Raw genomic sequence first — 57,671 nt, forward strand, 5'->3', positions numbered from 1 at the left:
GGTGTCTGGGTTCAGGACATCGTGAACGGCTGTCTCGGGACATCGTGAACGGCCCGCGCGTGTGGCGGCGGATGTCTCAGGACATCGTGAACGGTGGCCAAGTACGAAGTGCTGATCAAAGCCGTCACCGTCCAGAAGCTGTCCTACGGCGAGGTCGCCCGCCGTTACGGGGTCTCCAAGACCCTCGTGCATAAGCTGCACCACCGGTGGCTCGAGGAAGGAGACGGCGCGTTCGAGCCGAGATCGCGGCGCCCGCACGCCAGCCCGAACCGCACCGCCCCCACCGTGCGGGAGCGGATCCTCGCCCTGCGCGATCAGCTCGCCGCCGCTGGACTGGACAACGGCGCGGACACGATCGCGGAACTGCTCGCCCGGGAACGGGTCACCGTCTCCCGGGCAACGGTCTGGCGGATCCTCACCGCGGCCGGCCGGGTCAGCCCGCAGCCGCAGAAGCGGCCCCGCTCGTCCTGGCGCCGGTTCACCGCGGACCGCCCCAACGAGCTCTGGCAATCCGACTTCACCCACGTGACCCTCACCACCGGGCAAGAGGTCGAGGTCATCGGCTGGCTCGATGACCACTCCCGCTACCTGCTGCACCTGACCGCGCACCGCCGCGTCACCGGCCGCACCGTGACCGACACGTTCACCACCACCGCGACCGAACACGGCTACCCGGCCGCCACACTGACCGACAACGGCATGGTCTACACCACCCGCCTCGCCCGCGGCGGCCGAGGCCGCGGCGACGGCGGCGGGAACGGATTCGAGACCCTGCTCGCCACCCTGGGCATCACCCAGAAGAACGGGAAGCCGTTCAAACCCACCACGCAAGGCAAGATCGAAAGGTTCTGGCAGACGCTGAAGAAGCACCTCGCCACCCGACCAGCTCGGTCCCTGCTCGAGCTGCAGGCCACCCTCGACGCGTTCCGCGACCACTACAACCACGCCCGCCCACACCGCGCCATCGGCCGTCACACCCCCGCGTTCGCCTACCAGCTGATCCCGAAAGCGACCCCGACCGCGCCCGAGGACCCCGGCATCTGGCGCGTCCGCTACGACACCATCGACAACGACGGGAAGATCACCCTCCGCCACACCGGCCGCCTCTTGCACCTCGGCATCGGCAGAGCACACACCCGCGTCGAGATCATCTGCCTCGTCCACAACGACAACGCCACGATCATCGCCACGGCCACCGGCGAAATCCTCGCCGACTTCACCCTCGACCCCACCCGCAGCTACCAACGCAAAAACGGATGAACCCCCGAAACCGGGGGTTCATCCGTTCACGATGTCCTGAGACATCACAATGGCGGTGACGGTGGGATTTGAACCCACGGTAGGGGGTTACCCTACACAACTTTTCGAGAGTTGCACCTTCGGCCGCTCGGACACGTCACCGCGGACAAGCTTACGCGACGGCGGGACCGAGTGCGAATCGAGCCGATGCGCCCGGGCGCGCCGCCGACGCGCTGAACCTCACCAGCCCTGCGCGACCTCGGCGTGCGTGCGCAGGATGCCCTCGGTCGACCCCGCGGGGGCGCGGCCGATGCCGCACTCGGTGGCGACGCCGAACGCGGACGCGTGCGGGGAGGCGGCGGCGATGCGGCGGGTCGCGCCCTCGGCGCCGTCCTCGCGGTGGACGAGGCCGAGGTAGAGCTCGGTGCCCTCCCCCAGCGCGAGGGCGTCGAGCGGGGCGAAGTACGCGTCGTCGTCGCGCTCGATCGGGACGGGAAGGTGAAGCCAGGTCAGCGGGCGCTCGGCCGCGGCGGTCACGGCATTGGCATAGCGGACCAGGGTGCCGGCGTCGGCCGGATCGAAGAAGTGCTTCTCCGCGGCATCGCCGTAGCAGAGGTGCACGCCGGCCTCGACGTCCGCGGGCACGGCGTCGATCAGCGCGGCGAGACGCGAGACGAGCCCGTCGAAGGGATCGCCGGGCCACCAGGCCTCCATGACTTTGCCATAGCCGGCGGCGCGCTCGATGATGCCCATCTCGCTGGCGACGTCCCACTGGATCGCGAGGTCGTCGTGCGGGATCGCGGCGAGGATCTCGTCCAGCTCGCCGAGGATCGCGGCCGTGTAGACGGGCTCGATCGCGGCGCGGTCGTCGCCGGAGAAGAACGAGGAGATCACGGCGAGCGGCGTGGGCAGCGACACCTGGAAGCGCACGCCCTCGGCGATCGCGCCCTCCTCGCGCAGACGGCGGAAGATCTCGTACGACGCGCGCGCCGCGGCCGCGTAGCCGAGCGGCGGCAGCGCGATCGCGGCGGCGTCGACGCCGTCGGCGATCCGCAGCCCGCGGGCGTCGAGACCGGCGCCGAAGGGGATCCGCTCCGCACCGACCCGCTCGATCCCGTCCGCCTCGCCCAGCACGTCGGGCTGGAACATGATCCAGTGGAACCGCTTGCCCACCTCGCCGTCCGGGATCCGCCGGAGCTGCGCCCCGAGGATGTCGGCGGCCGTGCGCATCGTGGTCTCGGCGTCGTCGTAATTGACGCTGCCGACCAGCAGCGCCCCGCGGGGATTCGTCATGGGATCCAGCGTAACGACGCGGGATTATGCACGGCCGCGTTCCGTCCCCGTGTGACGGCGCGGAGTTAGGATGCCCTAAGCAGCCCTCGGGGGAAGGAGCCCGCCGCGATGTCGCACATCCACTCGCCGGCACTGGAGAAGACCGGATACGTCGTGCTGGACCGGCACGATCAGGCGGCGGATCCGGCCGAATGGCTCGATCTCGCCTACGTGCCGTGGCGCTCGTCCGGGGTGACCCGGTTCGCGCCGCTCGCCAGCTACTCCGGCGAGCCGGAGTGCAACGGCTTCTGGAACCACACCCCGCCGCGCACCGACAAGGACGGCGTCTGGGTCGCCGAGCAGGCCACGCGCGCACCCACCCTGGTCCGCCGCGCGCAGGAGGCCGGGGCCAACGTCGGCCGCTGCCGGGTCGTCGAGCTGCAGCCGAACACGTACGCCGACGCGATCTACAACCTGCATCAGGACGACAACAACCGGCTCAACCCCGACGGCACGGGCTGGGTGGTCCGCGGCTTCTACAACCTCACCGACGACCCCGACTCGCTGCTCATCCTCCGCGAGGACCGGTTCGACCCGAACACCGAGGTGCGCCTGCCGCTGCCGGCCGGATCCCGGATCATCGTCGACACCCAGCGGTTCTGGCACGCGGTGTGGCATCGCGGATCCGCCCCGCGCTACGCGCTGATCACGTCATGGACGTCGGGCCCGGAGCTCGACGCGCACCTCGCGGCCGAGCACGCGCAGAGCGATGTCGCCTCGGTGCCGCTGGATCCGGCGCTGATCGAGGACGCTCAGCGTGAGCTGCACCGCCGGATCGAGGAGCGCCGCCGCGCGTTCGAGGCGCTCGGCGAGGTGCTCGAGCCCACGGATCCGCTCTGGCCGTGAGCCGACGAGGCCCCTCCGCCAGGCTCCGGGAAAGGAATCGGCGCGCTCACGGGCCGGGCTGATCTCCGCGCCCCGCGACGTACTCGGCGAGGTTGCGCAGCGAGGCGGTGATGCCGGTGCGATGGTCGGCGGCGGCGATGCCCGACGGGACGTTCTCGGCGACGACTGTGACGAAGGATCCGCCCTCGGCCGGCTCGACGGCCCAGGTGATCCGCATGGTGCCCGCGTAGTCGGGGTCGCCCGACGGGAACATGACGTCCTGCACGATCCGCACTCCGTCGACGACCTCGACGAAGACGCCCTCGACGATGTCCCTGTCCGCGCTGCTCTTGCCGTGTGTCGCGGCCGGATCCGTGAGGGTCAGGATCATCCGGTACCGTCCGCCGGGACGCGGGTCGAACTCGGTGACGCGCCCGGTCATCCCGTCCGGCGGCAACCAGCATTCGAGGGCCGCCCGATCGGTGAACGCGGCGTAGACCTGCACGGTCGTCGCAGCGACGTGCATGCCGACCTGATCCGTTCGCCCCATACCGCCACGCTACGTCCGCCGTGGACGGAAAGATACCCTCAGCGGATCCTGCCGGCCGCGATCCGGCCGCCCTCGAGCCGCCCTCCCTCGAGGCGCCCTCCCTCGAGCCGCCCGCCCTCGAGCCGCACCGTACGGTCGACCGTGCCGGCCGGCGGTTCGACGTGCGAGATGAGGATCACGGTCTGCGCCCCCGCGGCTCCCAGGAGGTCGCGCAGGAGGGCATCGGAGGCGTCCGGATCCACCCCCGCCGTCGGCTCGTCGAGCACGAGGATCGGGAAGCCGCGCAGGATCGCGCGGGCCAGGGCGATCCGCTGCGCCTGCCCTCCGGAGACGAGCGCGCCGCGCTCCCCCACCCGGGCGTCGAGGCCGCCGCGCTCGCGAGTCCATCCGCCGAGCCCGACCCTGTCGAGCACGGCGAGCAGCTCGGCGTCGGTCGCGGTGTCCCGGGCGAAGAGCAGGTTCTGCCGGATGTCCTCGTCGAAGAGCATCGGATCCTGTTCGCACAGCCCGATCCGGCGGCGCAGCTCCGGCCCGGCCACGCGCCCCGCGTCGGAGCCGCCGATCCGGTACGAGCCTCCGAAGCGCAGGAAGCCGACGAGCACCGCAGCGAGCGTGGACTTGCCCGCGCCGCTGGATCCGGTGACGAGGATCCGCTCGCCGGGAGCGATGTCGAGGTCGAGATCCTGCAGGGCGGGGGCTGCGGATCCGGGCCAGGCGGCGGTGACGCCGCGCAGACGCAGCGCGCCGCCGTCGATCGCGCCTTCGCCCGCGTCGCCGCGCACCGCGGGCGGGAGTGCGGCGGGCAGCAGCGTGCGGATCCGCTCGGCGCTCGCACGCACGCCGCGCCAGGCGGAGGCCGCCTGCGGCACCGCGGCGAACACGTCGAACACGGCCATCGGCAGCAGCACCGCGACGGCGAACCAGGGGGCGTCGGCGGCTCCGCCGGGCAGGCCGGGCGCGGCGACGGCGAGCGCCCAGATCGACGCGGCCCCGGCGGCGAGGGAGACGACCGCCGACGACAGCGCCTGGGCGAGTGCGGCGCGGGTGACCGTGCGGCGGAGGCGCTCGTCGGCGTCCCGGACCCTCGCTCGGGCCACGGACTCGGCGCCGTAGGCCTGGAGCACGTCGAGGGCCGTCAGCTCGTCGACGAGCGCGCCGGCGAGGCACGCGCGGTCGCGGCTGAGGGCGCGTTCGGCCCGGCCGCCGGCGATACCGCCGAGCAGGACGGCGCCCGTGACGGCGATGACGAGGCAGACGGCGAGCGCGACGGCGGCGGCCGGCGAGACGAGGGCCAGGACGCCGATGGACAGGACCGCGACGACGCCGCCGGTGAGCAGCGGCTGCACGACCCGCAGCGGCAGGTTCTGCAGGTTCTCGACATCGTCGACGAGGGCGGAGAGGACGGATCCGCGATCCGTGGTTCCGAGCCCGGCGGGCGACAGCGGGGTGAGCCGGCGCACGACCGCGGCGCGCAGGTCGGCGAGGCGGCGCAGAGCGGCGTCGTGCCCGGCGAGCCGCTCCAGGTAGCGGATCGCCGCCCGGGTGACGGCGAAGAAGCGGACGCCGACGATCGCGACGGAGAGCGGCACGAGGTCGTCGACGAGCGACGCGCTGACGATGAGCCAGCCGCTCACGAGCAGCAGCCCGACCGCGGCGGCGGCGGAGGCGATGCCGGCGAGGACCGCCGGCAGGAACCGGCGGGCGCTCGGCATGGCGAGGCGCAGGATCCCGCGGGTCGAGGCGGGGAGGTCGGGGATGGGCTCCCCCTCCCGGTCGTTGAGCGAGGAGGCCGCAGGCGACCGAGACGAAACGGGGTTCCCTGCGGAATGCGCCGTTTCGTCTCGGTCGTCCGCTGCGCGGTCGTCCTCGCTCAACGACCCTGACGGCACGCACACCGTGATCCGCACGATCTGATCCGCGATCACGCGGGCGGAGGGGCGATGCGAGATCAGCAGCACGGTCGCGCCGGCGTCGGCGGTGCGGCGGATCGCCCGCCACAGCCGTTCCTCGGTCGCGGCGTCCAGGGCGCTGGAGGGCTCGTCGAGCGCGAGCACGCGGGCACCGGATCCCAGCCGGTACAGCGCCCGGGCGACGGCGACCCGCTGCGTCTGCCCGCCCGACAGGCCGGCGCCCTGCACGCCGAGCTCCTGATCCGGGTCGAGCTCGGCCGCGGCCGCGTCGGCCAGTGCCACCCGCACCCGGTCCGGGTCCGGGGCGGGGTCGCCGAGCGCGACGTTCGCGGCGATCGTTCCGCGGATGAGCTCCGGCCGCTGCCCGGCCCAGGCCAGCCAGCACGTCGGATCCGGATCCGCGACGCCGTCGACGGCGATCGTGCCGTCGTGCGCGGCCACGCCGCGGAGGGCGGCGAGCAGGCTCGACTTGCCGGACCCGCTCGGCCCTTCGATGAGCGTGACGGTGCCCGGATCCGCGATGAACGAGACAGGAGGCAGCGCCCGTTCGCCATGCCGTACCGCGACGTCGCTCAGCTCCAACCGGGCCCCCACCCCGGCTTCGATGTGCGCAAATCGCTGCATCCGGGCCGAAGTTGCAGCCATTTGCGCGCTTCGAACGGTCGAGGGGATCGGGTCCGCCGCCTCCAGGATCTCGAAGACGTCCTCGGTCGCGGCGACGCCCTCGGCGGCGGCGTGGAATTGCACGCCGACCTGGCGCAGCGGCAGGAAGGCCTCGGGCGCGAGGAGCAGCACGAACAGTCCGACGCCGAGGCCGAGCTCGCCGCCGAGCAGCCGCAGGCCGACCGACACGGCGATGATCGCGACCGCGAGCGACGACAGCAGTTCGAGCGCGAAGCCGGAGAGGAAGGAGTACCGCAGCACGCGCATGGTCTCGCGGCGGTACTGGTCGGCGGTGTCGCGCATGCGGGCGGCGGCGCGGCGCTCGCGCCCGAACAGCCGCAGGGTCGCGAGGCCCTGCACGGTGTCGGCGAAGCGCGCGGCGAGGGTCTGCAGCACGCGCAGCTGCCGGCGCTGCACACCGCGGGTCGCGATGCCGATGAGGATGAGGAACAGCGGGATCAGCGGCAGCGTGACGAGGGCCGCGACGCCGCTGGGCCAGTCCTGCCCCCACATCACGACGACGATGACCGGCGTCGCGATCGCCGTGAGCACGAGCTGCGGGATGTAGCGGGCGAAGTACGGATCCAGGGCGTCGAGCCCGTGACCGGCGGTCACCGCGATCGCGGCCCGGTTGCGTCGGCCGAGCCAGGCCGGGCCGCGGCGCGCGATCGCGTCGAGCAGGGCGGCGCGGAGCTGCCGACCGGTCTGGGCCGCGGCGCGGGCGCCCCACGCCTCGGCGACCCAGAGCAGCCCCGCGCGCACGATCACGACGAGCGCGAGCCACGGCACGACCGCGAGCGGCGACCGCCCCGCCGCGACGTCGGTGATCCCCGCGGCGAGCAGCCCCGCGAAGGCGATCGTCACCGCGGTCTGCGCGACCGCGACGACCGCCGACACCGCGAGGTACGCCCGCGCCGCCGGCGCCCACCGCAGCAGCCGCGGGTCGATGGGCTTCATGCGTGGACCGGGGCGGCCTCGATCGAGGACCGGCGGACCCGCTTGCGGAACACCCAGTACGTCCACGCCTGATAGGCGAGCACGAGGGGCATCGCGACGAGCGCCGTCCAGCTCATGATCTGCAGCGTGTACGGCGTGCTCGACGCGTTGCGGATCGTGAGCGAGTTCGCAGGATCCACCGTCGACGGCAGCACGTTCGGGAACAGGGCCGAGAAGAGCATGAGCACCGCGCTGAGGATCACGACGACCCCGGCCGCGAACGCCCAGCCGTCGAGTCCGCGCAGCGAGAACACGAGCGAGACGATCAGGAACACGGCCGCCACCGCGCCGAACCCGATCACACCCCACAGCAGCGAGGGCCGCCCCGCCGCGATCGCGATCGTCCAGACCACGGTGCCGGCCGCCGCCACCAGCGTCGGCGCGAACGCGAAGCGCGCCACGCGGCGAGCGCGCTCATGCACGACGCCGTCGGTCTTGAGCGCCACGAAGTACAGCCCGTGCAGGAAGAACAGCAGCAGCGTCGTCACGCCGACGAGCAGGCCGTACGGGTTCAGCAGATCGAACACGGATCCGCGGAACACGTGCTTCGCGTCCAGCGCGACGCCCTGCACGATGTTCCCGAACGCGACGCCCCAGAGCAGCGCGGGCACCGCGGATCCGATCACGATCATGGTGTCGAAGCGCCGCTTCCAGCGCGGATCCTCCCGCTGGTGCCGGTATTCGAACGACACCCCGCGCAGGATCAGCGCGAGCAGGATCACCAGCAGCGGCAGGTAGAAGCCGCTGAACAGCGACGCGTACCACTCCGGGAACGACGCGAACAGGCAGGCGCCCGCGACGATGACCCAGGTCTCGTTGAGGTCCCAGATCGGGCCGATCGTGTTGATGACCTGACGGCGCGACACGTCGTCACGGCCGAGGAACGGCAGCGACATGCCGACGCCGAAGTCGAAGCCGTCGAGCACGAAGTAGCCGACGAAGAACGCGGCGACGATCCAGAACCACCCCAGGGCGAGATCCATGTCCTTCTCCTTCCTCAGTACACGACCGACGGGACGGGCGCGTCCTCGTCGTGCGTCTCGGTGGTGTCCGGGCCCTTCTTGGCCGCCCGGACGATGAGCCCGATCTCGACCACGGCGAGCGCGGCGTAGATCGCCGTGAACGCGATCAGCGAGATCAGCACCTCGACCCCGGAGACCCCCGGCGAGACGCCGTTCCTCGTCGTCATCAGGCCGAACACGATCCACGGCTGCCGGCCCATCTCGGTGAACACCCAGCCGACGATGTTGGCGCCGAGCGACAGCGGGAACGACCAGATCGCGATCTTCCACATCCACTGCGCGGGCGGCTTCTTGGCGCCCCTGCGCGTGATCCACAGCCCGACGAGAGCGATGAACGCGTGCAGCATGCCGAGGCCGATCATCCAGCGGAACGCCCAGTACGTGATCCACAGCACCGGGTTGAACTGGGTGAGCCCGGTCGAGGCGAACTGCTGCGCGTACTGCGCGTTGAGGTCGTTGATGCCCTCGACGCAGCCGCTGAGATCGTGGGTCGAGAGGAACGCGAGCAGGTACGGCACCCGCAGCGACCAGATCTCGCCGGTGCCGTCGGGAGTGCCGATCGAGAACAGCGAGAACGACGCATCGGGCCCGCAAGCGGAGTTGAACATCGCCTCCGCGGCCGCCATCTTCATCGGCTGCGTGCTCACCATCGCGAGGCCGAGCTGATCGCCGGAGAGCACGACGCCGGCGGTCGCGACGAGGATCGCCCAGAGGCCGAATTTCAGCGACTTCCGCATCGTCTCCACGTGCTGCCCGCGTGACACGTGCCACGCCGACACCGAGATGACCACACCGCACGCCAGCATGAACGCGCCGAAGATCGTGTGCGGGAACGCGGCGAGCGCGACCTTGTTCGTCAGCAGAGCCCAGAAGTCGGTGAGCTCAGCTCGGTTCGTGGCCGCGTTGTAGGTGTACCCGACCGGGTGCTGCATGAACGCGTTCGCGGCGATGATGAAGTACGCCGAGAGGATCGTGCCGATGGCGACGCCCCAGATCGTGGCGAGGTGCACCTTCTTCGGCAGCCTGTCCCAGCCGAAGATCCACAGGCCGATGAACGTCGCCTCGAGGAAGAACGCGAGCAGCCCCTCGAACGCGAGCGGGGCGCCGAACACGTCACCTACGAAGCGCGAGTAGTCCGACCAGTTCATGCCGAACTGGAACTCCTGCACGATGCCGGTCACCACGCCCATCGCGAAGTTGATCAGGAAGATCTTCGCGAAGAACCGGGTCAGATGCAGGTACTCGATCCTGCCGGTGCGCACCCACACCGTCTGGAAGATCGCGGTGACGGTGGCCATGCCGATCGTCAGCGGCACGAACAGGTAGTGGTAGACGGTCGTCAGTCCGAACTGCCAACGGGACAGGATGAGCGGGTCGAGCCAATCCACGAGCGGTCCTCCTCAGGTGGCGTCTGTCAGAGACAGAGTTCGACGGTGCATTCCTCCGGGAGCCGGGAGGAGCGCACGCAGCGTGCGGACAGGGGGCCGCCGGCCTCGGCGAGCACACCCTGCATGAGGCCGAGATGCACCTGGCAGAGCACCGGGCGGTGCTCGGGCCGGGCGGCCGCATGCGGGCAGGGAGTCAGCTCGACCGTGAGCTGCTCCTCGTCGACGACCGGCTCGAAGCCGCTCTCCTCGAGATGCTCGACGAGCGCGTCGAGCTGGTAGGTGGCCTGCTGTCCGAGCCCGGACGCCTCGGTGCGCATCACGCGCCGCAGCAGATCGCCGCGGCGGGCTGCCGCCGCGGCCTTCTCACGGGCGACAGGGCTGGACGCCTCGGGGGATCCGGTCGCGGCGCTGTACAGCACGCGCGGACGTCCGCGGGTGGTGCGCTTCTCGATGGTCGCGATCACGTAGCCGCCCTCGATGAGGCGTTGCAGGTGCTCGCGCACGGTGTTCGCGTGCAGCTTCGTGGCCTCGCACAGCTCGCCGATCGTGCGCTCCGCGCGGGACTGCGAGGTGCCGGCTTCAAAAAGCAGGTGCAGGATCCGCACGCGCGAATAGCTGGAGATCGGCCCGCAGATGGGCCCGGCGCTGGCCATGGCTCCATACTCGCATCGGCCTGAGGCGCTTTCGGGGCCGTGGGCCGTGAATAATGCCGTTCGCGATAGGACCTTCGGATGGTGTCCATGCGGGGAGCGGATCGGGGACCCTTCGACGGGCTCAGGGACCGGGGCGGGGGCTCAGGATCCCGGCTCTGCGGGGGGCGTCTCGTGGCCGAGGGCGAGTTCGGTGATCGCGGCGACCGCCTCGCGGACATCCTCCGGGGAGCCGCCGGCGCGCCCCGCGGCCAGGCCCGCGACGAAGGCGCTGAGCGGGGCCGCCGGTCGGGCGACGCCGTTCGCGACATCGCGGGCGAGGTCGAGGATCAGCGCGATGGGCACATCCTCCGCCACGAGATCGAAGCGCTCTCGCAGCACGGCGGCCCAGTCGTCGAGGGCCTCGGGCGGCAGGGAACGGTTCTTGTCGGTCATGAGATCTCCTCCATCTGCGCGTCCGCGCGGGCGCGGTCCAGGTCCTCCGGGGTGTCGATGTCGCCCGTGCAGCCGTCCTCGTCCAGGATCCGGTGCAGGGCGAGTCCGCCGAGAAGGGCACGGCACGGCACGCCCTCCGGTGCGTCGAGCTCGGCGAGCGCAGCCCGCAGGCTCCCGACCCGGTAGAGCGCGGCGAGCCACTGCGGCTGCTCGCCCGCCCGGAACACGACGCCGTCGTACTCCGCCGTGCGCGGCGCGGCGAGCAGCCGCCGCACCACGGCCTCCGGGTGCACCAGATCGCCGGCCAGCACGAGCACCCACTCGGTCGCCGCGAGCGCGCCGTGCGCGAGGGCGGCAGCGATCGCCGCGACCGGTCCGCCGAACGGCGGATCCTCCCGCACCCAGACGACATCGGACTCGTCCAGCCGCGGCCCCACCGCGACGACGGGATCCGCCCCCGCATGCGCGAGCGCGCGCAGGGCGCGGGTCAGCAGCGGGGCCCCGCCGACCGACAGCAGCGGCTTGACCGCGCCGTCCATCCGCCGGGCACGACCGCCCACGAGCAGGATCGCGCCGAGGCCGGTCACGGATCCCGGATCCGGCTCGGTGCCCGGATCCACCCCGGCGCCGCTCACTCCAGCTCCACGATGTCGACCGGATCCCCGATCCGCACCTGCGCGATCTCGGCGGGGACGATCGCGTAGGCGGTCGCGGCGGCGAGCGCCACCGACAGGTGCGATCCGGATCCGCCGCGGGTCGCGGGGACGACGCGTCCGTCCGCGTCGACGACGGCGGGCAGGTACTGCCGGCGCCCGGCCGGGGTGCGCCAGTCGGCCCCGGCGGGCAGAGTCCGCACCGGGCGGTGGATCCGGATCCGTCCCTGCAGGCGCAGCAGCGCGGGACGCACGAACACCTCGAACGACACCGCCGCGCTGACCGGGTTGCCGGGCAGGCCGAACAGCAGCATCCCCGCGGCGGCCCCGAAGCCCTGCGGTTTGCCGGGCTGCATCGCGACGGAGACGAACTCCATCGTGCCGCCGAGCGACTGCCGCACGGGCTCGTAGGCACCGGCGCTGACGCCTCCGGAGAAGACGACGACATCGGCACGGAGCGCGGCGGCCCCGGCGACGGCCGCGGCGGGCCCGTCGCCGCTGTCGCCGACGACCTCGCGGAGCACGATCTCGGCGCCGGCCTCGGCCGCGAGCCCGGCCAGCAGCAGCCCGTTGGACTCGGGGATCTGCCCGCGGGAGAGCGGTTCGCCGGGCGCGACCAGCTCCGATCCGGTCGACACGATCGCCACCCGCGGGCGCGGAGCGACGGCGACCTCGGCGACCCCGACCGAGGCGAGCGCGGAGAGCTGCCTCGGTCCGAGCAGGGCGCCGGCCTGCAGCACGACCGCGCCGGCCGCGGCATCGGCGCCCGCGCGGCGCACGTGCGCTCCGACGGCGGCCGGGGCGCGCCGCACGACCGCCTGCGCGAGCGAGTCGGCGAGGCCGCCCTCGGTGTCCTCGAACGGCACGATCGTGTCGGCGTCGGTCGGCAGCGCGGCACCGGTCATGATGCGCACCGCGCAGCCGGGGGCGAGGGGCGGATCCTCCGGGCTCCCCGCCGGCACGTCGGCGGTCACGCGCAGGATCGCGGGTGTCGACTCGGTCGCCGCGGCGACGTCGGCGAAGCGGACCGCGAAGCCGTCCATGGCCGAGTTGTCGAACGCCGGCACCGCGTTCACCGCCCGGGCGTCCTCGGCGAGCGTCGATCCGTCGGCCTCGGCGAGCGGCAGGGTCACCGCGGGCCGCGCACGCACCGCCGCGAGCACCCGCTCGAGCTGCTCCTCGACGGTGCGGTAGGTCGCGGCGTGACTCATCGCGTGCTCTCTCTGCCCATGCTCCGAGGCTACCCGCGCGGATCCCGGGTCATCGCTCCCGTTTCCCCCACGTCCGCTCCTCCTACCGCTGCTCGCTGGTCGCGAATCGTCGCCAAATCCGTGAAATGAGGGCGTGTCGCGACCAGCGAGCAGGGGCGGTCGGGAGCGCGGAGCAGGGGTGGTCGGAAGCGCCGAGCAGGGGTGGTCGGAGGCGTGGAGCAGGGGTGGTCGGAAGCGCCGAGCAGGGGTGGGCGGAGGCGCCGAGCAGGGGCGGTCGGAAGCGCCGAGCAGGGGTGGGCGGGAGTGCGGAGCGGGGGCGATCGGGAGTGCCGAGCAGGGGTGGGCGGGAGTGCGGCGCCGGGGTGGTCGGGAGTGTCGGCGGCCGCGGCTAGCCTGATCCCATGGCCTCCCGACGACCCTCCGCCCCCGCCTACGTCTGCACAGAGTGCGGCTGGACGACGGCGAAGTGGGTCGGCCGGTGCGGAGAGTGCCAGCAGTGGGGCACGGTCGCCGAGCAGGCGGCGCCGACCGGGATCGTGCGGCAGGTGACGGCCACCGCCCCGGCGGCGGGCCGGGCGGCGCGGCCGATCACGTCGCTGACCTCGCAGGAGTCCCCGCGCCGTTCGAGCGGGGTGGCCGAGTTCGACCGCGTGCTCGGAGGCGGCATCGTGCCGGGCGCTGCGATCCTGCTGAGCGGCGAGCCCGGCGTCGGCAAGTCCACGCTGCTGCTCGAGGTCGCCGCGGCCGGCGCCCGCTCGGGCCGGCGCGTGCTCTACGCGAGCGGCGAGGAGTCCACCGCGCAGGTCCGACTGCGGGCCGAGCGCACCGGGGCGCTGCACGACGAGCTGTATCTCGCGGCCGAGACCGACCTCGGCACGATACTCGGGCACATCGACGAGGTCTCCCCCGAGCTCGTGATCGTCGACTCGGTGCAGACGGTCGCCTCCTCGCTGTCCGAGGGTGCGGCCGGGCAGCCCGCGCAGGTGCGCGAGGTCGCATCCGCGCTGATCCGCGTCGCGAAGGAGCGGAACCTGCCGATCGTCATCGTCGGCCACGTCACCAAGGACGGCCAGGTCGCCGGCCCCCGTGTGCTCGAGCACCTCGTCGACGTCGTGTGCCACTTCGAGGGCGACCGGCAGACGTCGCTGCGGTTCGTCCGCGCGCTGAAGAACCGCTTCGGCCCGACCGACGAGGTGGGCTGCTTCGAGATGACCGGATCCGGGATCGCCGAGGTGCCGGATCCGTCGAGTCTGTTCCTGTCCCGCGGCCGCCCCGAGCCGGGCACGTGCGTGGCGATCGCGCTCGAGGGCCGCCGGGCGATGCCGGTCGAGGTGCAGGCCCTCACGATCCCGACCCAGGCGCCGAACCCGCGGCGGGTGGTGAACGGGTTGGACGCGTCGCGCGTCGCGATGGTGCTCGCCGTGCTGGAGCGTCGGGCCGGGATCAAGACGAGCGATCAGGACGTGTACGTCTCGACCGTCGGCGGGGTGCGCTTCACCGAGCCCGCGGCGGATCTCGCGATCGCGATCGCGGTGGCCGGATCCCTCACCAACAACGCCGTGCCGCGCACGCTCGCCGCGGTCGGCGAGCTGAGCCTGGCCGGCGAGGTGCGCCCGGTGACGCAGGCCGGGCAGCGCCGGTCGGAAGCGGCACGCCTGGGCTACGGGCACGTCGTGGACGACCGCTCGGCGACCCTCCGCGGAGCGCTCGGCGACGTCCGTGCGCACGCGGCGCCGCGGCGTCTCGAGGAGGAGATCCCGGCGTTCTGAGTCTCGGTCGCCACGAGCAGGAAGCGGCACGAGCAGGAAGCGGCACGACGGATCCGAGGATGCCCCGTCGTCCGGCTCGGGGACCGGAGAGCCGACTACGGCTCAGGCCTCCAACGCGCGGAGCAGTTCGTCCGGCGGGGCCTGCATGGGGTGCGGGCCCGCGATGTCGAGGAACACCGTCGTGATCACCTCGCGATGCGCGGCGAGGAACGCGCGGAGCCAGACCGGCGAGTAGATGCCGACACCCGGCGGCAGATTCGCGGGCTTGTGCGTCGCGTCGCTGAACAGCAGGAGCGCGACCTCGCCGGTCTGCGGGTCGCGGTACGTCCACACCTCGCCGCCGTCGAGCGGATTGTCGCGGGCGCCGGGGCGGATCAGCGGGACGACCGTGTTGCCGTTGCGCAGCGCGAGAGCGACAGCGGCCATGTCCTGCTTCTCGAGCGCCTGCGCGAGCGCCTCGGAGCGGAAATCCTGAGCGGCCGGAGCCTTCTTCTTCGCCTTCTTCACGGCCATCGCTCCAGCATAGAAGAGGGCCTCCTCGGTCATCGCTTGGGGACAGATGAGCGGGAGGCCCTCATGGTCTCCGACGACGGACGACTATGCGCTGGGGACGCTGGGATGTCGAAGCCACTGGGGATGGCAATCCGTCTGAGATCTCGAAGACCTTTTCTATGGTATCCCAAACACCCCGGATAGGGGGAAAATTCCGACGATTGCCTCGAAGACCTTCTTACTGGAGCAGGAACTGGACCGGCGTCGCGCTGTCGAAGCCGCCGATCGAGACCTTCAGCTGATAGGCCGCGCCGCCGCCCGGCGCGCGCTGCCGATCGGTCGCCGCGCAGGTGGCGACGCTCGAGCGGGTGCGGTCCCAGACGATCGGCGCCGAGCTCGACACGGTCGCTCCGGCCTTGATCGTCTGGATCGCGTCGCTCGGGTTCTGCTGGCAGTCCGTCGAGCGCCACCAGGTGTCCGAACCGCTCGTGATCGTGAACGACTGCTTCGCCGTCCCCACGTTCATCGTGCAGTCCTTGCTTCCCGTGTTCGTCAGCGAGATGGACAGCCGTGGGCTCTGATCCGCCGAGTACGAGTCGTGGTCGGTGACGGCCTTGACCTTCACGTCCGCGTTCGTGCAAGGGACGGGGCCTGCCGCGACCGTGCTCGTCGGCGCCGGCGTCGGCGCGGCCGTCCCGCTCGGCGACGGCGACGGGGTGGCGGCGGGAGTCGTCCGCGTGGGGGACGGCGATGCGGACGTCACGGTCGGCTTCGGCGCGGGGCCCGCGGATCCCCGGGCGACCATCGCCCACACGACCGCGACCAGCGCGACCAGCAGGAGGAGGACGGCCCCGAGGACCACGATCCGGCGACGACGATAGACGGCGGCGGAATGGCGAGGGGTCATGCCTCCAGGCTACGGGGCGCCGTTCGGGCCCGCCTGGAGACTCCCCGCCGGACGGCTCGCGAGACTCAGAGCCGCTTGAGCATGCGCGTGTTGCCGAGCGTGTTCGGCTTCACATGCGCGAGGTCGAGGAACTCGGCCACGCCCTCGTCGCCGCTGCGCAGGAGCTGCGTGTAGACGTCCGGATCCACGACCTGCTCGCCGATCGGCGAGAACCCGCGTCGCGCGAAGAACTCGACCTCGAAGGTGAGGCAGAACAGCCGGCTGAGCCCGAGCACCCTGGCGTGGTCCTCGAGCTGCTCGACGATCGCGCGGCCGATGCCGTGGTGCTTCCGGTCCTCCCGCACGAGCAGGGTGCGCACCTCGCCGAGGTCCTCCCACATCACGTGCAGGGCGCCGCAGCCGACCAGCACGCCGTCGGCCTCCGCGACCACGAACTCCTGCACCGCGCCGTAGAGCACGGCGAGGTCCTTGCCGAGCAGGATCCTTCTCTCCACGAGCGGCTCCAGCAGCGCGAAGATGCCCTGGACGTCGCCCGCGCGTGCGGGCCGGACGAGATAGTCGCTCACGCATCCAGCCTACGGCTGCACGGTGTTCACACCGTGACGATCACGTCGCCCGCATCGACCCGAACCGGAATCGGACGCAGTCCGACGCGCTGATCCGCGGGGTGCTTGCCGGTGAGGACGTCGAATTCGAAGCCATGCCAGGGGCAGACGATGTTCCGGTCTGTCGGATGGAATCCGGGCCCGCCGCTCTTCAGACCACCCTCGCCGCGCACGAGCTGCACAGTACGCGGCATGACCTTGCCCTGGCACACCGGACCGCCCTGATGGGGGCAGACGTTGTACCAGGCCCGCACCTCGCCGGCGTGGAAGTAGAGCCCGAGCTCGGTCCCGTCGACGTCGACGACGATCCGCTCCCGTTCCTGCAGGTCCGCGAGGCTCGCGACGACGACGTCGCGGCGGACGACCTGTGCGCTCATTCGGCCCTCCGGTACCAGATCGCCATGTCGAACAGGTTCACATCGGCGGCGTCCAGCAGCGCCGTGACGAGGACGACGGTCTCCGTCGCGTTCAGGGCGTCCTCGCGGATCGGCCACGCGATCTTGCCGACGCGGTCGGTCTTGGCGGAGAACAGCCGGGCGGCGGCGTAGAGCACGTCGGCGATCTGCTCGTCGGAGACGTCGGCACCGCGCTCGGTGTCGGACACGTGCTGCACGAGCTCGCCCAGCCGTGCGACGACGGCGGAGAGCTCGGCGATCTCGGTGGCGGTGGTGAGAGTGGTGTTGTCGGTCATGTCAGGAGATCCCGGGTCGTTCCTGGAGCACGTGCTCCGCGGAGGGCTTCTTGCGGTCGGTGGGGAGGTTGAACACGCGCGCGGCGTTCAGTCCGAGGATGTTGCGCTTGGCCTGTTCGGACAGGAACGGCAGACGGGTGATGGTGGACGGTGCGTCCCAGTCCCAGTGCGGCCAGTCCGAGGAGTACAGCAGCTGCGTCTCGGCGTTGAACGACTTCATGGTCGCCTCGAGCAGCTCCATGTTGGTGCGCTCCATGGGCTGGGTCGTGTACCACATCTCCTTCATGTACTCGCTCGGCAGACGCTTCAGGCCCGGCGCCTCGCTCGGGCGCATGAGCACCTCGTGGTCGAGTCGCTGCATGAGGAACGGGATCCAGGCGAGACCGCTCTCGACCCAGACCATCTTGAGCTTCGGGAAGCGCTCCGGCATGGCGTTGATGATCCAGTTCGTCACGTGGATCTGGTTGTAGTGCGTGAACGACAGGGCGTGCATCGACAGGAAACGGTTCAGCTGCGCGAAGGACGGGTCGCCCCAGTGGTAGCCGGAGTGGAACGCGAGCGGCTTGCCGCTGTCCTCGATGAGCTTGTAGAGGCGCGTGTAGACGTCGGAATGCACCGGGTTGTTGCGCGTCGAGCACACCGTGTAGCCGATGATGCCGTCGTTGTCGGCGTACTTCTCGACGAGCTCCTCGCACACCTCGGGGGTGTTGTACGGCAGGTAGAGCATGCCCTTCAGGCGCGGGTTCGGCGGCAGGATCACCTCGGTGAGCCAGCGGTTGAAGGCTCGTCCGAGCACGACCTCCACCTCATCCTGCGGGTGCATTCCGAGCAGCAGCATGGCGCTCGGGAACACGACCTGGTAGTCGAGGCCCATGGCGTCCATTCCGCGGCGTGCGGCCGTCACGAACGGGTGACCCTCGGTGCCCTCGACCGGCTCCTTGCGGCCCTGATGCCCGATGCGGCCGCCGACGCTCTGGTGCGACATGCCGGGCTGGATGTTCAGCAGCGCGTTGTTGCCGGCGAAACCGGCGTACTGGCTCATGCCCAGGTCGCGCCAGACGTCGTTGTCGATGAGGTCGAGCACCTCGCCCCAGAAGTGGTCCTCCGAGACGTGGGCGTCGATGTCGACGATGAAGTAGTCGTCGTAGTCGTCACGCGCCTGCTTGGTCGCGTGGGCGAGCACGTCGCGGGTGTCGGAGCGACCGCCGATCTCCGCGAGCTCGCGGATCCGCGGCGCGTCGGAACGGGGTGTGGGCAGGGAACTCATCGGGCTTTCCTCTCAGGCGTCGATCGTTCTCGGGTCGATCGCTCAGTGCGCGGCGACGATCGCGTCGGTCATGGTGGTCAGGTAGTCGTCCTCGGACGGGGTGGCGGCCGCACGATGCGGGATGACCACGGCCCGGGCGGGGTTGACCGCGAAGCCGAGGGCGTCGCCCGCACGGGGCACGGCATCGGCCGCCATCTCCCCCGTCTCGACGCGCACGCGCAGCGGGAGGCGGTCCGCACGCACGAGCAGGTTCACGGCGCTGCCGAGGTAGGTGGTGCGCTCGACCGTCGCGCCGAACCGGCCGGCTCCCGGCGCGAGATCGTCGACGTGCATCATCCGCGCGTGCGCGGCCCGGAAGGCCACGTCGGCACGCTCGCCGGCTGCGGCCTCGCCCGTCACGGTGCCGGCGATCACGAGAGAGGTGCCGTCGACCTGGACGTCCGCGATCCCGTCGCGGACGTCGCGGATCGTGCCGGGGAGGATGTTCTGGAACCCCATGAAGTCCGCGACGTACGCCGAGTGGGGGCGGTCGTACAGCTCGCTCGGCGTGCCGTCCTGCACGATCGCGCCCTCGCTCATCACGACGATGCGATCGGAGAGCGTGATCGCCTCCTCCTGGTCGTGCGTGACGTAGACGGACGTCGTCTCGAACTGGTTGTGCAGCGCCCGCACCTGCTGGCCCATCTGATAGCGCAGCTTGGAGTCGAGGTTCGAGAGCGGCTCGTCGTAGAAGATGATGCCCGGCCGGGCGGCCAGAGCGCGGGCGAGAGCCACCCGCTGCTGCTGGCCGCCCGACAGGGCGGTGACCGGTCGCTTCTCGAAGTCCGCGAGTCCCACCGCGGAGAGCATGTCTGTGACGCGGGATCGGCGCTCGGCGGCGCCGATCCGCGCGACCTTGAGCGGGTACGCGACGTTCTCCGCCACGCTCATGTGCGGCCAGAGCGCGTAGCTCTGGAACACCATGCCCACTCGCCGCTTGTCGGCCGGCACGAACGTGCGCCGGTCTGTGTCGACGACGATGCGATCGCCCATGCTGATCCGTCCGCCAGACGGCCGCTCCAGGCCGGCCAGGCACCGCAGGGTGGTCGTCTTGCCGCAGCCGGAGGGGCCGAGCAGCGTGACGAACTCCCCGGAACGGATCGTCAGATCCAATCCGTGCAGAGCGGTCTTCCCGCCGTAGCGCTTGGTCAGTCCGGAAACCTGGACCTTGGTCATGCCGATCACTGCTCTCTCGTGGGGGGACTGCGGAGTCGAGACGCCTACTTCTTGAAGTTCGCGTTGATGAAGTCGAAGTAGGGCTGGTTGAAGGCGGGGTCGGGGTTGGAGAACGGAAGGCGGCCGAGCTTGCCGAGAGCCGGCGCCCCCGACGGTCCGGGCGCGTCCGGTGTCCAGCCGTAGGACTTGTTCTTCTCGGCGAGCGCCTTCTGGCCCTCCGGGGAGTACAGCCAGTTGATGTACAGCTGCGCGGCGTCCGCGTGGGGCGCCTTGTTCACGACGCACATGCCGGTGCGGGACATGAAGTTGCCGCCGTCGTCGAGCGGGAAGACCGCCGCGATCGGGCCGCCCTTCGCCTTCACGTCCTCGTAGAAGCCCTGGTACACGGCGATGCCGATCGGGAACCGGCCGCTGGCAACGTCCGAGGGGACGTTCGGCTCGGACTGGGCGAACTGCACGTCCTGCTTGCCGAGCGCCTCGACATAGGACTTGCCCCACTTGGACGCGCTGTCCGGCACCATGAGCGAGGTGAGGATGTAGCGGATGCCGCCCGGAACGGTCGGGTCGCCGACCGTGATCTTGCCCTTCCACTTCGGGTCGAGCAGATCCTTCCAGTTCTTCGGAGCGTCGTCCTTCTTCACCATGTCGGTGTTGTAGACGAAGACGAAGTAGCGCATCGCGTAGTAGGTGAGGCGACCGTCGTAGTTCGTCGGAATCTCGAATCCGTCCGGTGCGGTCTGAACGTCGGCCTTGGTGCACAGGTCGGGCTTGGCGGCCACCTGCGGGGACTCGCCGCCGTCGTAGATGTCGGCGATGCGGTTGCCGCTCTGCGCCTCGGTCTCGATCTTCGTGATGCTCTGCGCATCCGGCTGGTCCTGCTGCACGATCTTGATGCCGGGGAAGCGGTCGGTGAAGACCTTGAACAGGGCCTTCTGCGACGAGACGCTGGGCCCGTAGACCACCAGGTCGGTCTTCTTGTCCGCGACCGCCTTCTTGTAGAGGTCGTCCATGTGGGCGTTGCCCTTGGCGCTCGCGCCGGGCACCTCGATCGGCTTGTCCGACTGAGCGGCAGCGCCGCCGGAGGAGCACGCGGTCAGGGCGGCGAGCGCGCCGATGGCCAGTGCCGCCGTCGTCAGTCGCAGGGTGTTGCGGGAGAACGTCATCATTCTTCCTCTCGGGTGTGTCAGGGGGTGATCCGGGTGAGGGGGACTGAGGGGGCGCGGCTGGGGCGCCCTGCGCGGGCGCGCAGCACCGCGGCGGTCTTCATCGCGGCCGCGGCGAGCGCGAGCACGGCCATGGCGGCGACGAGGACGATCATGAACAGGGCCGCGCCCTGCGACATGTTGCCCTGCAGGAACTGCTGGAACGCGGTCAGGGAGACGGGCTGCAGTCCAGGCGGGGCGAGCAGCATCGGCACTGACAGATTGCCGGCGATGAACAGTGCGGACAGGAACCACCCCGACAGGAAGCTCGGCACGACGAGACGCAGCACGATCGTGAGCAGCACACGCCAGGATCCGGCACCCGACGTGCGGCCCGCCTCCTCCAACTCGGGCGAGAGCTGCGCGAGGGCTCCCTCCGCGATCCGGCTGGACACCGGGATCGTGGCGACGATGAGCACGAGCGTCATCAGGAAAGCGGTGCCGTAGAGCCCGCGGAAGGCGGGGACGTAGAGCACCGCGAACATGTACGCGAGCGCGAGCACGATGCCGGGCAGCGCCCACGGGATCCACACCGAGAACGAGGTGTACGAACGGATGAATCCGGTGCGGCGCGCCGTCACGTATGTCGTCAGCAGTGCGACCGCGATCGAGCCGAAGCCGCCGATGACGGCGAGCCATGCGGTCAGACCGAGGCTCGAGCTGAAGTCCGGGTCGGTGAGCATCTGCACGTAGTTGTCGAACGTGAGCCCGGTGCTCATGACGCCGAAGATCGGCTGCAGGCTGCCGAGGATCATCGCGAACAGCGGCAGGATCAGGTTCAGCAGCAGGAACAGGACGATGAGCGCGGAGAACACCCAGCGCACCGGCCCGAGCTCCTGCGGCTCGCGGCGGGAGGTCTTGCCGGTGAGGGTGGTGAAGCTGCGTCCGCGCAGGAGCCAGCGCTGGGCGAGGAAGAGCAGCAGCACGAGCGCGATCAGCACGAGCGACAGGGCGAAGGCCTTGGTGTACTCGGCCGGCGCCTGGTCGCGGACGTAGTGGAAGATCTGCGTCGAGAACACGAAGATGTTCGCCTGACGACCGATCAGCTGCGGGCTGTCGAAAGCCTGGAACACGAGCACGGCGATGAGGATCGCGGCTCCGGTGATCGCCGGGCCCACCGAGGGCACCGTGATCGTGAAGAACGTGCGTACGGCGCCGGCCCCGCTGATCGCGGCCGCCTCGTCGAGCGATTGGTCACGGTTCTTGAACGCGCCGAGCATGAGCAGGTAGGCGAAGGGCATGTAGCCGAGCGACATGAGCAGGAACAGGCCGCCCCAGCTCTGGATGTTCAGGATCGGGCCGTGTGCGCCGAGCATGCGGCCGAGCTGGTTCAGCAGGCCGTTCTGCGGGTTGCCGAGCATGATCCAGCCGAGCGTGTGGAACAGCGGCGGAACGAACAGGTTCACCGCCATGAGCGGCGTGAGAAGCCGGCGGCCGGGGACGTTGGTATTGGCTGCGATCCAGGCGAACAGCCCGCCGCCGGCGACGGAGATCGTGCCGCAGACGACGACGAGCAGCAGCGAGTTCCCCATCGTCTTCCAGGTCTCCGGGTCCTGGAACGCCGCGATGAGACCACCGACCGTGAAGGGCAGGTTGTCGGACGGCAGGCCGTTGCGGAAGGCACCGATCACGATCATCGACACCGGATAGATGAGCACGAGGGTCAGGGCGGCGAGGAAGACCGTCCAGCCGAACCCGCCGGTCAGCGAGCGCCGGATCGATGCTCGCCGGTCGCGTTCGAAGTCGCTATCCGTCACTGCCTCTTCTTCCGTTCACGGGGGCGGATCCGAGATCCCGGTCGCCCGGGCCCAGACCGCCCCGTCTGTCGTGTTGCCAGCGTAGGAACCGCGCCACCGGCCCTCATCCGGCCCTGATCCGAAGTCCTCTCCGGGGGATCCGACACGGTGTCGGAAGCCCGGCTGACGGCGATGCGATCAGCTCGCGCGGCGGTTCCCGGTGCGTGATCGCCGCGCGCCGGGAACCGCGGGGAACATCAGAGCAGGGCCGCGAGGACCGCATCGTTCTCGGCCGGGAGGCCGATCGTCACGCGCGCACCGCCGGCGTTCGGGAACGGGCGCGCCAACACGCCCTGAGCCTCGAACCGCGCCATGAGCGCGGCTGTGTCCCCGGGGAGGAACAGGAAGTTCGACTGGCTCGGCAGCACCGGCACACCGGCCTCGCCGAGAGTCCGCACGACCCGATCGCGCTCGGCGACGATCGTCGAGACGCGCTCCTCGGCGATGGCCGCGCCCTCCGGGCTGAAGGCCGCGATGAGAGCCGCCTCGGCGATGCCGTTCAGGGCGAAGCCGACCGAGGTGCGCCGCAGCGCCTCCGCGATCCGGGGTGCTCCGACCGCGTATCCGGCGCGGACGCCCGCCAGTCCATGCGACTTCGACAGGGTGCGGAGGATCACGAGGTTGTCGAACTCGTCCAGCAGCGCGGCGGTGGCGTCGACGGGCTCATCGGTGACGAACTCGCGGTAGGCCTCGTCGAGGACGACGATCACCGATGCGGGCACGCGGCGGAGGAAGTCCCTGAGCCCCTCGACCCCGATCAGACCGCCCGTGGGGTTGTTCGGGTTGCAGAGGTAGACGATGCGCGTCTCGGGCGCGATCGCCGCGGCCATGGCCGCCATGTCCATCGCGCCGTCCTCGGCGAGCCCGACCGCCGTGGTGTCCGCACCGGCGAGCGAGAGCGCCGCGTTGTACGCCTCGAACGAGGGCGACGGGAAGACGCCGTGCACACCGGGCTCGCAGACGAGACGGGCGAGTCCGTGCAGGAGCGAGCCGGATCCGTTGTCGACGGCGACGCGGTCGGGGTCGACGCCCAGGGCGGCGCCGATTGCCTCCCGGGCCGCCGCACGGTGGTAGTCGGGATAACGGTGGGCCATGCCGATGGCCGCGGTCATCGCGGCGACGATCGGCGCGGACGGCGCCCACGGCATCTCGTTCTGCGACAGCCGGATCGGCGGCGGCGTCTGCCGCGCCGGGCGGTTCGGGGTCTGCAGCATCTCGTCGACGACGCCTCGGAACGCGAGCGACATGGGTCCTCCTCGGACAGAGTGCTAATTCTTAATAATGAATATGAACATTATCGAAGACCGCTCGTCCCGCTGTCAACCCATCCGATGTTTTCGTGCCGGCAGTTCTCAGGAGAGCAGACGGGCCACCGAGGAGTGCCGGTGCCGCTCCGCCGCCGAGCTCGCGAGCGCGTGGCTGCGCTCCGCGACGGCCGCCGCGAAGTCGAGGTGCGTGCGCAGCCGCTCGGGCGTGCTCGGGGCCGTCGCACCCTCAAGCTGCTCGGCGATGATGTAATCGACGAGGTTCGTGTAGAGACTGCGCAGCAGCTCGTTGGGTGTGATCTCGGCGATGCGCGCGTGCAGCGCCCAGATCGCGGTGGCCGCTCCCTCCGTGTCCCATGCGGCCCTCAGACGCTCCGCCAGCGAGACGATCTCGACGATGTCGGCGTCGGTCGCGTGCTCGATCGCGTCATGCAGGACGAGGCCGTCCAGCGCGTCCAGCACGCGCAGGCAGTCGCTGGCGGTCGCCTTGCCCTCGCGCAGCTGCAGCAGCTGATCGCTGAGCTGCATGAACGGCGAGCGCGCCGCGACGAAGATCCCGCCGCCGGGGCCGGGCTTGGCATCGACGACGCCGCGCGAGCGCAGCAGCTGGATCGCCTCGCCCAGCGTCGCCGGGGCGACCCCGAACCGGGACGCGAGCTCCTGCCGGCGGCCGATGAAGTGCCCCGCCTTCCACCCCTCGGCGACGATCTCATCCTCGAGGGACTTCGCCACTCTCACGGCGATGGCGGCATTGGTGATCTGCGTCATGGGGCTCCCCCGGCTCGTCCCTTCCGGTGACCCTGGCCCGGTCACGCGTGTGTACAGAGTATGAGGCGGCTCGACCCCGCGCACCCTTTATTGCGTGTATTGATCATAGGCAATGCGGAAGGGCCGCCCCCGCGCATGAGGTCAGTGCTTCTCGTGGATGAGCGACCACGGCGACGGGAAGACGTCGACCTTCACGCGGATGATCGCCGGCCTGCGGGCCACGATCGCGCGCTCGATGCCGGCGCGCACCCCGTCAGCGTCGGCGGCATCGGCGAAGTCGATCCCGAACGCCTGCGCGAGCGCGGCGAAATCAGGGTTGACCAGGTCGGATCCGATGAAGCGCCCGCCGTACGTGTCGCGCTGGATGCGCCACACGTTGCCGAACCGGCCGTCCTCGAAGAGCACGGTGATGAGAGGGATCCCGTACCGCTTCGCGGTCGCGAACTCCTGCAGCGACCAGCCGAGTCCTCCGTCGCCCGTCACCGCGACGACAGGGCGCCCGCCGGAACCGACCGCGGCGCCGAGCGCCGTGGGCATCGCGTAGCCGAGCGTGCCCTGGTAGCCGGGCCAGACGTACGACCGCGGCGCGTGCACGGGGAACCCGTAGCTCGAGACGTAGCCGATCTGGGTGAGCTCGTTGACGTAGACGCCGTCCTCCGGGAGGGCGCCGCGGATCGCGTCGACGAAGGCCATCTGCGGCGCGACACGCTCCCTGATCCGCTCCTCGCACTCCGCGCGCAACCGGCGCAGCTCCTCGCCCCAGCCCTGGCGTGCGGGCACCTCGGCGACGATCGCCTCGAGCACGGCGGTGGCGTCCGCGGCGATCGCCAGATCGGGGCGCCGGGGCGCGCCGAGATCGGCGGGATCGACGTTGACGAGAGCGATCTTCGCCCGGCCGGCGTTCAGCTGCTGACCGAACGGGGTGAGGAAGCGGCTTCCGAAGGAGACCACGAGGTCGGCCGTCGCGCGCAGATCCCAGAGCGCGAAAGCGGGAAGCGCATGTGGATCCCGGGCGTCGATCGCGCCGCGCCCGTTCTCGCTCATCACGACCGGGGCGTCGAGGCGGTCGGCGAGGGCCGCGAGCAGGTCGAACGCGTGCTGTCCCCGCGCGCCGCCGCCGACGTGGATCACCGGACGCTCGCTCGCAGCGATCATCCGCAGCAGCTCGGCGACCTCGGCCTTGGGCGCGACCGGGGCGTCGACTGTGAACGGCTCGCCCACCTCGACATCGATCTCGGCGTGCAGCAGGTCGGGTCCGAGCTCGAGCGCCACGGGACGCGGCCGCCCCGAACGCATCTGCCGGAAGCCCTCGTGCACGAGCTCGGGTATCTCCTCCGCGCGCGTCGGCCGGAGCGACCACTTGGTGAGCCCCTCGATCGTCTCGGTCTGCCGCGGGATCTCGTGCAGCGCACCCAGCCCGGATCCGACCAGCTTCGACGGGATCGTGCCGGCCAGCAGCATCACCTGCGAGGAGCACGCATACGCGGTCGCCATGCCGGCCCCGGCGTTGAGCACACCCGGCCCGGGGACGACCATCGCGACGCCGGGCTTGCCGGAGGCGCGGTGGTATCCGTCCGCCATGTAGGTCGTGCTCTGCTCATGCCGCGGCACCATCAGGTCGATCTCGTCCCGCTTGCGGTACATGCCGTCGGTGAGCCCGTCGAGCTGCACTCCGGGGATCCCGAAGACGGTCTCCACGCCCTCGCTGAGCAGGGCCTGGGTGAGTGCGTCGCCGCCTGTCATCTTTGCCATCGCATCGCCTCTCGTAAAAGAATATAATGAATATAGATCAATTTTCAGAAGCAGCGCAACGCGACGGTCGATGAGGTGGGAACCGCGAGGGTGCGACGACGCCCTACACTCGGTCGGACGCGCAGCGCAGCACGGAGGCGAGCAATGAATCTCGAAGCACAGGTCCAGGCGTACGCCGACCGCCTCGGCCGGCCGATCATCGTGTTCGACGTCGAGTTCACCGTGATCGCGTTCAGCGTGCACGACGGCGACGTCGACCACGCCAGGCTGGCGATCATCCTCGCCCACCGTGGGTCCTCCCGGGCGCGCGAGTCGATCAAGGAGTACCGCGTCGGCCACGCCGACGGGCCGGTCCTCATCCCCGCGATCGAGGGCGGACAGACCAGGCTCGTCGCCCCGATCCGGCACGACGGCCATCTGGTGGGCTATGTGTCCTCCACACTCCCGGATGGACACCCTGCAGCGGAGGACGACGACGTGCTGCGCGCGGGACGGGAGCAGCTGGGCGTCATCCTCGCGGCAATGGCCCTGGGTCACCGCCAGGACGAGGACCGTGCACTGCGCCTGCTCAGCGGGCTCTTCGAGGGAGAGGCCGAGCAGCGCGCCCGCGCCGCCGACGAGCTGCTCACGAGCGGACTGCTCTCCCCCGCGCCGCACTACACCGCGATCTCGATCGCCGCCCCGCCCGGCGCCGCGACGAGCGCGGCAACCCTGCGCCTGATGCTCGATCGGGCCCTCGCCAGCATCCCGGTCTTCCCCACCCTCCGAGCCGTCGGAGCGGTGGTCGACGGGGAGGCGGTGCTCGCTGTCCCCTATGAGATCGACGCGGAACGCCTGACCGCCCTGCTCGCCCAGCCCGCCTTCTCGATCCTGCGGGCAGGGATCGGCGGGGCCCATGCCCCGCTGGCCGCGGCCCACCGGTCGCTGCGCGAGGCGCGGATCGCCCAGCGCGCCGTCGTCGTGGACGTCGCCCGCAGCAGCGTCGCGCACTGGGCCGACCTGGGCCTCGATCGCGTGCTGCTGCAGCTCCCGCTCGAGGATCTCGCGCTGACGGATCTGCCGGAGGCCGTGCAACGCATCCTCGCCGCCCAGTCCGGCCCCGATCTCGCGCACACGCTCGAGGCCTACCTCGACTGCGGCTGCGATGCGCAGCGCACCGCGCAGGAGCTGCACGTGCACCGCAGCACGCTCTACTACAGGCTGGATCGGATCCGCGCCATCGCCGACGTGGATCTCGCCGACGGCGGCGTGCGCCGGGAACTCCACACGGCTCTGCGCGTTGCCACCCTGGCGTCGCTGCGCTGAGACGCGCGGGCCCCCACGGCCCGGCGACGGCCCGGTGGACACAGTCGCATAATTGACTATATTGATTGTTGATGATTATGCGGCCGCGCGGTCGCATGAGATGCCGCCGCACGCGAGGGAGCCTGCCATGAACGCACTGCTGACGTCCGTCTCCGATCCCGCCGGCCGGCCGATCCTGGACGCGGCGACCCGCGAGGAGGTCGGCCGCGCGCCGGTTCGCACGGTCGAGGACCTGGACCGTGCGATCGCCGCCGCCCGCGAAGCCCAGCCGGCCTGGGCCGCGTTCGGTCACGCCGAACGCTCCCGGCTACTGCGGCTCGTCGCTGACGACCTCGACGCGCACGCCGACGAGCTCGGCCGGATCGTGACCGCGGAGCAGGGCAAGATCGACGGCGCCGGCGAGGTGCACGGCGCCGCACACTGGCTGCGCGCCGCGGCCGACACGGTGCTCGAACCACAGGTGCTCCGCGAGGACGGATCCTCCCGCACCGAGCTGCACTACCTTCCTCTCGGCGTGGTCGCGTCGATCGGACCATGGAACTTCCCGGTGATGATCTCGGTTTGGCACATCGCGCCGGCGCTGCGGATGGGCAACGCCGTGGTGATGAAGCCCTCCGAGAACACACCGCTGAGCGTGCTCGCGCTGGCCGAGATCTTCCGCCGGCACCTTCCTGACGATGTGGTGACCGCGGTCTCCGGCGACCGGGAGGTGGGCGCCGCCCTCGCCGGGCATCCTGACGTGGCGAAGATCGTCTTCACCGGGTCCACGCCGACCGGGCGTCGCATCGTGGAGAGCTCGGCGAACAACCTCGCCCGGCTCACCCTCGAGCTCGGCGGCAACGACGCCGGCATCGTGCTGCCGGGGACCGACGTCGCCGCCGTCGCCGACAAGCTCTTCTGGGGAGCGTTCATGAACACCGGGCAGGTGTGCGCCGCGCTCAAGCGCCTGTATGTGCACGACTCCGTGTACGACGAGGTGGTCGACGCCCTCGCCGAACGCGCCGCCGCCGCGCCGATGGGATCCGGGCACGACAAGACCAACCGGCTCGGACCTGTGCAGAACCCGGCGCAGTTCGAGATCGTGTCGCGGCTCGTCGAGGACGCCCGCGCCCGCGGCGGACGGATCGTCGTGGGCGGCGAGCCCGCGGCCGAGCTCGGCCCGCTGTTCTACCGCGCCACGATCGTCGCCGACGTCTCGGACGGTGCGGCGGTGGTCGACGAGGAGCAGTTCGGACCCGTGCTGCCGGTCGTGCGCTACGCCGACGTCGACGACGCCGTGCGCCGCGCCAACGGCACCGAGCAGGGCCTGGGCGCCTCGGTCTGGGGCCCGGACCCCGACGAGGCGGCAGCCGTCGCGCAGCGCCTCGAGGCCGGTACGGTGTGGATCAACCAGCACGGCGGCGTGGACCCGTCGATCCCGTTCGGCGGCACGAAGGCCTCGGGCTACGGCCTCGAGTTCGGTGTGGAGGGACTCAAGGCGATGGCCGCGACGAAGGTCATCCGACGCTGATCGGCCCGTGCGGCGTTCCTCGACAGGAACGCGTTTCGTCGCGCTCCGGCTCCGCCGGTGCTCGCTCAACGACCTGGGGAGGGCGGGCGGGCTCAGGCCGCGCCCCGCAGCAGCTCCCACAGCGCGGCCGCCTCGTCCGCAGCGGGCGCATGGCCCCGCCAGACCACGGTCTGGTCCTGTCGCACGAGAGTGACGGGCCGCGTGTACTCGGCCGGCAGCAGCCCGGCGTCGACCTCGACGACCGCGAAGGGGATCCCCCGCGCCGCGGCGCCCTCGGCGAGCGCGGCGGTGTCCGAACCCGGGGTGCAGACGACCGTGAAGCCCGCCGACAGCCGGTCGTAGAGCGAGGTGCCGTCGGCGAGGCGGAAGTGCGGGGCGCGGCAGCCTGGCACCGTCGACGGTGTGTACGCACCCATCGTGTAGCCCGGCGCGGTCTCGCCGTCGTAGCGGATGATCGGCGACGCGTCGTAGCTGTAGCCGTAGTTCAGGCCCGCGGCGGCGAACTGTGGCTCGTTGAGGTCGTGCACGGCGGCGCCGAACACGCGGCGCGCCTCGTCGCCCTCCGGCCCCTCGTCCTCGATGGCGGCGGGCAGGTCCGGCTTGGCGAGCTTCTGCTGGTGGCTCATCGCGAACTGCGAGACCTGCTCGGTGATCGGCCGGCGCTCGGCCTGGTACGCGTCCAGGATCCGCTCGTCCGCCCATCCGGCGAGGCGGGCGCCCAGCAGCCAGGTGAGGTTCAGCACGTCCGCGATCCCGGCGTTCATCCCGAACCCGGCGAACGGCACCCAGAGGTGGCAGGCGTCCCCGGCGATGAAGACGCGGTCGTCGCGGAACCGGTCGGCGAGCAGCCGCCGGGCGACCCAGTCCTCCTTCGAGACGACCTCGTAGGAGAAGTCGTCGTCGACGCCGAGGATCGCGCAGATTGCGGCATCCCGGTCGACGGATCCCGGGTTCTCCGCCTCCTCGGGCGACAGGTAGGTGTGCACGAGGAACGTCCCGGTGCCGTCGATCGCGTAGACGTGGCCGACGCGGCGGGGGTTGAACGTGTAGTAGCCCCAGGCGCGCGGCTCATCGGCCGACATCTCGGCGTACAGGTGCGGGGCGCGGATGCAGGTGGACTGCACATGCTGCAGCACCGGATCGCCGCTGAGCTTCGCGCCGATCAGCTTCCGCACCGCTGAGCGTCCTCCGTCGGCGCCGATGAGGTAGCGGCCCCGCACTGTGCGCTCGTTCCCGCCGTCCAGGTCGCTGATCGTCGCCGTGACACCGTCGGCGTCCTGCACGAAGGAGTGGAACCGGGTGCGGTTGAGGAGCCTGACCCCGGGCGCCGCGGCGGTGTGCCGCACGAGGATCGGCTCGAGGAAGGTCTGGTTGATCCGGTGCGGCGGCTCGGGCGTCGCCCACGACGTGTCGGGCCCGACCGTCGCGGTGTACCGCTCCCCGCTCGCCGGGATCGGGATACGCGACAGCTCGATCCCGGTGAGCGAGGTGCGAAACGCGACGTCCTGGGGGTGATTCGAGGGCAGGCCCGACGAGCGGACCTCGGCGGCGATCCCGAGTCGGCGCAGGCTCTCCATGGTGCGCGAGGCGACGTGGTTGCACTTCACATTCGGTGGCTCGAGATAGTCGCGTGTCTCGACGACGATCGCGGACACGCCACGGGACGAGAGGTCGAGGGCCGCGAGCAGGCCGACCGGGCCTGCTCCGATGATGAGGACGTCGGCGTCCAGGGTGCCGGTCATCGTGCTCCGATGCTGTCGGCCGCGTCCCGGATCGGATCCCCGAGGCGGCGGAAGTCGTACAGGTCGAGGGTCAGCTCGCCCTCACGGAGACGAGCCATGTAGGCGTCCTCCTTCGTGGCACGGGCGCGGGACGCCTCCAGGATCCGGTCCACGTCGCCGACCGGCAGGATCGCGACGCCGTCGCGGTCGGCGACGACGAGGTCACCCGCGTGCACGACGCGGCCACGCAGGGTGATCGGGACGCCGATCGTCCCTGGCCACTGCTTGACGGTGCCGCGGATCGAGATCGAGGTGCTGAACGCGCCGAAGCCGAGATCCCTCAGCTGCGCGGTGTCGCGCACGCCTCCGTCGATCACAAGACCGGCGATGCCGCGGGCCTGGGCGGCGACGGCCATCACCTCGCCCCAGTACCCGAACGGCGCTCCCCCGCCGTCCACGACGAGCACGTCACCCCGGCCCGCCGCCTCCAGACCGTGATGCAGCGCGAGGTTGTCGCCCAGCTGCGCCGTCACGGGCACCGCGCGACCGACGATCGCCGCCCCCTCCCACGCCGGGCGGAACGCCGGATCGAGGAAGCAGTCGAGCCCCGACGCCTCGTACAGGGTCGCGCTGCCGAGCTGCAGCAGCTCGGCGACGTCGAGCCCGTCCAGGCCGCTCACGCCTCGGCTCGCTGCAGGTCGTGGTATCCGTACCGGGCGCGAGCCTCGGCGATCGAGGCCCCGCCGAGCGCCGCGTCCAGGATCGACTCCTCGCGCGCGTGGATCATCTCGGCGATCTCCAGCACCCGCTCCTCGCAGTCCTGCGGGATCGCGACGACGCCATCCGAGTCGCCGAGAAGGATGTCGCCCGGTCGCACCGTGACGCCGCCGATCGTGACGGGCCCCTGCTCCTCGGCGACCTCGACGCGATCCTTGCCCGTGCGCATGAAGCGCCCGCGGGAGTAGATCGGATAGCCGATCGAGAGGGCGCGGTGCGTGTCGCGGCAGACGCCCTCGATGACCGTGCCCGCGATCCCGCGGTGGTGCGCGACGGCGGTGAGGATGTCGCCCCATACGGTGCAGTCGACACGGCCGTCGTTGTCGAGCACGACCACCTGGCCCGGCTCGACCTGGTCGATGAAGTCGCCGACCGTGCCGGCGGGCACCTGGGCGCTCACGTAGCGCACGGTGAACGCCCGGCCGGCCATCCGCTGGCCATCGGCGAGCGGCGCCAGGCCGAGGAGGCTGCCCTGCCGATGGAGCTTGTCCAGCGCGTCCGAGACGGTCGCGGTGCCGAGCGCGCCGAAGCGCTCGAGGAGGGTGTCGCTCATGATGTCGCTCCGCTCAGGTGGTGATGTCGGCGGTGACCGCCGGGAACTGGGAGTCGTGCATGACCTCGCTCACGTCGCGGCCCGCGCGCACGGCGTCCGCCATCCGCGCCTCCCGCTCGGCGATGCGCTGCGCGAGCTCGACCACGCGCTCGGCCTGGTCGGCGGCGACGAAGACGACGCCATTCACGTCGGCGATGACGTAGTCGTACGACGCGACGGAGACGCCGGCGACCTGGATCCGCTCGTCCATGGCCTGCTGCACGATCCGACCGCGCGCGCTGACCGGCACTGCCGCGCGGGCGAACACGGGCAGGCCCAGCGCCGCGCTCTCCTGGACGTCGCGGCAAGCGCCGTCGACGATCACACCGGAGACTCCGCGCTGCACAGCGGCCTCGGCGAGCAGGCCGCCCCAGCACGACACGTCCGTTCGGCCGTGATTGTCGATCACGACCACGTCGTCGCTCTCGGCGATCGCGACGAGCGGCGTCGCGATGTGCGTCGCGGGGCCGGCCGTGGCCTTGGGCGCCGCCGTGACGGTGCGGACGCGCCCGGCGAGCACCGCGCCCGAGTCCCACCGCGGCGGCAGTGCCGTCACCGCTCCGGGCAGGCCCAGGGTGTCCAGGGCGTCCGACACCGCGCAGCTGTCCAGCTCGCGCAACGCGGCGACGATCGGAGCGGTCATCGGGCGGTCCGCTCCCAGGTGACGAAGCCCATCGCGTTACCGGTGCCCGCCTCCGTGCGGTAGCAGGGCTCGTAGTCGACGTTCGCGACGGTCAGCCCCACCTCGTCGGCGATGCCGGCGACGGCGATCCAGTTGCGCAGTTCGGAGGCCCCGGACGTCATCTCGCCCGCGGGCACCGAGGAGAGGTAGTCGGCGTCGTGGTCCCTCATCGCCTGGATGAACTCGGAGTCGAGCTTCTCGTCGATGACGAAATGGCTGAGCCCGCCGGAGGCGACGACGCCGACGCGGAGGTCGCCGGGGAAGGACTGGATCGCGCGGCCGACGGCGCGGCCGAAGTCGTAGCAGCGCTTGGCACTCGGCGGGTTCGGTTCCCAGAACGTGTTGATGAAGATCGGCACCATCGGGACGGTGGACTCCTCGCCCATGAAGCGCTGGTAGATGAACCCGAAGCCGTGCGGAATGGAGTTGTTCTCGTAGCGGCCGGCGGGGACGATCTCGGTCGCACCGGTGTCGAAGTCCTCCGCCTGGGTGGACTGGATGATGTGCTTGCCGAGCGCCCGATGCGTTGGCCGCACGATCGTGCGGTCCGGGACATCGCCCAGGGCCGCTTCGGCCAGTCCGGGCGCCATCTCGTCGAGCTGCGCCTGGGTGAACGGCACGTGCGCGACCTCGTCGCCCCAGAACACCGAGAACGGCGCGAGCCACTCGTCGCCGTAGGTCTCCTTGTGGTCGCTCGAGACGATGACGAGCACGTCGACATCCTGCGCGGCGATGAACGTCGACAGGGCGTCCATCGAGGCCTGGCAGCTGTCCCAGCGGCGCTGCATGACGTCGTGCGTGATCTCGTGCGAGAAGTCCTCGCGGAGCGCCTTGAGCTCGTCGAAGGAGTAGGTGCCGCCGCGGAACTTCAGGCCCTTGCTGCCGCGATCGGCGACGCCGCGGGTCTCCCAGGCGGCAGGCGGAGCGGCCTTGAGCTGCGGTCCGTGCGAGGTGCCGAATCCGGCGACGATCTCGGTCATGGGTGGGTCCTTTCGGTACAGCGGTCAGAGCCGGAAGAGAGCGCGGGCGTTGTTCTCGAGCACGTCGGCGCGGCTGTCCGCGTCGAGCCATTCGATGTCGTCGATGAGCAGATGGATGTCGTCGAACCAGCGACCGGTCGCGGGATCGATCTGGGATCCGGTGCCCGGCTTCTCGGATCCGAACAGCACGCGATCCGTACCGACCGCCTTCATCAGCAGTTCGAGGCTGTCCTGCGTGTACAGGCAGGAATCGAAATGGAAGTTGCGCAGCTTGTCGAGGTAGGAGACGCCGGTTCGCACGACCGAGGGCAGGAAGCGGCCCATCTGGTATGGGATCGCGCCGCCGCCGTGCGCGACGACGACCTTGAGGTCGGGGAAGTCGGCAAACACGTTCGACTGGATCATGCTCCAGACCGAGACGGTCTCCTCCTGGATGAAGTGCAGGCTGTACGGCTCCCGGGACGGGAACTTGCAGCCCGCCGAGTGCAGCAGCATCGGCACGTCGAGCTCGCAGAGCGCCTCGTACAGCGGGTACCAGTACGGCTCGCCCATCGCCGGCGGCACCTCGGTGCCCTCGTAGGGGTCGGAGTTCACCATCGCGCCGACGAAGCCGAGCTCGGTGACCGCTCGGCGCAGCTCCGGCAGCCACTGCTCGACGCTGAGATACGGGCTCTGCGGGATGCCGGCGACGCCCTTGAACCGGCCGGGGAAGAGCTCGGTGGCGCGTTGGATCAGGTTGTTCGTCTCGACGGTGAACCACTCGACGATCTTCGTCGGGCGCTCGGAGTGCATGGCGTGGAACGGACGCGGCGAGAGCAACTGCAGGTCGATCCCGGCACCGTCGATGTGGTCGAGGTGCGAGATGTTGCCGAAGCTCGGATGCGGGGCGTTGTACGAGGCGATGAGCGCGTCGTCGCTGATCCCCGGCGGCTTGCCGCCGTGCGATCCGCGCGCGGCGAGCAGCGAGGCCTTCCACGCGTAGTACGCATCCGGTGCGGACATGTGGCCGTGGACATCGATGATCACGGGGGGCTCCTTCTGATTTCTCTGCGCTCCGGCGGGCCGGGCTTCCTCGCTGTCTCGACGCTACGAGGGCCCGGTTCGGAGAGGATCGGCGGGGTGCGGGAATCTGACCCGAGGCGATCCGACACGGTGTCCGAATCGCCCGCCGATCGTGCGGTCGGGACGCTACTGCACGAGCACGCTCGCGGCGGCCCGGATCCGTCTCAGGAACGGCTCCGCCGGGTCCTCGGCCGGGGCGTCGCCGCCGCGGACGATCACCGCGAGCGCGTCGTCGAGCACCATCGACGGATCCCCGGGCAGCGCGGCGGACCGCCAGGCCACCTTGCGGTCGGGCCGCACGAGCAGCGCGCCGTCGGCGCCGATCTCGCGCACGGACGTCCAGGCCGCGTCGCCGTCGGCGATCGGGACGACGGCGACCGGGAGCACACCGGCGACGAGGTCGAGCGCCTCCTGCCAGCGCGGCGCGGCGGACGCCGAGGTCAGCAGCGTGAGCCCGGCCGGCACCACGAGGTCGTGCGAGGACAGCGGCGATCCGTCCTCGCCGGTCCGGCTGTCCAGCCAGACGTGCGGCAGATGGTGACCGGGACGGGAGGTCGCGTGGAATGCGACCGGATCCGACGGGTCGCCCGGGACCGGCGTGCCGTCGGGAACGAGTGCTCCCGCCGAGTAGTGGAACCCGGCCTCGACCCCGAGCTGGCTGTAGTCGTGCGCGTTGTGCGCCACCTCGGCCTCGACGCGGGCGCGCATCGCATCGCCCTCGGGGGTGTCGCTCACGAACACCCCGAGGTTGCGGAAACCCTCCTCCTCGTCCTCACCGAAACCGAGCGCGGCGGCGATCGGAGGGTGCCGGTTCGCGTTCTCCAGGGAGTGCGCGGTGTACCAGGCGACGATCGGGCGGCGTTCAGCCTGGTAGCTGTCCAGCAGCGCGTCCGGCGCGTGTCCGTCAAGCACCGCGGCGAGCTTCCAGCACAGGTTCTGCGCGTCCTGGATGCCGCTGTTCAGGCCGAGACCGCCGGTCGGCGGGTGCTTGTGCGCAGCGTCGCCGGCGAGGAACACCCGCCCGGAGCGGAACCGCTTCGCGACCAGGCCGTTGTACGACCAGCGCGTCATCGAGTGCATCGTGATCGCGTGGTCCTCGGCGAGCCCGAGCATGCGGCGGATCGAGTCGAACAGTGCCTTCTCGTCATCGGGATCCCCCTCGACCATCCAGCCCGCCACCGAGACCAGCCACTCCTCGGAGTCGCGATCGTAGTGGGTGGGGCCGAGCGCCTGGATCGTGCCGCGACGGCGCGCGCCGCCCCCGGGATGCAGGAAGTGAGCAAGCAGGGCGTCGGGCTCCGACCAGGCGGAGAGGTCGAGGCTGACGTGGTAGTTGACGACCTCGCGCATGTCGCGGGGGCCCTCGAGTTCGACGCCGAGGAGCGCGGCGCTGTCGCGTCCGCCGTCCGCGGCGATCACGTACCCGGCGCGCACCTCACGGATCGTATCGGTCGCGACGTCGCGGATCGAGACGGTCGCGGCATCCTCATCCTGGCGGATCCCGACGACCTCCTGCCGCGCGCGGATGCGCCCGGGGGCGGCGGCAACCGCGTGCCGGTGGATAAGCGGATCGAGGCGCAGCTGCGGCATGTTCGCGAACGCCCGCGGGCTCGAAGCCCGGTACCGATCGGCGTCGGGACCGCCGCCCCAGGCGGGCACCTCGCCGATCTTCAGGCCGTCGTAGCGGCCGGGGCCGGTCGCCGTCGTGTACCAGACGGCTTTGCGCCAGCGGTCGTGCGTGGGGGTGGCCGCGTAGATGTCCGCCGCGACGCCGATGTCGTGGAAGGCCTCCATCGTGCGCGGGTTGAGCAGGTGCGCTCGCGGGAACCGGAAGACGAAGTCGCGCCGTTCGACGAGCAGCACGTCGATCCCGCGCTGGGCGAGCATGATCGCGCACGTCATCCCGACCGGTCCTCCGCCCATCACGAGGACCTCGACGGTGTCGGGCCATTCGTCCTCGCCGAGCGGCGGCAGCGGAGCGCGGGGGCTCTTCACGGATACGGTCACGGACTCCTCCTCGAATGCAGGAATCCCAGGCTAGGGACGGCCCGGATCCGACCGATACGTGAGCATCGTGCGAAAGTTCGGCCGGCATTCCGACACGATGTCGCAGTACCGCGAGGCGCGCGGACACGACGAAGGAGGACGTGCCGTCCCCCTCGGAGCAGCGCGCCCTCTTCGCCCGCGGGCCGGATCTCAGCCCGAGATGGTGGGGACGGTCACCCACTGCCAGTAGGTGAACTCGTCCAGGTTCCAGTGGCCGCCGTGGCGTCCGCCGTTGCCCGAGGCGCCGATGCCGCCCATCGGGATGTGCGCGGCGTCGTAGATGGTCTGCCCGTTCACGGCGACCATCCCGGCGCGCAGCCGGGACGCGAAGCCGAGCGCCCGGGCGACGTCTCGGGTGTGGATCGCTGCGGTGAGGCCGTAGTCGCTGGCGTTGGCGAGCGCGAGGGCCTCGTCCTCGGTACGGAACCGGGTGACCGGCGCCACCGGGCCGAAGATCTCGGAACGGAACGCCGCGTTGTCCTCGTCCACCCCGTCCAGAACGGTCGGCTCGTAGAAGAGACCGTCATGCGATCCGCCGTGAACGATCCGGGCACCGCCCACGACCGCCTCCTGCACGATGCCGTGCACGCGTTCGGTCTGGGCGCGGGTGATGAGCGGACCCAGGGTCGTGCCAGGAGTGAGCGGATCACCCGGCACGAAGGCTTGGGCGGCGACCCGCAGCCGCTCCACGTATTCGTCCGCGACGCTCTCGTGCACGAGGTGGCGTCCGGTGGCCATGCAGATCTGCCCCTGGTGCCGGAAAGATCCGCCGACGCCGGCGGCGACCGCCCTGTCCAGATCCGCGTCCGCCATCACGATGAACGCGTTGTTGCCGCCGAGCTCCAGCACGACCCGTTTGAGCAGCCCGCCGGCCAGCTCGCCGACCCGGCGGCCCGCCGCGGAGGATCCGGTGAAGGAGATCACATTCGTGTGCGGCGAGCGCACCACGGCTTCGCCGGTCGCGGGCCCACCGGGCAGCACGTGCAGCACTCCATCCGGGAGACCCGCACGGCGGAAGATCTCGGCGATCGCCGCACCGCCCGAGAACGCCGTCTTGACGTCGGGCTTGAGCAGCACGGCGTTGCCGAGGGCGATCGCGGGTGCGACCGAGCGGATCGCGAGCATGAGCGGGGCGTTCCAGGGCGAGATCACGCCGACGACGCCGACCGGGATGCGCCGCGCCATGCCGATCGTCGCCGGATCCTCCACCGGCAGAAGATCGCCCTGCGACATCGTGACCAGACCGGCCGCGGCGACGAGCTCGTCGATCGCCTTGTCGATCTCGTGCCGGGCCTTGCCGGGCAGCGATCCGCTCTCCCGGATCAGGACGTGCGCGACGTCCCCGCGGATCTCCCGGAGCGCCTGCGCCGCGCCCATGAGCACATCGGCCCTGGTGCGGTAGGAGGTGCGGCCCCAGTCGGCCTGCGCCGCGACCGCGCTGCGGCCCGCGCGCTCCACATCCGACTCGTCGGCGATCCCCGCGTGAGCGACGAGGCCGCCGTCACCGGGAGATGTGATCGGCTCGACGCCGCCCGACCCGGGCCGCCAGCCGTCGGAGAAGATCAGCCCGTCGATGCCCTCGATGTCCCACCGCGCCATCGCAGCCTCCGTCCTCATCGTCGAGCGATACCACGGCGATGCTAATCGACCGCACCGAGGCGTCTCCCCGTCGCGGCGGCGCAACGCGAGGCACCGGTGTCCGACACCGTGTCGCGACGGCGGCGCCAGCGCTCTGGATGCGGGATACCGTCAGCGGTGGGATGCGCCTACGCTCGGCTTCTGCTAGGGTGGGCGATTCCGCGCACAGCCTGCCGACGTCTCTTCGGCGCAGCGCGAACCCCCTCGGCCGGAGACCTCTCCTGCGAACCGCATCGACGCGCGCCCGCACACCCGGCCGGATCCTTCACGGCGGATCAGTCCGCCCCGAACGTCTGAGCATCACCATGAACAACCTGACCTGGCGACAGGCCGACCACGACGTGTTCGTCGCGACCCGGGACGGCGAGTACGCCGGCTTCGTGGCCGTCGACGGCACCACCCATGTCCTGCACGACCGGCACAGCCGCCGGCTCGGCAGCTACCCGTCCCTGTCCGCCGCGCGCACCGCCCTGGAGTCCGCTCCGGCCGGATCCGTCCTGCCCGCGGGCACCGGATCCGCCTCCGCCCGTCGCCGCCGGTCACGCACGTCGCACGACCGCCGCCCGGCCACGAGGAGCACCTCCCGGGGTCGCTGAGCCGCGCCCCTTCTCGGGGTCGTTGAGCGAGGACGGCGAAGCCGACCGAGACGAAACGCAGTCCTCCCCGGGATCGGCGCGTTTCGTCTCCCGGAGACCAGCGCTCAACGACCTGAGTACGCCGAAGGGGGCGGGTGCCGAAGCACTCCGCCCCTTCGGGACTACGAGCAGACCGTGCGAGCAGACCGTGCCGGTCAGACCGGACGGATCAGGCCGTCCCGCCCGCCGCGAGATCCGGCGTGGTCGGGATCGTGCCCTGCGTGTTGACGCCGAGCGAGACCTTCTCGCCGCGCGGACCCGTCGTGAAGACGAACTTGCCGTCCACCGCGTCCACGTGCACGTGGTCGCCGGGGTTGAGCTCGCCGTGCAGGATCTTCTCCGACAGCTGGTCCTCGACCTCGCGCTGCATCGCACGACGCAGCGGCCGGGCGCCGAGCGTCGGGTCGAAGCCCAGGTCGATGAGGCGGTCCTTCGCGGCGTCCGTCAGCTCCACCGTCATGTCGCGGTCGAGCAGGCGGTCGCTCAGGCGCTTCGTGAACAGGCCCACGATCTGACGCAGCTCGTCCTTGTTCAGCTGCGGGAAGACGATCACGTCGTCCAGGCGGTTCAGGAACTCGGGCTTGAAGTTGCGCTTGAGCTCCTCGTCGACCTTGCCCTTCATCCGCTCGTAGGTGCTCTGCGCGTTGCCCTCGATCTGGAAGCCGACCGGGCCACCCGCGATCGCCGACGAGCCGAGGTTCGTCGTCATGATGATCACGGTGTTCTTGAAGTCGATCACGCGGCCCTGGCCGTCGGTGAGGCGGCCTTCCTCGAGGATCTGCAGCAGCGAGTTGAAGATGTCCGGGTGGGCCTTCTCGATCTCGTCGAAGAGCACGACCGAGAACGGCTTGCGGCGCACCTTCTCGGTGAGCTGGCCGCCCTCCTCGAAGCCGACGAAGCCCGGAGGGGCGCCGAACAACCGGGAGACGGTGTGCTTCTCGCCGAACTCGCTCATGTCCAGCGAGATCAGGGCGCCCTCGTCGTCGAACAGGAACTCCGCGAGCGCCTTGGCCAGCTCGGTCTTGCCGACGCCGGTGGGGCCGGCGAAGATGAACGAGCCGCTGGGGCGCTTCGGGTCCTTCAGGCCCGCACGCTGACGACGGATCGTCTTCGACAGGGCGGCGATCGCCTCCTCCTGGCCGATGACGCGCTGGTGCAGCGCCTTCTCCATGAAGACGAGGCGGCTGGACTCCTCCTCGGTGAGCTTGAACACCGGGATGCCCGTGGCCTGGGCCAGGACCTCGGCGATCAGGCCCTCGTCGACGACCGCGTTGGTCGCGACGTCGCCCGAACGCCACTGCTTCTCGAGGCGCAGGCGCTCGGCGAGCAGCTCCTTCTCCTGGTCGCGCAGGGCCGCGGCCTTCTCGAAGTCCTGCTCCTCGCTGGCCAGCTCCTTCTCCTCGCGGACCTTGGCGATCTTGTCGTCGAACTCGCGCAGCTCCGGCGGGGAGGACAGGATCGACAGACGCAGGCGCGCCCCGGCCTCGTCGATCAGGTCGATCGCCTTGTCCGGAAGGAACCGGTCGGCCACGTAGCGGTCGGCGAGGTTCGCCGCGGCGACGAGCGCGCCGTCGGTGATCTGCACCTTGTGGTGCGCTTCGTAGCGGTCGCGCAGACCCTTCAGGATGTTGATCGTGTGCGGCAGGCTCGGCTCCTGCACCTGGATCGGCTGGAACCGGCGCTCCAGGGCCGCGTCCTTCTCGAAGTGCTTGCGGTACTCGTCGAGCGTGGTCGCGCCGATCGTCTGCAGCTCGCCGCGGGCGAGCAGCGGCTTCAGGATGCTCGCCGCGTCGATGGCGCCCTCGGCGGCGCCCGCACCCACGAGGGTGTGGATCTCGTCGATGAAGACGATGATGTCGCCGCGCGTGCGGATCTCCTTGGTGACCTTCTTCAGGCGCTCCTCGAAGTCGCCGCGGTAGCGGGATCCGGCGATGAGGGATCCGAGGTCGAGCGAGTAGAGCTGCTTGTCCTTCAGCGTCTCGGGGACGTCGCCCTTCACGATCGCCTGGGCCAGGCCCTCGACGACGGCGGTCTTGCCGACGCCGGGCTCGCCGATCAGCACCGGGTTGTTCTTGGAGCGGCGGGAGAGGATCTGCATGACCCGCTCGATCTCCTTCTCGCGCCCGATGACCGGGTCGAGCTTGCCGTCGCGCGCGGCCTGCGTCAGGTTGCGGCCGAACTGGTCGAGCACCTGCGAGCCGCCCTGGGCCTGCTGCTGGGGGTCGTGCGACGCCCCGGAGACGGCGGCGGGCTCGCGGCCCGGGGATCCGGACAGCATCTGGATGACCTGCTGGCGCACCTTGTTCAGGTCTGCGCCGAGCTTGACGAGCACCTGAGCCGCCACTCCCTCGCCCTCGCGGATGAGGCCGAGGAGGATGTGCTCGGTGCCGATGTAGTTGTGGCCGAGCTGCAGCGCCTCGCGCAGGCTCAGCTCGAGGACCTTCTTGGCGCGCGGGGTGAACGGGATGTGTCCGGTCGGCTGCTGCTGGCCCTGCCCGATGATGTCCTGCACCTGCTCGCGGACGGCGTCGAGGGAGATGCCCAGCGACTCCAGCGCCTTGGCCGCGGCTCCCTCGCCCTCGTGGATGAGGCCGAGGAGGATGTGCTCGGTGCCGATGTAGTTGTGGTTGAGCATCTTCGCCTCTTCCTGGGCGAGGACGACGACACGACGGGCTCGGTCGGTGAATCTCTCGAACATGTCACTCCTTGTTCGTTGCCCTCTCGGGCGAAGGCCCGTTTCGGCGGTGGCGCCGCCGGGCGATGGCACGCTCCGTGCCGGATACATCGAGAGTAACGACCGGGCAAGCGCCGCATGCCCGTGTTCGCCGTCGGCATAGCCGTGCGACGCCGGGTTGCGGGGCCGGTCGGATCGGTCCCCGAGCCCGTCGAAGGGACCGTTCCGTCAGCCGACCGCTCCGTGGTCCCCGAGCCCGTCGAAGGGACCCCGCTGGATCCGGGCGCATCGAAGCCGCAGCCGCCGGATCCCCTCCTTCTCAGGCCGCGGGCGCGGATCCGTCGAGCGGCTCGATCACCACCGCGGTGCCGTACGCGCACACCTCGGTGAAGCTGCCGAGCGCGCCGGTGTCGAAGCGCATCGCGATCACGGCGTTGCCGCCGCGCTGGGTGGCCTCGGCCCAGAGCCGGTTCATCACCTCGTAGCGCGACTCGTACATCACCTGGGTGTATTCCGGGATCTCGCCGCCGCCGATGGCGCGGAATCCCGCGGTGAAGCCCTGCCCGAAGTTCATCGAGCGGACGGTGAGGCCCATGACCTCGCCGAGCACCTGCGTGACCCGGTAGCCGGGCACGTCGTTCGTCGTCACCATGAACATGGGCTCATCGTGGCACGGTGCACGTCCGGGGGCTAGAGGCGCCGCTCCCGGATAGCGCACAGGTGGACCCTCCAGGATCGACGAGGCCCCTGCCCGCCGACAGGAACGGATCCGTATGACCTCGCGCACGCCCGAGCAGATCGCCGCTCGCCGACGCATGTTCCGGCGACGCCGGATCGTCTTCGGCATCAGCGCCGCCGTCGTGCTCATCCTGATCGCGGCCATCGCGTTCGCCGTCACGACGTACGTCGACGCGAACAACGGGATCCACCGCTCCTCCATCGCCGACAACGGACCGGCGCAGAACACGGGCGAATCGAACTTCCTGATCATGGGGCTGGACAGCCGGGTGGACGAGAACGGCAATCCGTTCCCGCAGGCGATCTACGACCAGATCCACGCGGAGGATTCGTCGGTCGGCGGGTACAACACGAACGTGCTGATGCTGATCCACATCCCGGCCGGCGGCGGCAAGGCCGTCGGGATCTCGATCCCGCGCGACGACTACGTCGACTTCGTCGGCTCCCCGGGCGGGGTGAACAAGGGAAAGATCAAGGAGGCGTACGGCGACGCGTTCGAGTCCACGATCGAGAAGCTCGTGAACAAGGGCGTCGCACACGCCGACGCGTACCAGCAGGCGCGCACAGCGGCGCGGCAGAGCACGATCAAGACGGTGTCGGCGTTCCTCGGCGGAGTGCGGATCGATCACTTCGTCGAGGTGACGATGGCCGCGTTCTACGAGGTCGCGCAGGCGGTTCAGCCGGTGACGGTGTGCCTGAACCACGCGACCGCGGACACGTTCTCGGGGGCGAACTTCCCCGCCGGGGTGCAGCAGCTGAACGCGTCGCAGGCGATGGCGTTCGTACGGCAGCGCCGCGACACGACCACGAGCGACTTCGACATGACGGATCTGGACCGCACGCGCCGCCAGCAGGCGTTCATGGTGTCGCTGGCCGTGAAGCTCAAGCAGGCGTCGACGTTCACCGACTTCGGCAAGCTGCAGAAGCTCATCGACGTCGCGAAGAAGGACGTCGCCCTCGACGACAACCTCGACCTGCTGTCGTTCGCGCAACAGGCGCAGAGCCTGGCCGGCGGCAACATCTCGTTCGTCACCCTGCCCGTCAAGGAGTTCGGCACTCGCAACGGCCAGAGCGTGAACATCGTCGACGTCGACGCGATCCGGGCTCAGGTGAAGGATCTGCTGAACCCGCCGACGCCGACGGCGGCGCCCACCTCCTCGGCCGCACCGTCGAAGTCTTCGGGGCCTTCGAAGTCTTCGGGATCTTCGGGCTCGTCCGGTTCGTCGGGCGCCTCGACTCCGGCGCCGCACCCGGTGTACACGGACTCGTCGACGCCCCTGCAGTCGGGGAACGTGCCCTGCGTGAACTGAGCGGGGCGCGCCGCGGTCGTTGAGCGAGCGGAGCGAGACGTGCCGCATCGCCCGGCACCGCTCGTTGAGCGAGCGGGGCGAGACGCACTCCTCATCCGGTCGTTGAGCGAGCGGGGCGAGACGGAACGTCGTGAGCTGCCGGCACATGCTGCTGTCGCGCAACGCATCCCCCGTTTGGCCTCGCCCCTCGCCTTGCTCGGCGCTGCGCACGGGGCGCTCGACGACTTGGGGCGCTCGATGACCCGGAGAAGGCACCCCGGTTGCGCCTGACGCGCTCCCTCACCGGGACGGGTTCAGGCGGCGGGGCGGAATCGTCTCGGCGGCGGATCGATGTCGCCCCACAAGTACCGCAGCGGTAGGCGTTCCCGCAGCACACGCACACGCACAGCGGAATCATGCAGGACGAAGTCGCCGGGCCCGCACCCCGGAGTCCTCGCAGAGCGCGTGATCGTCCATCCGCCATGGTGAAGTTCCATGTGGTGGAATCTGCACAGCAGGATCCCTCGGTCGATGTCCGTGCGCCCCTGGTCGCGATGCCACTCGTCGATGTGATGCGCCTCGCAATATGACGCCGGCCGGTCGCAGCCGGTCCACCGGCACCCACCATCCCGGATCGCGAGCGCGACCCGCTGCCGAGCAGTGAACAGCCGCGACTCACGCCCCACGTCCAGTGGATTCCCGCATCCGTCGACGGTCACGGCCACCACACCGGTCTCGCACATTCGTCGCTCGGCAACGGCTGCGGGAAGCGCGGTCAGCCCGTCCTCCGTGAAGGCGACCGGGCCAGGAACGTCATCCGATGCGTCCACCCGCACGAGACGGAGCCCTGCCTGTCGCGTGCCGAAGACGGCTTCCGGCTCCGCGAGGGTTCCGGCGCGAACGACGTCCAGCAGCAGGTCATACGCGAGCTGCTCATTCGTGCGCGGATCTTCCGCCAGTCCCATCGCGAGGGTCTTCTCGTCCGGGTCGACGAATCGGGGGCCTCCCCTCCGCGGACGCAGCGCGGCGGCGAAGATCGACTCCACGAACGCGCCGCCCTCGTCATCGAACGCGATCGACGCCCGCCGCATCCCGTCGTGATCGAGGAACGTGCGGAACGATCGCCTCTCGAACCGGGCGAGGAACCTCTCCTCCGCGCCATGAGGATCCAGCAGATCCCGGATGGTCCGCGCCTGCGCCAGGAGCTCTTCCACGGTCCTACCCGCAGCTTCGTCGGTCAGCTGCAGCGCAGCGTGCTCCCACGCCTCGCTCGCACCGTCGGGCGGATCTCCGAGCCCTCGTCGTATCGCGTCGAACTGCGCCGACGACAACCTCTCCTCCCGCAGAGCGACGCTGAGGCAGGTGTACCACGGCGCCGCAGTCTCGTCCTGCCCGACCGCCACCTCTTCCGAAGGCTCACCCTGCACCGGCGCGGCGACGAGGGCCTCCCCGACGCGCACCTGCCTCGCGGCATCACCCTTCGTCACTCCCCCGAGCTCCTGCAGCAACGACACCGCGGACCGATGCCCCAGGCGCTGTGCGAGCCCCGAATGTCCGGACTCGCGATACGAGCGCTGGGCGATCACGCCCGCGCTGATGAGCTGGATCTGCTCGATCAGGCGCCCGACCTCGCCCGCCTCCCGCCGCACCGCGACCGCCTCCTCGTCGCCGAGGTTCTCGATCACCACTTGCACATCGGATGCGGACGCACCCGCGCCGACCCGCCCCGCGAGGGTCGGGATCAGCGCCGTGATCGCATCGAAGGAAGCCATACCCCATGGTCTCAGCCACCGCCGACATTCGAAGATCTGTTCGCAGGTTTGACCCTCGAAATCATGTCACAGAACGGTAACAACCGGTGAGCTGACCGACCACGGCGGCATTTCCACAGGCAGTCTGACGCGTCTCGCGCCGACGCCCTACGCTGGCGGAGTGACCGACCCGTTCGATGATCTCGATCCCCGCGAACATCAGCCGCGCAGCCCTGGAGGATCCGCCTTCCCTGCAGGGTCCGCCTCCACTGCCGGATCGGCGCCCCCGGGAGGATCCGCCTTCGGCCCCGCCGCCGACCCCGGGTACGTGCCGCCGTCGAGCCAGCCGCATTTCGCGCCGTCCGCCACCGGCTTCGCCACCTGGCTCGTGCACCAGCCCGATGTCACGCCCGAGCTCTTCGAAGAGATGATGAGCACGTTCGAGGGGCTGCTCGTGGTCATGCGCGACGAGGGCCTGCGCCCGGATGTCCCGCAGCATGTGGAGAGGCTCATCGAACTGCTGATCGCCGACGACGACGCGGCAGAGTCTGATCCGGATCTCTTCGACGACGCACTGTCGGCGCTCGACGGCTATCTGCACTTCCGCATCGAGAACTCCCGCGATCCGGAGGAGTGGGAGGACGTGCACGACGCCCTCGAGGAGGCGATGGCGGCGCACGACGACGCGGGGTTCGACGACGCCCTGAACGAACTGCTGACCGAAGAGGATCCGGTTCCCGACGACGTCAAGCTGCGCGCGTACGCGGAGCTTCCGATCCTCCGCGCCATTCCCGACCTGCTGATGTGGATCGGCCGCGGACTGACGGTGACGGCGACCGGCGCGCTGCGTCGAGCCGACATCGAGTACGTCGAGGGCCTGCTGGGGCTTCGGGCTCATGGAACGAACGAGCCGTGGTCGCCGCGCAGCGCCTCCGATCCCGACGCTCCGATCGCGGCGCGATCGATGCGCGACGTGCCGCTGCTCGAGGCGTGGTGGGAGTCGTTGCAGACGGCGCGCGTCATCGAACGCGACCGGTCGCAGATGCGCCCAGGGCCTGCGACGGAACGTGCGTCGACGGCGCTGACGCTCGAGGTGGCAGAAGAGGTGATCGGCTACTTCCTCGCGAACGCTGTCAGCGGATCCGGCTGGTTCAGCCCCGTGGCCGCCGAGGTCGCGGTCGAGATCATCGCGATGCTGATGTCGGCGATCGCTCCCGACCGGATCGCGCGGAATGCGGACCCCGACGAGCCGGCATCGATGCGTGACGAGGTGGTGGAGGGGCTCGCCGAGACGCGACTCCGGGACCTCGCTTCGATGGGCCTGGTGGTTGCGGCGGCCGACGGAGGCTGGAGTGTCCCCGATGAGCTGCGCCACGTCGTCGCGCGCGCGACGGTCCTCGCGGCGACGCTGGTGATGGCCGGCGACGAATACGACGACAGGGAAGACTGACCCGGAACCAGCCCCTGAGCCCGTAGGCCGAGTCCTTGAGCCCTCAACTGCTGCGCCATCGCGTCGAAGGAGGCCGTACCCGATGGTGTCAGCGCGCCATCGACATTCAAACGAGTATCCGTAATCCGCGGAGGAAGAGGAGGGTCACGGGGCGATAGCAGCCTGCTCCTCGTCGCCATCGATGCGCGCCGACACGACACGTTCTGCTGCGAGCCCCTCCCGAACCCGATCCACGACGCCGGGCTCAAGCGACCAGCGGGATCCCGATCCGGGCTGATCCTCCGCGACACCCCGCCCTTCAGCCGCTCCGTCTGGCCCGGGCTCCGGCCCACCATCGGCTTGCGATTCTCCCCGCTCATCGCCGCTGTCTTCCTCGACCGGGAGCCCGATGAGCGCGCGCAACCGATCCGGAGCGAGCCGTCGTGAAGGATCCGCGCGCCCTTCCTTGTCGAAGGACAGCCCCTCGAGCTGCAGCACCTCGATCACGGGGGCGCCGGCGTGCGAGCTGCCCGATGGCCACACGAACCCGGAGCTCGCCTCCCCCGTCCACCGCAGCACGCGCCAGGCCCCTTCAGGCGCAGCCTTCGCGAGACGCTGGCCCACGGCGACCGCGTGGCTGCCGATGACCGTCGCCGCCTCGTAGTAGGTCGTCCAATAGCCCGGTGGGATCGCCGCCGTCAGCTCGGCGAGCAGCGCCCAGCGGCGCTCGACATCGGTGGGATCGTCGTCGATGACGACGGGTCCGCGCCAACGGTCGATCACCCGATTCGCGAGGTGGTCGGCGCGTTCCCGAATCTGCGCAGCACCCCAGGTCGCCTTGCGCGCGATCTCCTGGTTATCTGGGATCGAGCTGTTCGACAATTCCAGGCGCTTCTCCGCGAACGGCCGATTGCTCAGCTCAGAGTTGTAGCCAGTGAGAGTCAGGTTGCCCAGCGTGTGCACCAGACCCTCATAGACGAGGTCGAGGTCCTCGCCAGGTTCGAGCGACGCCCCGAACTCCTCGCGCCACACGTCGGTGAGAGTCTGCGGCAGCACGTGCTCGATCGTCGTGCCGTCGAAGATCGCCGATTCCTTGCGCCCGTGGAGCTCAAGGATCCACTCCAGAATCGTCCGCCTCTGCGCTGCGCGCCCGACCCAGTAGAAGTTGCGCGTCGCGATCGCCGTGCGCACCTGCTCATCGGACGCGAAGCGCCGGCGGCCGGTCGACAGGAACCGCAGCAGGAACACGGCCGGATCCGGCTCATCCACGATGCGGTGCGCAGCATCGTTGAGGATGTCGCCCAGGCCCGATGCGGTGGCGCCGACGAGGAACCGGCGCACGAGGTACCCCTCCAGCGCGTCGAGGGCGTCGGCCACCTGGCTCGGCGTGAACGTCTTGCGCTGCCCCTCATCGAGGATCCGCACGATGAGCGCCTCCGCTCCCGCAGCGCCCCATCGCGCCGAGCGCCGCAGCAGCCGACGCACCACGGGATCGGGTTCCGCGCTCGGATTGCGGACGACCCGCAGGGAGCGCGCGGCGCGCTCGATGCGACGGAGGAATTCCTCGACCCGCGTCGCATCCATTCCGACGATGCGCGCCTTCTGCGCGTCGAAGGTATCGGCGCGGCGCGTGGTCGGATCCTGCCAGAGCAGGTCGTACCAGAACAGATTGACCAGGTCATCAGGGGAAAGACCATCCTGCAGGGGCTGCCAGATGGAGTCGTAGACCGCCTCCCCTCTGTCGCCGAGTCGCATGAAGACGAGGTTGCGGATGAGGTCGGCCTGCGTGAGCGGCAGACCGGTGTTGTTGAGCGACTCGAAGATCCGGTAGACGTTGTCGTCGTCCTGCGTCGTGATCGTGACGAAATGGAGTCCGTTGAGCACAGCCTGCTGGATCTCGCTGGCGTCCGGATCCCCGCCATCGAGCCTGCCCAGCGCCCTGGCGAAGAAGCGGTACGCGTCGTCGAGGCGCGAATCCGGATCGTCGCGGTGCACTCCGCCCAGCATTCCGAGATAGAGCTGGCGATCGGCCTGCGTCGGCAGAAGCTTCCACTGCGCGTCGCCGCTCTGGAATCGGTTGGTCAGATAGGTCTCGTGGACCTCTGCGCGGCGCTGCGGATCGTCGATCGAATCCCAATGATCGCGGAGCGCGAGCAACAGAACACTAAGCGTCGTGAGCCGTTGCTGGCCGTCGACAACGGTGAACGTCGTCATCCCGCCCGGATCCGGCAGTCCTGCGGCAAGGACGAGTGACCCGGTGAAGTGCCCGTGGTTCGGCGCTGTGCGGCGCCGACGGGCAGTGTCGACGACGTCGTCCCATAGCTGTTCGTAGTGCACGTTCTCCCACGAGTACCGGCGCTGGTACAGCGGGATCAGGTAGCGGTTCCGACCCTCGAGCACGCGGCCGAGCGAGTATTCCTTGACGTCCACGAGAGCGAGTCTGGCAGACTGGGCGGACATTCGCGGTGGGGCTGTCCGGGCTGTGCGGCCGGCTATCCGTCGACGGCCACCACGGTGTCGTACAGCCCGTAGTGCCGCAGGCCGTCATGAGATTCGATACCGGTGTAAGACAGGGAGGCGTCCTCGTACCGGCGGAATGCGAACACGGCCTGGTTCATATGACTGGCATTGAACACGCCCAACCCGACAAGCAGGTCGAAATCGGCTACGGTCAAGCCTGTCACTGACTGGAACAGCTCAGGCTCGATCTTGGTGATGACGTCGTAAAGCGTGTTCTCGCGGAAGTCGGTGAGGTACATGAACGCGGGGATCCGAGTGGCGAACTTGATCAACTTCTCCTGGATCTGCTTCCGCTTGCTCTTGTACTCGTTCTCCTCCGCCGTGAGCTCCTTCTTCTCCGAAGGAGTGACATCGTCGCCCTTTTCGGCCTTGGTCTTCGACACGGCCTCGCTCTTGTTGACGACGGTCTCGAAGACTTTGTCACCGAGTGCGCGGAAGCCCTCGATCTTCATCACGGCTGCCATGGCGGCCTCCGATCCCATGATCTTCTTCAAGGTGCCGTTGTCGACGTTCACGAGGACCGCCGACTCCCACTTGCGTGCGAGGAGGGTTGCAGATGTCCCCGACATCGCGATGTCGAGAATCCCGCCGGCGTCGACCTGGGTCATGTTCGACCCGTCATAGGCGAGGACCGGCAGGAAGCCGATGAGCTCCTCCACCGCCTTTTCGGGGTTGCGCGCCTCTGGGTTGAGCCCCCGGCCGTAGTCGCCGATTTGGCGAAGCGCTCGGGTCGGCGCGAAGTCGAAGACGAAGCAGATCGGCTTGAGGATCTGCTCCTCGTTCGGGTCGTCCCCTTCGGGATTTCGGATCGTCCATGGTGACTGGACGCGGAACGCCGCTTGGAAGTACGACTCCGGTGATTCGAGGTTGCGCAACATGAGGATCGATGACCACTGCGGCACTGTGACGCCGGTCGTCAGCTTGCCGACCGTCAACGTGATCGTTTTGGTGTCGAATCCGGATCCGATCGCATCTCGGACGGGCGGCAGAGCATCAAGACCCACTCCCACCCCGGAGGCCGAGACGTTCACCACCGTGTAGTCGTGCCAGAAGACGTTCTGCGGTTCCGCGAGAAGATTCGCCATCGCGGCACACGAAGATGTGCGCGGTAGCATCCACAGCGAGTGCTGCAGGTAGGGAAGTAGACGCACGTCTGAGTATGGGAACGGCGGCCTTGTCCCAGCTTTGAGCGCGTCGACTTGGGTCGGCAGATAAGAGCCGCGGATGATGTCCAGCCATTTCTGCACGTCTTGCTTGTGCACGAACTCGGCGTCCACCCCCGAGCCGGTCGCCTCGAAGAAGGCATTCAGATCGAACTCGTCGAACTCCCCCTGGCTGGCGATCGCGATCAGCTCGTCAGGCACTTGATACGTCAGGAGCCGCATCTCGGGGAGGGCGGCGTAAGGATTGGGTTCTCCCGGATGCTCAGCCGCGAACGCCACCTTCGCCTGCTGCTCGTCGGTGTATGTCCAGTTGAAGATCTGCTCCTCGATGAAGGACCCGCCGGCGAGCGCCTTGAATGGGGTTCCTGACAGATAGAGGTAGGCATTCGCGCGGATCGGAACGAATGCGTCTTCGTCGGCGTCGTTCTCTTCGAGTTCCGTCGTGAAGGTTTCCTGCGCGTCACTGAACTCGATCGCAAGTTCCTTCTTGCGCGTGCTGTCGTCTTCGCCGTCGAAGAGCTCCCTCGCTGCGTCCCGCCAGGCTCCGAAGTGGTACTCGTCGAACACCACGAGATCCCAAGCGAGCTCGGTGAGCCAAAGGTGCTTCGCTTTGAACCCGCCCGCCTTGTCGCGGCCAAGAAGGTCTTGAAACGAGCCGAAGAACACCAGCGGCATGTCTGGGTCCACCGAGGAAGGGTCACCGCCCGTCTTCCGCGAGAGGTACTGCCATCCTTCGAAGTCGACGTGCGTGCGCAAGTCGGTGTCCCAAGCGTCCTCGACCGCAGGCTTGAAGGTCACGACGAGCACGCGCCTCGCGCCCATCCTCTTCGCGAGCTGGTAGGTCGTGAATGTCTTCCCGAAACGCATCTTCGCGTTCCAGAGGAACTCTGGCGCTTTGTCAGGGTCGTCGTCCCAGATCGACCGGAAATACGCGAAGGTCTGCTCGACCGCATCCTGCTGCTCAGCCCGCATGGGGAATGTCGCGTGATGCGTCCCGGAGATTGCCTTGCCGCTGCGGATCTCCTCGAGCGCGGTCAAGATATCGTCCACGCCGCAGCGCATCCACTCGAGTTTGGGGTTCGTAAAGCCCTTCTTCTTCAGCCTCGCGCGCACCTCGAAGTCGGTGATGACGGTCCCGTCAACGCGATCTGCAGGCTCATCGAGCACGACCGTGTAGTTCTCGATCGCCGCGGTCTTGAGTTGCTGCGCGACTCGAGTCTTTACGTTCTGCGTCGTCTGGCCAATCTTCAGTTGGCCCTCGTGCTCGGGATCGTGGATGGCGTACGCATAGATCCGCGGGCGCGCCTCGAGTTTCGGGTGAAATAGCTCAACCTCCGCGATACTCACTTAAACGCTCCAGCCCAGGCGACTGGTTTGACAAACCGCGCCACGAACGCCTGATCTTCCGCAGTCAGCCCGTACTTTGTCGCAAGGTCCTCATCTGTCAGGATCTGCGAGAAATCCTGCAACGGGACAAATTGATAGACCCCACGCGTCACATTGATCGAGACCCGCAAGAGCGACACCATGAACCGAAAGAAGGTCGTACTCATGTACTCAGCGGCAGCCCTTGCAGCGTTCTCGTCCGCGAACGGACCGACGGCAACATAGGTATCCGTTGCAGCGGAGCCAGGGCCAGCAACGATCGGCTTCGACAGCACCAAATGCGGGTAGTCGTCCGAGCCCGGACTGGCACGAGAGACGAAAAGCTTCCAAGAGTCGATGAGCTCGCCTCCCAGAGGCACTTCGTTCGGCGACGCGAAGCAAACGCCGCCGTTGCGGTAGACAGTGACGCCGCCTCCTCTCGGACGGCCTTCTCCCTTGAAACTCGTCGGAAGACCAAATGGATTCCGAGAACTGACAAGATTCGAGAATCTGCGGTCGGTGGGAAGTGTCAGGTGACCCGTGACATCGGATCCCTCAACGGCAATCACCTTACGAAGGATTCTCACGCCTTCGTTGAACCGGAGGAAGGCGTCGTGCCCCGGCTCGATTAGCGGGCGAGACGCGATCGAGGTGGCGACGCCCTTCTCGTGGGTCACGACCGTCGCGTCGCCTCGGAATCCGTTCTCCCACAGGAAGTAGCAGATCCCACCACGGTTGTTAACACCGGGGAAAACGTCATTCGTGTCGGGGAAATCATGAAGCGCTCTGATTCCTCCGGAATGCAGCATCGACTCTCGGAAATCATTTAGACCTTTTCCACCTGCATACCAACGCGCGGGGATGACCATGGTCAACAATCTCGGATCCAGCGTCTTCGCCTGATCCACGAAGCGATCATAGATCGGTGCAGCACTTGCCCCATTTCCACCGTCGTCCAACTGGTATGGAGGGTTCCCGATTATGACGTCGAACTGCATGTCAGCTCCGAACAGCTCGGCAATTCGAGCCTTGATGTTGTCGGTGTGGATGAAGGCATATGCGTGGGACTCGAGAGATTCATCGCGCCCGTAATCGGTCTCGGCAGCCCCGCAAAAGCGGCAGCGTCGGTTGCTGAAGACCACGACTTCCTCGCCCGTAAGCGAATCGACAGCGAACGAGCGTCTGCCGCCGGCCCAGGTATGTTCGGTTCGCTCGAACCAGATGTTGCCCCAGTCGCGGTCGAAGCTCGTGGCGATCGAGTGCTCGCCCGTCGCGTCCTTCGAGCAGTAGACGCTGCGCCTTGCGAGCAACGCGGTAAGTTGTGTGATTCCGATGCCGAAGACTTGCCGCGTCAGGATGTGGTCGACGCGCTCCTCCAGATCGGGAATCTGATCCGCAAGGCCGTCGACCAGCCGCTTCGTGATCTCTCTCAGAAAGACCCCGGATTTCGTGAATGGGTCAAGGAACGTCACGCTTGGATCCGCCCAGACTGTGGCTCCGCCGTTACGGTCTGCCCACGCGCGCTCGAGGGCGTCGAGCATCTGATTCGCAAGTTCGGGAGGCGTGAACACTTCGTCATTCGAGAGGTTCGCGATGCAGGTCAGCACGTCGGGGTTGTGTCCGACGCGCAACGCAAACGACGCCTTGCCTGCGATCATCGTGCCGCTCATGCCGCCAGCTCCTTGACGGTCATGACCGGGAAGGTCCGCACGGGTGTGAAAATCTCGTGCTCCTCGAAGTGCGCGAACAGGCCCTCCGATGCGGACGCACGCTGAGTGAGGTTGTCGAAGCGGAAGTCACGGCGCTGGTACCGCCCCTTGCCGAGGTAGCCCCATTCGGGAAAGACGATGGGGTCACCGGTCGATGTCGTCATTGCGAGCGCATCACCGCGGACGATGTTGACGGCGAGTACCGCCCGTGCGGCTCGGTCCAATTCCTCGCCGGCCCTGACGCCAAGAGACCGGGTGAAAGTACCCGCCAGATTGTCGCGACATTCGGCGGCATTGTCCGCGAGCAGCTCGATGCCGTACACGCACATGAGAGCGAAGAGCGCATAGTGCCGCGTCTCGAAGTCGCTGCGCCCGTGCCGCGCCTTCACCGCCGTGAGCTTGCGTTCCAGGATCGGAACAAGGAAGTTCCCGGATCCGCACGCCGGCTCCAAGAAGCGGGAGTCAATCCGCTCGGTCTCACTCTTGACCAGGTCGAGCATGTCGTCGACCAGCCAGCACGGCGTGAAGACCTCCCCATGATCAGCCACCCGCTTTCGTGATTTGACTAGCCGCTCATCAGCCACAGCACCCGCCTCCCGGTTCCCCAAACCCGGATCGGTACTAGTACCCGGGTGCGTTAACCCTGGCACAAGTCACCGACAATCCCGACGCTTGATGAGTGCCTCGAGTCCCGTCCGCTGCCGCAGCCCATATCGGGGCTCGGATCCGGACGGCGCGGGAGTCGTCGACGATGACGCAGGACCAGCTCGCCGTGCGCAGCGACATCGATTCGTCGAACATCCGCGCCTACGAGACGGGACGCTCGCTGCCGAACCTGCAGACGCTCGTGCGGATCGCCGACGCGCTGCGGACTCCGGCGGGCTACTTCCTCGAGGGCGTCACCGTCGAGATGTTCCCGGTGGCCGCGTCCGACGGACGCCGTCGCGGACGCTGAGGCTCAGCGACCGCGCGCCTTCGACAGGCCCAGGGACCGGACGTCTCTCGGCAGGACCCGGCTCGGCCGCGTTTCGTCTCGCTGCGCTCGCTCAACGACCCCCGGGGGGGCGGCCGGACCCGCCCGCCCGTCATCGTTCGTCACGTTTCACAGCGGAATATCAGCTCGCCCATAGCGTTGAAACCATCCGGCGCCCCGCGCGTCGACCTTCTTCAGCGCCCCACGCTGATCCGCATCCGGCACGTCCACCGCGTGCCTCCGTCAGGAGACTCCATGAGCACCACCACCCCGGCCGCCCGGCGCCCCAAGGCGCCGGATACGCGCGGTCCCGTTCGCAAGCTGCTGACCTCGTTCGGCTTCCAGATCATCGCCGCGCTCGTGCTCGGCATCGCCGCGGGCCTCATCGGCCGCCAGCTCGGCGCGACGCACGACAACCCGACGGTGCTCTCCGACACGCTCAAGACCATCGGCAACTCGTACGTCACGCTGCTGCGCGCCGCCGTCGTGCCGCTCATCTTCACCGCGATCGTCGCGAGCATCTCGAACCTGCGCCGCGTGCAGAACGCCGCCCGCCTCGCCGGCCAGACGATCCTCTGGTTCGCGATCACCGCGTTCATCGCCGTGTCGATCGGCATCGTGCTCGGCATCACGATCCAGCCCGGCGCGCACGCCGGAACCGGCCTCGCCAAGGGCGCCCCGCCCACGGTCGGCACCTGGTGGAACTTCCTGCTCGGCCTGATCCCGCAGAACTTCCTCGGTCTCGGCGTGACCACGGCCGCCGACCCGAAGACGGGGACCCTGACCTCGGCGGTCGGCTTCAACGTGCTGCAGGTCATCGTCGTCGCCGCGGTCGTCGGGATCGCCGCGCTCAAGGCCGGCCGCAAGGCCGAGCCCTTCCTCGTCTTCACCGAGTCGCTGCTGAAGGTCATCCAGCGCGTGCTGTGGTGGATCATCCGGATCGCCCCGATCGGCACCTTCGGCCTCATCGGATCCGCCGTGATCCAGTACGGCTGGGACAAGCTCACCGCGCTCGCCTGGTTCACCGGCGCGATCTACCTCGGCCTCGCGCTCGTGCTGTTCGTGGTCTACCCGATCCTCGTGAAGACGCACGGCCTGTCGATCAAGCAGTACTTCACGGGCGTCTGGCCCGCCGTGCAGCTGGGCTTCGTCAGCCGCTCCTCGATCGGCACCCTGCCGCTCACCGAGCGCGTCACCGAGCGCAACCTCGGTGTGCCCCGCAGCTACGCCTCGTTCGCCGTGCCGCTCGGCGCCACCACCAAGATGGACGGCTGCGCCGCGATCTACCCGGCTCTGGCCGCGATCTTCGTCGCACAGTTCTTCCACATCGACCTGAGCATCGTGCAGTACCTGCTGATCGTGATCGTCTCGGTGGTCGGATCCGCCGCGACCGCCGGCACCACCGGCGCGATCGTCATGCTGACGCTGACCCTATCGACCCTGGGCCTGCCGCTCGAGGGCGTCGGCCTGCTGCTCGCGATCGACCCGATCCTCGACATGGGCCGCACCGCGGTCAACGTCGCGGGCCAGGCCCTCGTGCCGACGCTCGTCGCGAAGCGCGAGGGGATCCTCGACCTCGACCTCTACAACGCCCCTCGCAACGGCCTGCCGTTCGCGGATGACGCCGAGGACGAGGCGCCCGAGTCGGTCGAGTCCCCCGCCGACGAGGCCGCGGTCGGATCCGCCGACGCGGAGGAGTCCGCTTCGGTGCGCTGATGCGCTGAGCGGTGAGGCCCTCGGATCCGTTCTGGATCCGAGGGCCTCACTGCGTTCGCGCGGGCTGCGGCTGCGCGCGAGGTCGCGTCGGAGATGGAATTCGCCTGTCCCTCGCTGTTTGGAGCGGCGTTTTCCATCTTTGCGCGCGAGGAACCCGAGCGGAGAGATGGAAAAGGCCGCCGCCACGGCGATATCCGCGGCGAAATCCATCTCCAACGCCGAGCCGCGCGGGCCCGGTGGTCGGTGCCGGTGGGGTGGACCCGTCGACAGGCGCAGGGACCGGCGACCGCTGGACGGCAGGTTGCCGCGCGGGATCGCGGGGAGGATGGATTTCGCCGCTCCGAGCGCGCCTAGAGCGGCGATTTCCATCTCCTCGCGCGGGGGACGCCGTGGCAGAGATGGAAAAGGGCGCCCGCGAGGCACTCTCGGCGGCGAAATCCATCTCCGGCGCCGGGACGATCCGGGGCGGGCGGGTCCCGGATCCGGACTCGGGGACCGGGCAGGACCGGATCCGGGCTCCGTATCGGGGAGGACTCGTTCCGGGCCGGGTATCCGGGGAGGACCGGATCCGGGCTCAGCGTTCCGCGGGGCCCGTCGCGAGGCGGGTGTCGAGGGCGAGCTCCTCGGCGTCCATGGCGGTGATGAGGTCGCGCATGACCTCCTCGTTCAGCTCGCCGGCGTCGCGCTCGCGGATGAGCACGTCGCGGCGCACCTGCAGCCAGCCCTTCGTCAGACCCACGAGCTCGCCACGGCTCGGGCGGGGCGCCCTGTCCTCGTCCCGCGCCTGCGCGGT

Annotated in this window: 47 protein-coding genes and 1 tRNA gene (1 of these 48 running past the window's edge); 10 read left to right on the top strand and 38 right to left on the bottom strand. The window is 69.7% G+C overall.

Annotation, left to right across the window (positions count from 1 at the left end):
* Nucleotides 1-93 precede the first annotated feature (93 nt).
* A complete protein-coding gene (locus RBR11_RS16140) occupies nt 94-1,260 on the top strand; it encodes an IS481 family transposase (RefSeq protein ID WP_308487778.1) in 1,167 nt (388 codons plus the stop codon).
* Nucleotides 1,261-1,310: 50 nt separating this feature from the next.
* Here RBR11_RS16140 and RBR11_RS16145 read toward each other — a convergent pair.
* Together RBR11_RS16145 and RBR11_RS16150 are read right to left on the bottom strand one after the other, a co-directional pair.
* Nucleotides 1,311-1,401 (bottom strand) — tRNA-Ser (locus RBR11_RS16145).
* Between the two features lie 78 nt (nt 1,402-1,479).
* Nucleotides 1,480-2,532, bottom strand: a complete 1,053-nt coding sequence (locus tag RBR11_RS16150) for a hypothetical protein (RefSeq protein ID WP_308490405.1) — start codon at nt 2,530-2,532, stop codon at nt 1,480-1,482.
* Between the two features lie 108 nt (nt 2,533-2,640).
* Between RBR11_RS16150 and RBR11_RS16155 the strand changes: the two genes are divergently transcribed.
* A complete protein-coding gene (locus RBR11_RS16155) occupies nt 2,641-3,417 on the top strand; it encodes a hypothetical protein (RefSeq protein WP_308490406.1) in 777 nt (258 codons plus the stop codon).
* 46 nt (nt 3,418-3,463) lie between these two features.
* On the opposite strand, the gene RBR11_RS16160 is transcribed toward RBR11_RS16155, so the two are convergent.
* The 8 genes from RBR11_RS16160 to RBR11_RS16195 form a co-directional block, all read right to left on the bottom strand.
* Nucleotides 3,464-3,946, bottom strand: a complete 483-nt coding sequence (locus RBR11_RS16160; protein ID WP_308490407.1) for an SRPBCC domain-containing protein — start codon at nt 3,944-3,946, stop codon at nt 3,464-3,466.
* Between the two features lie 38 nt (nt 3,947-3,984).
* Nucleotides 3,985-7,476, bottom strand: coding sequence for a thiol reductant ABC exporter subunit CydD (gene cydD, locus RBR11_RS16165; protein WP_308490408.1), 3,492 nt, complete (start codon nt 7,474-7,476; stop codon nt 3,985-3,987).
* Nucleotides 7,473-8,498, bottom strand: coding sequence for a cytochrome d ubiquinol oxidase subunit II (gene cydB / locus RBR11_RS16170; protein WP_308490409.1), 1,026 nt, complete (start codon nt 8,496-8,498; stop codon nt 7,473-7,475). Before cydB ends, cydD begins: the two co-directional genes overlap by 4 nt.
* 14 nt (nt 8,499-8,512) lie before the next feature.
* Complete coding sequence (locus RBR11_RS16175) at nt 8,513-9,925, bottom strand: cytochrome ubiquinol oxidase subunit I (protein ID WP_308490410.1); 1,413 nt, start codon at nt 9,923-9,925, stop codon at nt 8,513-8,515.
* 26 nt (nt 9,926-9,951) lie between these two features.
* Nucleotides 9,952-10,578, bottom strand: a complete 627-nt coding sequence (locus tag RBR11_RS16180; RefSeq protein WP_308490411.1) for a helix-turn-helix transcriptional regulator — start codon at nt 10,576-10,578, stop codon at nt 9,952-9,954.
* 141 nt (nt 10,579-10,719) lie between these two features.
* Entirely contained in the window at nt 10,720-11,010 is a 291-nt protein-coding gene (locus RBR11_RS16185) for a DUF6457 domain-containing protein (protein ID WP_308490412.1), read from the bottom strand.
* Complete coding sequence (gene mobA / locus RBR11_RS16190) at nt 11,007-11,645, bottom strand: molybdenum cofactor guanylyltransferase (RefSeq protein ID WP_308490413.1); 639 nt, start codon at nt 11,643-11,645, stop codon at nt 11,007-11,009. The genes RBR11_RS16185 and mobA overlap by 4 nt, the downstream gene beginning before the upstream one ends.
* Nucleotides 11,642-12,874, bottom strand: a complete 1,233-nt coding sequence (locus RBR11_RS16195) for a molybdopterin molybdotransferase MoeA (RefSeq protein ID WP_308490414.1) — start codon at nt 12,872-12,874, stop codon at nt 11,642-11,644. Before RBR11_RS16195 ends, mobA begins: the two co-directional genes overlap by 4 nt.
* A 401-nt stretch (nt 12,875-13,275) precedes the next feature.
* Between RBR11_RS16195 and radA the strand changes: the two genes are divergently transcribed.
* Complete coding sequence (gene radA / locus RBR11_RS16200) at nt 13,276-14,643, top strand: DNA repair protein RadA (protein ID WP_308490415.1); 1,368 nt, start codon at nt 13,276-13,278, stop codon at nt 14,641-14,643.
* Between the two features lie 102 nt (nt 14,644-14,745).
* On the opposite strand, the gene RBR11_RS16205 is transcribed toward radA, so the two are convergent.
* From RBR11_RS16205 to RBR11_RS16260, 12 genes are all read right to left on the bottom strand, one after another.
* Nucleotides 14,746-15,156, bottom strand: coding sequence for an SseB family protein (locus tag RBR11_RS16205; RefSeq protein ID WP_308490416.1), 411 nt, complete (start codon nt 15,154-15,156; stop codon nt 14,746-14,748).
* A 217-nt stretch (nt 15,157-15,373) separates the two neighbouring features.
* Entirely contained in the window at nt 15,374-16,042 is a 669-nt protein-coding gene (locus tag RBR11_RS16210; RefSeq protein ID WP_308490417.1) for a hypothetical protein, read from the bottom strand.
* 65 nt (nt 16,043-16,107) lie between these two features.
* On the bottom strand, nt 16,108-16,608 hold the full coding sequence (locus RBR11_RS16215; protein ID WP_308490418.1) for an amino-acid N-acetyltransferase: 501 nt from the start codon (nt 16,606-16,608) through the stop codon (nt 16,108-16,110).
* A gap of 26 nt (nt 16,609-16,634) precedes the next feature.
* Nucleotides 16,635-17,024, bottom strand: a complete 390-nt coding sequence (locus RBR11_RS16220; RefSeq protein ID WP_308490419.1) for a Rieske (2Fe-2S) protein — start codon at nt 17,022-17,024, stop codon at nt 16,635-16,637.
* Nucleotides 17,021-17,338 carry a hypothetical protein gene (locus tag RBR11_RS16225; protein WP_308490420.1) on the bottom strand — a complete coding sequence of 106 codons (318 nt, stop codon included), beginning with the start codon at nt 17,336-17,338 and terminating at the stop codon, nt 17,021-17,023. The genes RBR11_RS16220 and RBR11_RS16225 overlap by 4 nt, the downstream gene beginning before the upstream one ends.
* 1 nt (nt 17,339) lies before the next feature.
* Nucleotides 17,340-18,605, bottom strand: a complete 1,266-nt coding sequence (locus RBR11_RS16230) for an amidohydrolase family protein (RefSeq protein WP_308490421.1) — start codon at nt 18,603-18,605, stop codon at nt 17,340-17,342.
* 42 nt (nt 18,606-18,647) lie between these two features.
* Complete coding sequence (locus tag RBR11_RS16235) at nt 18,648-19,820, bottom strand: ABC transporter ATP-binding protein (protein ID WP_308490422.1); 1,173 nt, start codon at nt 19,818-19,820, stop codon at nt 18,648-18,650.
* 44 nt (nt 19,821-19,864) lie between these two features.
* The gene (locus RBR11_RS16240; protein WP_308490423.1) at nt 19,865-20,983 is read right to left on the bottom strand and encodes an ABC transporter substrate-binding protein; all 1,119 of its coding nucleotides are present in this window, start codon (nt 20,981-20,983) and stop codon (nt 19,865-19,867) included.
* A 20-nt stretch (nt 20,984-21,003) separates the two neighbouring features.
* On the bottom strand, nt 21,004-22,779 hold the full coding sequence (locus RBR11_RS16245) for an ABC transporter permease (RefSeq protein ID WP_308490424.1): 1,776 nt from the start codon (nt 22,777-22,779) through the stop codon (nt 21,004-21,006).
* Between the two features lie 236 nt (nt 22,780-23,015).
* Nucleotides 23,016-24,065, bottom strand: coding sequence for a pyridoxal phosphate-dependent aminotransferase (locus RBR11_RS16250; RefSeq protein ID WP_308490425.1), 1,050 nt, complete (start codon nt 24,063-24,065; stop codon nt 23,016-23,018).
* 105 nt (nt 24,066-24,170) lie between these two features.
* On the bottom strand, nt 24,171-24,851 hold the full coding sequence (locus RBR11_RS16255; RefSeq protein WP_308490426.1) for a FadR/GntR family transcriptional regulator: 681 nt from the start codon (nt 24,849-24,851) through the stop codon (nt 24,171-24,173).
* Nucleotides 24,852-24,992: 141 nt separating this feature from the next.
* Entirely contained in the window at nt 24,993-26,603 is a 1,611-nt protein-coding gene (locus RBR11_RS16260) for a thiamine pyrophosphate-binding protein (RefSeq protein ID WP_308490427.1), read from the bottom strand.
* Nucleotides 26,604-26,747: 144 nt separating this feature from the next.
* Here RBR11_RS16260 and RBR11_RS16265 point away from each other — a divergent pair, with 144 nt between their 5' ends.
* Complete coding sequence (locus RBR11_RS16265; protein ID WP_308490428.1) at nt 26,748-27,908, top strand: PucR family transcriptional regulator; 1,161 nt, start codon at nt 26,748-26,750, stop codon at nt 27,906-27,908.
* 127 nt (nt 27,909-28,035) lie between these two features.
* The gene (locus tag RBR11_RS16270) at nt 28,036-29,418 is read left to right on the top strand and encodes an aldehyde dehydrogenase family protein (RefSeq protein ID WP_308490429.1); all 1,383 of its coding nucleotides are present in this window, start codon (nt 28,036-28,038) and stop codon (nt 29,416-29,418) included.
* 92 nt (nt 29,419-29,510) lie between these two features.
* Here the strand turns inward: RBR11_RS16270 and RBR11_RS16275 are convergent, their stop codons facing one another.
* From RBR11_RS16275 to RBR11_RS16310, 8 genes are all read right to left on the bottom strand, one after another.
* Entirely contained in the window at nt 29,511-31,160 is a 1,650-nt protein-coding gene (locus RBR11_RS16275) for an FAD-dependent monooxygenase (protein ID WP_308490430.1), read from the bottom strand.
* Nucleotides 31,157-31,819 (bottom strand): 4-carboxy-4-hydroxy-2-oxoadipate aldolase/oxaloacetate decarboxylase, encoded by a 663-nt coding sequence (locus RBR11_RS16280; protein ID WP_308490431.1) that lies wholly within the window; start codon nt 31,817-31,819, stop codon nt 31,157-31,159. Before RBR11_RS16280 ends, RBR11_RS16275 begins: the two co-directional genes overlap by 4 nt.
* Nucleotides 31,816-32,469: an RraA family protein gene (locus RBR11_RS16285; protein WP_308490432.1), complete on the bottom strand. Its 654-nt coding sequence runs from the start codon at nt 32,467-32,469 to the stop codon at nt 31,816-31,818. The genes RBR11_RS16280 and RBR11_RS16285 overlap by 4 nt, the downstream gene beginning before the upstream one ends.
* 13 nt (nt 32,470-32,482) lie before the next feature.
* Complete coding sequence (locus RBR11_RS16290) at nt 32,483-33,151, bottom strand: RraA family protein (RefSeq protein WP_308490433.1); 669 nt, start codon at nt 33,149-33,151, stop codon at nt 32,483-32,485.
* The gene (locus RBR11_RS16295; RefSeq protein ID WP_308490434.1) at nt 33,148-34,170 is read right to left on the bottom strand and encodes a DODA-type extradiol aromatic ring-opening family dioxygenase; all 1,023 of its coding nucleotides are present in this window, start codon (nt 34,168-34,170) and stop codon (nt 33,148-33,150) included. Before RBR11_RS16295 ends, RBR11_RS16290 begins: the two co-directional genes overlap by 4 nt.
* A gap of 24 nt (nt 34,171-34,194) precedes the next feature.
* Nucleotides 34,195-35,196 (bottom strand): amidohydrolase family protein, encoded by a 1,002-nt coding sequence (locus RBR11_RS16300; RefSeq protein WP_308490435.1) that lies wholly within the window; start codon nt 35,194-35,196, stop codon nt 34,195-34,197.
* A 162-nt stretch (nt 35,197-35,358) separates the two neighbouring features.
* Nucleotides 35,359-37,239, bottom strand: coding sequence for an FAD-dependent monooxygenase (locus tag RBR11_RS16305; protein ID WP_308490436.1), 1,881 nt, complete (start codon nt 37,237-37,239; stop codon nt 35,359-35,361).
* 189 nt (nt 37,240-37,428) lie between these two features.
* Nucleotides 37,429-38,895: an aldehyde dehydrogenase family protein gene (locus RBR11_RS16310; protein ID WP_308490437.1), complete on the bottom strand. Its 1,467-nt coding sequence runs from the start codon at nt 38,893-38,895 to the stop codon at nt 37,429-37,431.
* 326 nt (nt 38,896-39,221) lie between these two features.
* On the opposite strand from RBR11_RS16310, the gene RBR11_RS16315 reads away from it, so the two are divergent.
* On the top strand, nt 39,222-39,512 hold the full coding sequence (locus RBR11_RS16315) for a hypothetical protein (RefSeq protein WP_308490438.1): 291 nt from the start codon (nt 39,222-39,224) through the stop codon (nt 39,510-39,512).
* 208 nt (nt 39,513-39,720) lie between these two features.
* On the opposite strand, the gene RBR11_RS16320 is transcribed toward RBR11_RS16315, so the two are convergent.
* Together RBR11_RS16320 and RBR11_RS16325 are read right to left on the bottom strand one after the other, a co-directional pair.
* The gene (locus RBR11_RS16320; RefSeq protein WP_308490439.1) at nt 39,721-42,249 is read right to left on the bottom strand and encodes an ATP-dependent Clp protease ATP-binding subunit; all 2,529 of its coding nucleotides are present in this window, start codon (nt 42,247-42,249) and stop codon (nt 39,721-39,723) included.
* Between the two features lie 295 nt (nt 42,250-42,544).
* Entirely contained in the window at nt 42,545-42,883 is a 339-nt protein-coding gene (locus tag RBR11_RS16325) for a YbjQ family protein (RefSeq protein ID WP_308490440.1), read from the bottom strand.
* 115 nt (nt 42,884-42,998) lie between these two features.
* Between RBR11_RS16325 and RBR11_RS16330 the strand changes: the two genes are divergently transcribed.
* On the top strand, nt 42,999-44,273 hold the full coding sequence (locus RBR11_RS16330; protein WP_308490441.1) for an LCP family protein: 1,275 nt from the start codon (nt 42,999-43,001) through the stop codon (nt 44,271-44,273).
* 293 nt (nt 44,274-44,566) lie between these two features.
* On the opposite strand, the gene RBR11_RS16335 is transcribed toward RBR11_RS16330, so the two are convergent.
* Nucleotides 44,567-46,024, bottom strand: a complete 1,458-nt coding sequence (locus tag RBR11_RS16335; RefSeq protein ID WP_308490442.1) for an HNH endonuclease signature motif containing protein — start codon at nt 46,022-46,024, stop codon at nt 44,567-44,569.
* Nucleotides 46,025-46,184: 160 nt separating this feature from the next.
* On the opposite strand from RBR11_RS16335, the gene RBR11_RS16340 reads away from it, so the two are divergent.
* On the top strand, nt 46,185-47,453 hold the full coding sequence (locus RBR11_RS16340; RefSeq protein WP_308490443.1) for a hypothetical protein: 1,269 nt from the start codon (nt 46,185-46,187) through the stop codon (nt 47,451-47,453).
* A gap of 144 nt (nt 47,454-47,597) precedes the next feature.
* On the opposite strand, the gene RBR11_RS16345 is transcribed toward RBR11_RS16340, so the two are convergent.
* Genes RBR11_RS16345 through RBR11_RS16360 form a run of 4 tightly spaced genes read right to left on the bottom strand, consistent with a single transcriptional unit; the run spans nt 47,598 to nt 54,773 of the window.
* Nucleotides 47,598-49,892: a GmrSD restriction endonuclease domain-containing protein gene (locus tag RBR11_RS16345; protein WP_308490444.1), complete on the bottom strand. Its 2,295-nt coding sequence runs from the start codon at nt 49,890-49,892 to the stop codon at nt 47,598-47,600.
* Between the two features lie 32 nt (nt 49,893-49,924).
* A complete protein-coding gene (locus tag RBR11_RS16350; RefSeq protein WP_308490445.1) occupies nt 49,925-52,462 on the bottom strand; it encodes a GIY-YIG nuclease family protein in 2,538 nt (845 codons plus the stop codon).
* Complete coding sequence (locus tag RBR11_RS16355) at nt 52,459-54,150, bottom strand: Eco57I restriction-modification methylase domain-containing protein (protein ID WP_308490446.1); 1,692 nt, start codon at nt 54,148-54,150, stop codon at nt 52,459-52,461. Before RBR11_RS16355 ends, RBR11_RS16350 begins: the two co-directional genes overlap by 4 nt.
* Nucleotides 54,147-54,773, bottom strand: a complete 627-nt coding sequence (locus RBR11_RS16360) for a DNA methyltransferase family protein (protein ID WP_308490447.1) — start codon at nt 54,771-54,773, stop codon at nt 54,147-54,149. Before RBR11_RS16360 ends, RBR11_RS16355 begins: the two co-directional genes overlap by 4 nt.
* 95 nt (nt 54,774-54,868) lie before the next feature.
* Between RBR11_RS16360 and RBR11_RS16365 the strand changes: the two genes are divergently transcribed.
* Both RBR11_RS16365 and RBR11_RS16370 read left to right on the top strand, forming a co-directional pair.
* Entirely contained in the window at nt 54,869-55,144 is a 276-nt protein-coding gene (locus RBR11_RS16365; protein WP_308490448.1) for a helix-turn-helix domain-containing protein, read from the top strand.
* Nucleotides 55,145-55,417: 273 nt separating this feature from the next.
* Nucleotides 55,418-56,878 (top strand): dicarboxylate/amino acid:cation symporter, encoded by a 1,461-nt coding sequence (locus RBR11_RS16370; RefSeq protein WP_308490449.1) that lies wholly within the window; start codon nt 55,418-55,420, stop codon nt 56,876-56,878.
* A 574-nt stretch (nt 56,879-57,452) separates the two neighbouring features.
* Here the strand turns inward: RBR11_RS16370 and RBR11_RS16375 are convergent.
* On the bottom strand, nt 57,453-57,671 hold the 3' end of the coding sequence (locus tag RBR11_RS16375; protein ID WP_308490450.1) for a cation:proton antiporter. 1,518 nt of this gene lie beyond the right edge of the window; the window shows 219 of its 1,737 coding nt (coding positions 1,519-1,737); its start codon lies off the right edge, out of view; it ends in the stop codon at nt 57,453-57,455.

Source organism: Microbacterium capsulatum (assembly GCF_030865425.1).
Lineage (GTDB): Bacteria > Actinomycetota > Actinomycetes > Actinomycetales > Microbacteriaceae > Microbacterium > Microbacterium capsulatum.

What these genes read in the sequence shown, in the direction of transcription:
- RBR11_RS16150 (WP_308490405.1), bottom strand. Translation starts at nt 2,532, where the DNA reads ATGACGAATCCCCGCGGGGCGCTGCTGGTCGGCAGCGTCAATTACGAC.
- RBR11_RS16155 (WP_308490406.1), top strand. Translation starts at nt 2,641, where the DNA reads ATGTCGCACATCCACTCGCCGGCACTGGAGAAGACCGGATACGTCGTG.
- RBR11_RS16160 (WP_308490407.1), bottom strand. Translation starts at nt 3,946, where the DNA reads ATGGGGCGAACGGATCAGGTCGGCATGCACGTCGCTGCGACGACCGTG.
- cydD (WP_308490408.1), bottom strand. Translation starts at nt 7,476, where the DNA reads ATGAAGCCCATCGACCCGCGGCTGCTGCGGTGGGCGCCGGCGGCGCGG.
- cydB (WP_308490409.1), bottom strand. Translation starts at nt 8,498, where the DNA reads ATGGATCTCGCCCTGGGGTGGTTCTGGATCGTCGCCGCGTTCTTCGTC.
- RBR11_RS16180 (WP_308490411.1), bottom strand. Translation starts at nt 10,578, where the DNA reads ATGGCCAGCGCCGGGCCCATCTGCGGGCCGATCTCCAGCTATTCGCGC.
- RBR11_RS16185 (WP_308490412.1), bottom strand. Translation starts at nt 11,010, where the DNA reads ATGACCGACAAGAACCGTTCCCTGCCGCCCGAGGCCCTCGACGACTGG.
- RBR11_RS16195 (WP_308490414.1), bottom strand. Translation starts at nt 12,874, where the DNA reads ATGAGTCACGCCGCGACCTACCGCACCGTCGAGGAGCAGCTCGAGCGG.
- radA (WP_308490415.1), top strand. Translation starts at nt 13,276, where the DNA reads ATGGCCTCCCGACGACCCTCCGCCCCCGCCTACGTCTGCACAGAGTGC.
- RBR11_RS16205 (WP_308490416.1), bottom strand. Translation starts at nt 15,156, where the DNA reads ATGGCCGTGAAGAAGGCGAAGAAGAAGGCTCCGGCCGCTCAGGATTTC.
- RBR11_RS16210 (WP_308490417.1), bottom strand. Translation starts at nt 16,042, where the DNA reads ATGACCCCTCGCCATTCCGCCGCCGTCTATCGTCGTCGCCGGATCGTG.
- RBR11_RS16220 (WP_308490419.1), bottom strand. Translation starts at nt 17,024, where the DNA reads ATGAGCGCACAGGTCGTCCGCCGCGACGTCGTCGTCGCGAGCCTCGCG.
- RBR11_RS16225 (WP_308490420.1), bottom strand. Translation starts at nt 17,338, where the DNA reads ATGACCGACAACACCACTCTCACCACCGCCACCGAGATCGCCGAGCTC.
- RBR11_RS16230 (WP_308490421.1), bottom strand. Translation starts at nt 18,605, where the DNA reads ATGAGTTCCCTGCCCACACCCCGTTCCGACGCGCCGCGGATCCGCGAG.
- RBR11_RS16235 (WP_308490422.1), bottom strand. Translation starts at nt 19,820, where the DNA reads ATGACCAAGGTCCAGGTTTCCGGACTGACCAAGCGCTACGGCGGGAAG.
- RBR11_RS16240 (WP_308490423.1), bottom strand. Translation starts at nt 20,983, where the DNA reads ATGACGTTCTCCCGCAACACCCTGCGACTGACGACGGCGGCACTGGCC.
- RBR11_RS16250 (WP_308490425.1), bottom strand. Translation starts at nt 24,065, where the DNA reads ATGTCGCTCGCGTTCCGAGGCGTCGTCGACGAGATGCTGCAGACCCCG.
- RBR11_RS16255 (WP_308490426.1), bottom strand. Translation starts at nt 24,851, where the DNA reads ATGACGCAGATCACCAATGCCGCCATCGCCGTGAGAGTGGCGAAGTCC.
- RBR11_RS16260 (WP_308490427.1), bottom strand. Translation starts at nt 26,603, where the DNA reads ATGGCAAAGATGACAGGCGGCGACGCACTCACCCAGGCCCTGCTCAGC.
- RBR11_RS16265 (WP_308490428.1), top strand. Translation starts at nt 26,748, where the DNA reads ATGAATCTCGAAGCACAGGTCCAGGCGTACGCCGACCGCCTCGGCCGG.
- RBR11_RS16270 (WP_308490429.1), top strand. Translation starts at nt 28,036, where the DNA reads ATGAACGCACTGCTGACGTCCGTCTCCGATCCCGCCGGCCGGCCGATC.
- RBR11_RS16275 (WP_308490430.1), bottom strand. Translation starts at nt 31,160, where the DNA reads ATGACCGGCACCCTGGACGCCGACGTCCTCATCATCGGAGCAGGCCCG.
- RBR11_RS16285 (WP_308490432.1), bottom strand. Translation starts at nt 32,469, where the DNA reads ATGAGCGACACCCTCCTCGAGCGCTTCGGCGCGCTCGGCACCGCGACC.
- RBR11_RS16290 (WP_308490433.1), bottom strand. Translation starts at nt 33,151, where the DNA reads ATGACCGCTCCGATCGTCGCCGCGTTGCGCGAGCTGGACAGCTGCGCG.
- RBR11_RS16295 (WP_308490434.1), bottom strand. Translation starts at nt 34,170, where the DNA reads ATGACCGAGATCGTCGCCGGATTCGGCACCTCGCACGGACCGCAGCTC.
- RBR11_RS16310 (WP_308490437.1), bottom strand. Translation starts at nt 38,895, where the DNA reads ATGAGGACGGAGGCTGCGATGGCGCGGTGGGACATCGAGGGCATCGAC.
- RBR11_RS16315 (WP_308490438.1), top strand. Translation starts at nt 39,222, where the DNA reads ATGAACAACCTGACCTGGCGACAGGCCGACCACGACGTGTTCGTCGCG.
- RBR11_RS16320 (WP_308490439.1), bottom strand. Translation starts at nt 42,249, where the DNA reads ATGTTCGAGAGATTCACCGACCGAGCCCGTCGTGTCGTCGTCCTCGCC.
- RBR11_RS16325 (WP_308490440.1), bottom strand. Translation starts at nt 42,883, where the DNA reads ATGTTCATGGTGACGACGAACGACGTGCCCGGCTACCGGGTCACGCAG.
- RBR11_RS16330 (WP_308490441.1), top strand. Translation starts at nt 42,999, where the DNA reads ATGACCTCGCGCACGCCCGAGCAGATCGCCGCTCGCCGACGCATGTTC.
- RBR11_RS16335 (WP_308490442.1), bottom strand. Translation starts at nt 46,024, where the DNA reads ATGGCTTCCTTCGATGCGATCACGGCGCTGATCCCGACCCTCGCGGGG.
- RBR11_RS16345 (WP_308490444.1), bottom strand. Translation starts at nt 49,892, where the DNA reads ATGTCCGCCCAGTCTGCCAGACTCGCTCTCGTGGACGTCAAGGAATAC.
- RBR11_RS16355 (WP_308490446.1), bottom strand. Translation starts at nt 54,150, where the DNA reads ATGAGCGGCACGATGATCGCAGGCAAGGCGTCGTTTGCGTTGCGCGTC.
- RBR11_RS16370 (WP_308490449.1), top strand. Translation starts at nt 55,418, where the DNA reads ATGAGCACCACCACCCCGGCCGCCCGGCGCCCCAAGGCGCCGGATACG.